Annotated in this window: 60 protein-coding genes (2 of these 60 running past the window's edge); 23 read left to right on the top strand and 37 right to left on the bottom strand. The window is 65.9% G+C overall.

Annotation, left to right across the window (positions count from 1 at the left end; translation table 11 throughout):
- From nifV to U1E26_11120, 6 genes are all read right to left on the bottom strand, one after another.
- Nucleotides 1-1,063, bottom strand: the 5' portion of a protein-coding gene (gene nifV / locus U1E26_11145; protein MDZ4170189.1) for a homocitrate synthase. 107 nt of this gene lie to the left of the window's left edge; 1,063 of the gene's 1,170 nt are visible here — the first part of the coding sequence; the start codon lies at nt 1,061-1,063; its stop codon lies beyond the left edge, outside the window.
- A 219-nt stretch (nt 1,064-1,282) separates the two neighbouring features.
- A complete protein-coding gene (locus tag U1E26_11140; protein MDZ4170188.1) occupies nt 1,283-1,696 on the bottom strand; it encodes a putative toxin-antitoxin system toxin component, PIN family in 414 nt (137 codons plus the stop codon).
- On the bottom strand, nt 1,686-1,940 hold the full coding sequence (locus U1E26_11135; protein ID MDZ4170187.1) for a ribbon-helix-helix domain-containing protein: 255 nt from the start codon (nt 1,938-1,940) through the stop codon (nt 1,686-1,688). Before U1E26_11135 ends, U1E26_11140 begins: the two co-directional genes overlap by 11 nt.
- An 87-nt stretch (nt 1,941-2,027) precedes the next feature.
- Nucleotides 2,028-4,202, bottom strand: a complete 2,175-nt coding sequence (gene rlmKL / locus U1E26_11130) for a bifunctional 23S rRNA (guanine(2069)-N(7))-methyltransferase RlmK/23S rRNA (guanine(2445)-N(2))-methyltransferase RlmL (protein MDZ4170186.1) — start codon at nt 4,200-4,202, stop codon at nt 2,028-2,030.
- Entirely contained in the window at nt 4,199-4,810 is a 612-nt protein-coding gene (locus U1E26_11125; protein MDZ4170185.1) for a hypothetical protein, read from the bottom strand. The genes rlmKL and U1E26_11125 overlap by 4 nt, the downstream gene beginning before the upstream one ends.
- A 120-nt stretch (nt 4,811-4,930) precedes the next feature.
- The gene (locus U1E26_11120; protein ID MDZ4170184.1) at nt 4,931-5,710 is read right to left on the bottom strand and encodes an NYN domain-containing protein; all 780 of its coding nucleotides are present in this window, start codon (nt 5,708-5,710) and stop codon (nt 4,931-4,933) included.
- A 124-nt stretch (nt 5,711-5,834) separates the two neighbouring features.
- On the opposite strand from U1E26_11120, the gene U1E26_11115 reads away from it, so the two are divergent.
- Both U1E26_11115 and U1E26_11110 read left to right on the top strand, forming a co-directional pair.
- On the top strand, nt 5,835-6,467 hold the full coding sequence (locus tag U1E26_11115) for a hypothetical protein (protein MDZ4170183.1): 633 nt from the start codon (nt 5,835-5,837) through the stop codon (nt 6,465-6,467).
- Nucleotides 6,468-6,493: 26 nt separating this feature from the next.
- Nucleotides 6,494-6,742, top strand: coding sequence for a glutaredoxin family protein (locus U1E26_11110; protein MDZ4170182.1), 249 nt, complete (start codon nt 6,494-6,496; stop codon nt 6,740-6,742).
- A gap of 1 nt (nt 6,743) precedes the next feature.
- Here the strand turns inward: U1E26_11110 and U1E26_11105 are convergent, their stop codons facing one another.
- The 4 genes from U1E26_11105 to U1E26_11090 are packed head-to-tail and all read right to left on the bottom strand — an operon-like array spanning nt 6,744 to nt 9,599.
- On the bottom strand, nt 6,744-7,670 hold the full coding sequence (locus tag U1E26_11105; GenBank protein MDZ4170181.1) for an NAD(P)-dependent oxidoreductase: 927 nt from the start codon (nt 7,668-7,670) through the stop codon (nt 6,744-6,746).
- Nucleotides 7,667-8,524, bottom strand: a complete 858-nt coding sequence (locus U1E26_11100) for a GNAT family N-acetyltransferase (GenBank protein MDZ4170180.1) — start codon at nt 8,522-8,524, stop codon at nt 7,667-7,669. Before U1E26_11100 ends, U1E26_11105 begins: the two co-directional genes overlap by 4 nt.
- 12 nt (nt 8,525-8,536) lie before the next feature.
- Nucleotides 8,537-9,109 (bottom strand): flavodoxin family protein, encoded by a 573-nt coding sequence (locus U1E26_11095; GenBank protein ID MDZ4170179.1) that lies wholly within the window; start codon nt 9,107-9,109, stop codon nt 8,537-8,539.
- Nucleotides 9,110-9,122: 13 nt separating this feature from the next.
- Complete coding sequence (locus U1E26_11090) at nt 9,123-9,599, bottom strand: hypothetical protein (GenBank protein ID MDZ4170178.1); 477 nt, start codon at nt 9,597-9,599, stop codon at nt 9,123-9,125.
- 287 nt (nt 9,600-9,886) lie between these two features.
- Here U1E26_11090 and U1E26_11085 point away from each other — a divergent pair, with 287 nt between their 5' ends.
- The 5 genes from U1E26_11085 to U1E26_11065 all read left to right on the top strand — a co-directional run bounded on the left by U1E26_11085 (nt 9,887) and on the right by U1E26_11065 (nt 14,966).
- Complete coding sequence (locus U1E26_11085; GenBank protein ID MDZ4170177.1) at nt 9,887-11,245, top strand: GTPase; 1,359 nt, start codon at nt 9,887-9,889, stop codon at nt 11,243-11,245.
- The gene (locus tag U1E26_11080) at nt 11,242-11,751 is read left to right on the top strand and encodes a PH domain-containing protein (GenBank protein ID MDZ4170176.1); all 510 of its coding nucleotides are present in this window, start codon (nt 11,242-11,244) and stop codon (nt 11,749-11,751) included. The genes U1E26_11085 and U1E26_11080 overlap by 4 nt, the downstream gene beginning before the upstream one ends.
- The gene (locus U1E26_11075; GenBank protein ID MDZ4170175.1) at nt 11,738-13,306 is read left to right on the top strand and encodes a PH domain-containing protein; all 1,569 of its coding nucleotides are present in this window, start codon (nt 11,738-11,740) and stop codon (nt 13,304-13,306) included. The genes U1E26_11080 and U1E26_11075 overlap by 14 nt, the downstream gene beginning before the upstream one ends.
- On the top strand, nt 13,303-14,250 hold the full coding sequence (locus tag U1E26_11070) for a carbamate kinase (protein MDZ4170174.1): 948 nt from the start codon (nt 13,303-13,305) through the stop codon (nt 14,248-14,250). The genes U1E26_11075 and U1E26_11070 overlap by 4 nt, the downstream gene beginning before the upstream one ends.
- Nucleotides 14,251-14,393: 143 nt before the next feature.
- Nucleotides 14,394-14,966: a hypothetical protein gene (locus U1E26_11065; GenBank protein MDZ4170173.1), complete on the top strand. Its 573-nt coding sequence runs from the start codon at nt 14,394-14,396 to the stop codon at nt 14,964-14,966.
- Nucleotides 14,967-15,054: 88 nt separating this feature from the next.
- On the opposite strand, the gene pncA is transcribed toward U1E26_11065, so the two are convergent.
- Both pncA and U1E26_11055 read right to left on the bottom strand, forming a co-directional pair.
- Complete coding sequence (gene pncA, locus U1E26_11060) at nt 15,055-15,690, bottom strand: bifunctional nicotinamidase/pyrazinamidase (protein MDZ4170172.1); 636 nt, start codon at nt 15,688-15,690, stop codon at nt 15,055-15,057.
- 3 nt (nt 15,691-15,693) lie between these two features.
- Nucleotides 15,694-17,229, bottom strand: a complete 1,536-nt coding sequence (locus tag U1E26_11055) for a nicotinate phosphoribosyltransferase (protein MDZ4170171.1) — start codon at nt 17,227-17,229, stop codon at nt 15,694-15,696.
- A gap of 130 nt (nt 17,230-17,359) precedes the next feature.
- On the opposite strand from U1E26_11055, the gene U1E26_11050 reads away from it, so the two are divergent.
- Both U1E26_11050 and U1E26_11045 read left to right on the top strand, forming a co-directional pair.
- Nucleotides 17,360-17,611, top strand: coding sequence for a hypothetical protein (locus U1E26_11050; protein ID MDZ4170170.1), 252 nt, complete (start codon nt 17,360-17,362; stop codon nt 17,609-17,611).
- A 39-nt stretch (nt 17,612-17,650) separates the two neighbouring features.
- A complete protein-coding gene (locus U1E26_11045) occupies nt 17,651-18,484 on the top strand; it encodes a 4Fe-4S binding protein (GenBank protein MDZ4170169.1) in 834 nt (277 codons plus the stop codon).
- 26 nt (nt 18,485-18,510) lie between these two features.
- Here U1E26_11045 and U1E26_11040 read toward each other — a convergent pair whose 3' ends face one another.
- From U1E26_11040 to U1E26_11020, 5 genes are all read right to left on the bottom strand, one after another.
- Nucleotides 18,511-19,236, bottom strand: a complete 726-nt coding sequence (locus tag U1E26_11040) for a hypothetical protein (GenBank protein MDZ4170168.1) — start codon at nt 19,234-19,236, stop codon at nt 18,511-18,513.
- A 96-nt stretch (nt 19,237-19,332) separates the two neighbouring features.
- Nucleotides 19,333-19,797, bottom strand: coding sequence for a hypothetical protein (locus tag U1E26_11035; protein MDZ4170167.1), 465 nt, complete (start codon nt 19,795-19,797; stop codon nt 19,333-19,335).
- 192 nt (nt 19,798-19,989) lie between these two features.
- Nucleotides 19,990-20,232, bottom strand: coding sequence for a thioredoxin family protein (locus U1E26_11030; protein MDZ4170166.1), 243 nt, complete (start codon nt 20,230-20,232; stop codon nt 19,990-19,992).
- A 15-nt stretch (nt 20,233-20,247) separates the two neighbouring features.
- Nucleotides 20,248-20,862, bottom strand: a complete 615-nt coding sequence (locus U1E26_11025) for a hypothetical protein (GenBank protein MDZ4170165.1) — start codon at nt 20,860-20,862, stop codon at nt 20,248-20,250.
- 33 nt (nt 20,863-20,895) lie between these two features.
- Entirely contained in the window at nt 20,896-21,747 is an 852-nt protein-coding gene (locus U1E26_11020) for a DegV family protein (GenBank protein ID MDZ4170164.1), read from the bottom strand.
- A 172-nt stretch (nt 21,748-21,919) separates the two neighbouring features.
- Between U1E26_11020 and U1E26_11015 the strand changes: the two genes are divergently transcribed.
- From U1E26_11015 to U1E26_10960, 12 genes are all read left to right on the top strand, one after another.
- Nucleotides 21,920-22,276 (top strand): NADH-quinone oxidoreductase subunit A, encoded by a 357-nt coding sequence (locus tag U1E26_11015; protein ID MDZ4170163.1) that lies wholly within the window; start codon nt 21,920-21,922, stop codon nt 22,274-22,276.
- The gene (locus U1E26_11010) at nt 22,267-22,785 is read left to right on the top strand and encodes an NADH-quinone oxidoreductase subunit B family protein (GenBank protein MDZ4170162.1); all 519 of its coding nucleotides are present in this window, start codon (nt 22,267-22,269) and stop codon (nt 22,783-22,785) included. The genes U1E26_11015 and U1E26_11010 overlap by 10 nt, the downstream gene beginning before the upstream one ends.
- Nucleotides 22,782-24,539 (top strand): NADH-quinone oxidoreductase subunit C, encoded by a 1,758-nt coding sequence (locus U1E26_11005; protein ID MDZ4170161.1) that lies wholly within the window; start codon nt 22,782-22,784, stop codon nt 24,537-24,539. The genes U1E26_11010 and U1E26_11005 overlap by 4 nt, the downstream gene beginning before the upstream one ends.
- Entirely contained in the window at nt 24,536-25,594 is a 1,059-nt protein-coding gene (gene nuoH / locus U1E26_11000; GenBank protein ID MDZ4170160.1) for an NADH-quinone oxidoreductase subunit NuoH, read from the top strand. Before U1E26_11005 ends, nuoH begins: the two co-directional genes overlap by 4 nt.
- Nucleotides 25,595-25,611: 17 nt before the next feature.
- Complete coding sequence (locus U1E26_10995) at nt 25,612-26,034, top strand: 4Fe-4S binding protein (GenBank protein ID MDZ4170159.1); 423 nt, start codon at nt 25,612-25,614, stop codon at nt 26,032-26,034.
- Nucleotides 26,031-26,525, top strand: a complete 495-nt coding sequence (locus U1E26_10990; protein MDZ4170158.1) for an NADH-quinone oxidoreductase subunit J — start codon at nt 26,031-26,033, stop codon at nt 26,523-26,525. The genes U1E26_10995 and U1E26_10990 overlap by 4 nt, the downstream gene beginning before the upstream one ends.
- Nucleotides 26,522-26,830 carry an NADH-quinone oxidoreductase subunit NuoK gene (gene nuoK, locus U1E26_10985; protein MDZ4170157.1) on the top strand — a complete coding sequence of 103 codons (309 nt, stop codon included), beginning with the start codon at nt 26,522-26,524 and terminating at the stop codon, nt 26,828-26,830. Before U1E26_10990 ends, nuoK begins: the two co-directional genes overlap by 4 nt.
- Before the next feature lie 4 nt (nt 26,831-26,834).
- Entirely contained in the window at nt 26,835-28,298 is a 1,464-nt protein-coding gene (locus U1E26_10980; protein MDZ4170156.1) for an NADH-quinone oxidoreductase subunit M, read from the top strand.
- Nucleotides 28,299-28,331: 33 nt separating this feature from the next.
- The gene (gene nuoL / locus U1E26_10975; protein MDZ4170155.1) at nt 28,332-30,302 is read left to right on the top strand and encodes an NADH-quinone oxidoreductase subunit L; all 1,971 of its coding nucleotides are present in this window, start codon (nt 28,332-28,334) and stop codon (nt 30,300-30,302) included.
- Nucleotides 30,299-31,774 carry an NADH-quinone oxidoreductase subunit N gene (locus tag U1E26_10970; GenBank protein MDZ4170154.1) on the top strand — a complete coding sequence of 492 codons (1,476 nt, stop codon included), beginning with the start codon at nt 30,299-30,301 and terminating at the stop codon, nt 31,772-31,774. The genes nuoL and U1E26_10970 overlap by 4 nt, the downstream gene beginning before the upstream one ends.
- Nucleotides 31,775-31,984: 210 nt before the next feature.
- Nucleotides 31,985-33,007, top strand: a complete 1,023-nt coding sequence (locus tag U1E26_10965) for a hypothetical protein (GenBank protein MDZ4170153.1) — start codon at nt 31,985-31,987, stop codon at nt 33,005-33,007.
- Nucleotides 33,004-33,579: a hypothetical protein gene (locus U1E26_10960; GenBank protein MDZ4170152.1), complete on the top strand. Its 576-nt coding sequence runs from the start codon at nt 33,004-33,006 to the stop codon at nt 33,577-33,579. Before U1E26_10965 ends, U1E26_10960 begins: the two co-directional genes overlap by 4 nt.
- A 60-nt stretch (nt 33,580-33,639) precedes the next feature.
- On the opposite strand, the gene gatB is transcribed toward U1E26_10960, so the two are convergent.
- The 11 genes from gatB to U1E26_10905 all read right to left on the bottom strand — a co-directional run bounded on the left by gatB (nt 33,640) and on the right by U1E26_10905 (nt 45,417).
- Nucleotides 33,640-35,202: an Asp-tRNA(Asn)/Glu-tRNA(Gln) amidotransferase subunit GatB gene (gatB, locus tag U1E26_10955; GenBank protein ID MDZ4170151.1), complete on the bottom strand. Its 1,563-nt coding sequence runs from the start codon at nt 35,200-35,202 to the stop codon at nt 33,640-33,642.
- A 117-nt stretch (nt 35,203-35,319) separates the two neighbouring features.
- The gene (locus U1E26_10950; protein MDZ4170150.1) at nt 35,320-36,006 is read right to left on the bottom strand and encodes a PAS domain-containing protein; all 687 of its coding nucleotides are present in this window, start codon (nt 36,004-36,006) and stop codon (nt 35,320-35,322) included.
- Nucleotides 36,003-36,290, bottom strand: coding sequence for a hypothetical protein (locus U1E26_10945; protein MDZ4170149.1), 288 nt, complete (start codon nt 36,288-36,290; stop codon nt 36,003-36,005). The genes U1E26_10950 and U1E26_10945 overlap by 4 nt, the downstream gene beginning before the upstream one ends.
- Nucleotides 36,291-36,389: 99 nt before the next feature.
- Complete coding sequence (locus U1E26_10940) at nt 36,390-37,916, bottom strand: PASTA domain-containing protein (GenBank protein ID MDZ4170148.1); 1,527 nt, start codon at nt 37,914-37,916, stop codon at nt 36,390-36,392.
- Between the two features lie 15 nt (nt 37,917-37,931).
- On the bottom strand, nt 37,932-39,437 hold the full coding sequence (gene gatA, locus U1E26_10935) for an Asp-tRNA(Asn)/Glu-tRNA(Gln) amidotransferase subunit GatA (GenBank protein ID MDZ4170147.1): 1,506 nt from the start codon (nt 39,435-39,437) through the stop codon (nt 37,932-37,934).
- Complete coding sequence (gene gatC / locus U1E26_10930) at nt 39,434-39,739, bottom strand: Asp-tRNA(Asn)/Glu-tRNA(Gln) amidotransferase subunit GatC (GenBank protein ID MDZ4170146.1); 306 nt, start codon at nt 39,737-39,739, stop codon at nt 39,434-39,436. The genes gatA and gatC overlap by 4 nt, the downstream gene beginning before the upstream one ends.
- 115 nt (nt 39,740-39,854) lie before the next feature.
- Nucleotides 39,855-40,625 (bottom strand): type II CAAX endopeptidase family protein, encoded by a 771-nt coding sequence (locus U1E26_10925; GenBank protein MDZ4170145.1) that lies wholly within the window; start codon nt 40,623-40,625, stop codon nt 39,855-39,857.
- Between the two features lie 116 nt (nt 40,626-40,741).
- Nucleotides 40,742-42,853 carry an NAD-dependent DNA ligase LigA gene (gene ligA, locus U1E26_10920; GenBank protein MDZ4170144.1) on the bottom strand — a complete coding sequence of 704 codons (2,112 nt, stop codon included), beginning with the start codon at nt 42,851-42,853 and terminating at the stop codon, nt 40,742-40,744.
- A gap of 8 nt (nt 42,854-42,861) precedes the next feature.
- Nucleotides 42,862-43,158 (bottom strand): DUF2469 family protein, encoded by a 297-nt coding sequence (locus U1E26_10915; protein ID MDZ4170143.1) that lies wholly within the window; start codon nt 43,156-43,158, stop codon nt 42,862-42,864.
- Between the two features lie 111 nt (nt 43,159-43,269).
- Nucleotides 43,270-44,607 carry a sigma-70 family RNA polymerase sigma factor gene (locus U1E26_10910; GenBank protein MDZ4170142.1) on the bottom strand — a complete coding sequence of 446 codons (1,338 nt, stop codon included), beginning with the start codon at nt 44,605-44,607 and terminating at the stop codon, nt 43,270-43,272.
- A 69-nt stretch (nt 44,608-44,676) separates the two neighbouring features.
- Nucleotides 44,677-45,417, bottom strand: a complete 741-nt coding sequence (locus U1E26_10905) for a UPF0280 family protein (GenBank protein ID MDZ4170141.1) — start codon at nt 45,415-45,417, stop codon at nt 44,677-44,679.
- A 211-nt stretch (nt 45,418-45,628) separates the two neighbouring features.
- On the opposite strand from U1E26_10905, the gene U1E26_10900 reads away from it, so the two are divergent.
- A complete protein-coding gene (locus U1E26_10900) occupies nt 45,629-46,657 on the top strand; it encodes a diguanylate cyclase (protein ID MDZ4170140.1) in 1,029 nt (342 codons plus the stop codon).
- Here U1E26_10900 and lipA read toward each other — a convergent pair.
- The 9 genes from lipA to U1E26_10855 form a co-directional block, all read right to left on the bottom strand.
- On the bottom strand, nt 46,650-47,573 hold the full coding sequence (gene lipA / locus U1E26_10895; protein ID MDZ4170139.1) for a lipoyl synthase: 924 nt from the start codon (nt 47,571-47,573) through the stop codon (nt 46,650-46,652). The genes U1E26_10900 and lipA overlap by 8 nt on opposite strands.
- Nucleotides 47,574-47,604: 31 nt before the next feature.
- On the bottom strand, nt 47,605-48,987 hold the full coding sequence (gene lpdA, locus U1E26_10890) for a dihydrolipoyl dehydrogenase (protein ID MDZ4170138.1): 1,383 nt from the start codon (nt 48,985-48,987) through the stop codon (nt 47,605-47,607).
- A 144-nt stretch (nt 48,988-49,131) separates the two neighbouring features.
- On the bottom strand, nt 49,132-50,004 hold the full coding sequence (locus tag U1E26_10885) for a methylenetetrahydrofolate reductase (protein MDZ4170137.1): 873 nt from the start codon (nt 50,002-50,004) through the stop codon (nt 49,132-49,134).
- Nucleotides 50,001-50,678, bottom strand: a complete 678-nt coding sequence (locus U1E26_10880; protein MDZ4170136.1) for a methylenetetrahydrofolate reductase C-terminal domain-containing protein — start codon at nt 50,676-50,678, stop codon at nt 50,001-50,003. Before U1E26_10880 ends, U1E26_10885 begins: the two co-directional genes overlap by 4 nt.
- Before the next feature lie 3 nt (nt 50,679-50,681).
- Nucleotides 50,682-53,129 carry a homocysteine S-methyltransferase family protein gene (locus tag U1E26_10875; GenBank protein MDZ4170135.1) on the bottom strand — a complete coding sequence of 816 codons (2,448 nt, stop codon included), beginning with the start codon at nt 53,127-53,129 and terminating at the stop codon, nt 50,682-50,684.
- The gene (locus U1E26_10870) at nt 53,122-53,487 is read right to left on the bottom strand and encodes a hypothetical protein (GenBank protein ID MDZ4170134.1); all 366 of its coding nucleotides are present in this window, start codon (nt 53,485-53,487) and stop codon (nt 53,122-53,124) included. The genes U1E26_10875 and U1E26_10870 overlap by 8 nt, the downstream gene beginning before the upstream one ends.
- A gap of 10 nt (nt 53,488-53,497) precedes the next feature.
- Nucleotides 53,498-53,899: an NIL domain-containing protein gene (locus U1E26_10865; GenBank protein ID MDZ4170133.1), complete on the bottom strand. Its 402-nt coding sequence runs from the start codon at nt 53,897-53,899 to the stop codon at nt 53,498-53,500.
- Nucleotide 53,900: 1 nt separating this feature from the next.
- On the bottom strand, nt 53,901-55,073 hold the full coding sequence (locus U1E26_10860; GenBank protein MDZ4170132.1) for a homocysteine biosynthesis protein: 1,173 nt from the start codon (nt 55,071-55,073) through the stop codon (nt 53,901-53,903).
- 100 nt (nt 55,074-55,173) lie between these two features.
- On the bottom strand, nt 55,174-55,644 hold the full coding sequence (locus tag U1E26_10855) for an NUDIX hydrolase (protein MDZ4170131.1): 471 nt from the start codon (nt 55,642-55,644) through the stop codon (nt 55,174-55,176).
- Nucleotides 55,645-55,697: 53 nt separating this feature from the next.
- Between U1E26_10855 and U1E26_10850 the strand changes: the two genes are divergently transcribed.
- On the top strand, nt 55,698-56,578 hold the 5' portion of the coding sequence (locus U1E26_10850; protein ID MDZ4170130.1) for an EamA family transporter. Its footprint extends 109 nt past the window's final position; the window shows 881 of its 990 coding nt (coding positions 1-881); it begins with the start codon at nt 55,698-55,700; its stop codon lies off the right edge, out of view.

Here is a 56,578-nt window from a genome sequence, read left to right as displayed (position 1 = left end):
CGTGCGGCAGCAGCGCGGTGGCGTGCTCCCGCGACAGCGGAATACCGTACTCGCCGAACTTCATCTCCAGCGTGCGGCTGCCGGAGTGCTTGCCGACGACGATCTGACGCTCGCCGCCGACCTCGTCGGGACTGAACACCTCGTAGGTCTTGGGGTTCTTGATGACGCCGTCAGCGTGGATACCACTCTCGTGCGCGAACATATTGCTGCCCACGACCGGCTTCCACACGGGAACCGTACGGCCGGCTGCCGTCATGACGAAGTCGACCAGTTCGGTGAAGCGCTTCGTATCGGCTTCGAGCTCGAAGCCCTCGAGGTACTTGAGCGCCATGACGACCTCTTCGAACGCCGCGTTGCCGGCCCGCTCGCCCAAGCCGCCAACGGTGACGTTGACCCACGTCGCTCCGCCGTGAATGCCGGCGATAGCGTTGGCTACCGCCATGCCGAAGTCGTTGTGGGTATGCATCTCTATCTCGAGCCCTGTGTGCTCGATGAGCTCCTTGATGACCTTGTACGTGCGGAAGGGCTCCATGATGCCGATGGTGTCGCAGAAGCGCAGACGGTCGGCACCCTCGGCCTTCGCCGCAGCCGCATACTCGAGCAAGAACTCGAAACTCGTGCGCGAGGCATCCTCGGCGTTCACCGATACGTACACGTCGTGGCTCTTGGCGAACGCGACCGCCTCGCGAATGGAGTCGAGGACCCACGCGCGGTCCTTCATGAGCTTCGTCTCGATGTGGATGTCACTCGTGGCAAGCGAGATAGCGACGGCGTCAACTCCGCAGTCGATGGAGGTCTTGATGTCGGCGACGTTCGCGCGGTTCCAGCCCAAGACGCTGGCCTTGAGGCCGAGGTGTGCGATCTCTTCGATGACGTCGCGCTCATCGCCACCCATGACCGGGATGCCGGCCTCGATCTGGTCGATGCCGATCTCGTCGAGCATCGTGGCGATGGCGACCTTCTCCGCATTCGAGAAGACCACGCCGGCGGTCTGCTCGCCGTCACGCAGGGTCGTGTCGTCCAGCTTGACCGGCGCGTTGCCGAGCTTGCTCTCGACGGGCATCTCCCAGATCTGCGTCGTCTCCACGCGGCGAATCCTCCAACATCTCTAACGGCGGGGCGGGCGAACCCGAACGGTGAAACGCGGCTTCACGCCTGCGCGCACCGCAAGACGGGCACAGCGGGCGTAATTATACTTCACGGGTCAAGCAGTGCCAGGACGTCTCTGCACGCCGTCGAGGCCGCGAGGTCGCGCATGGATCCCGGCCCCAGGCGCTGCGACCTAGCTTGAGCCGCACCACCGTTCGGCAGCCTCGGCGCACGAGATGATCAGGACGCCCTCGAACTCGCCCAGCTCAAGCAGGTGCCGGTCTCCCGAAACGATGAAGCTCGCCTCCGACTCTAGCGCGCACTCAAGCACGCGGTTATCGGGATCGTCAGCAATGACGTCAAGGGAAACGCGCGGCTTGACGACCGTGGCGACCCGCGCGATCTGCCGCACCACGTCCTCCACTCGGGACTGACTGAAGCCCAGCTTGTCGACGAGCACGCGGGCGAGTTCGGCGAGAATCGCCGGCGACGTGGCGATCTCGATCTCATGCGTGATCGCCGCTCGCATGATCTCGGCAGGCACTCCACCGAACGCGTACGCCGAGACGTAGACGTTGGTGTCAAGGACCACCGACCTACCGGTCACTCCGGGACTCCGAAATCACTCTCTCCACGTCCGCTTCGGTCCGGATTCCGCGGTTCTCCGCCTGTTCGTGCCCGTGGGCGGCGATATCTTCGAACACCTCGAGCTCACGCTGCTCTCGATAGACGCGCACCATGTCGCGAAAGAGTTCGCTGCGACTGCGGCCCTCGTTGGCCGCCATGCGATCCACGAGCCTCGCTGTCTCAGGCGGTACAGAGAACCCGATCGTCACGGCCGTACGCCCCACCCTTGCTCCTTCATCGCACCTGAAATCTCCACGCCAGAGTACCACGGTTTGCAACCGTTTGCAACAGACCGATTCCGACGCCAACTCTCAGGCGCGCCGAATCGTCCAGCAGTGGTGCGCCGGGGGCGTGCGGTCGAAGTCCTTCGGGGTCGTGCGGCGCGTGACGTCGCGAACCGCCAGCCCGGCCGAAGCGAGCGCCTCCTCGTCCAAGACGAACTTGCGCCGGTTACACGAGAAGATGATGGTGCCGTCCTCCGCGAGAAGCTCCGCGACCGCAGACAGCAGCTCAGCGTGGTCGCGCTGCACGTCCCACGTGTCATCCATGCGCTTGGAGTTGGAGAACGTCGGGGGGTCGCAGAAGATGAGATCGAACCGTTCGCCACGTTCGCGCGCCGCCCCGATCCACGTGAGCACGTCGGCCCGAACCAACCGGTGTTCATTGCCGCTGAAGCCATTGCGCTCGAGATTGCGCCGGGCCCAGTCCAGATAGGTCTGCGACAGGTCCACCGTGGTGGTGGACGCCGCGCCGCCTGCCGCGGCGTACGCACTCACGCTGCCCGTGTAGGCGAACAGGTTCAAGAACCTCTTGCCGCCGGCAAGCTCGCGCACCCAAGCACGCGTCTCGCGATGATCGAGAAACAGTCCCGTGTCGAGGTAGTCAGAAAGGTTGATCTCGAAGTGCAGCCCGCCCTCAGCGATGATGCCGGTGACGCTGGATTGCGAGACCCGCTCGTACTGAGCGCTCCCGCGCTGTTTCTCGCGCCGCTTCACGAACACCGCATCGCGAGGCACTCCAAACACCTCGGCTGAGACCTCGGCCGCCAGGTCGAGCCGCTCCGCTGCCCGCCGCGGGTCGATGTCGGCCGGCGGCGCGTACTCTGCCAGGTGGATCCAGGTGCGGCCTTCGTCCCCAGCAGCGCCGTACACGTCGATGGCCACGTTGAAGTCGGGAAGATCGGCATCGTAGACGCGATAGCACGAAACACCCGTGCGCCGAGCCCATGTGCCGAAGTGCTTCGCCATCTTGCGCAGCCGATTCGCGAAGGCCTCTACCGAGGGGTCCGCTCCGCCGGCTGACGCTGATGGCGCGGCCCACCCGTTCGCCGAGTCGAACACGTACGCCTTGGCGGGGATTCGGCCGTTGAACAGTTCGTGGGTCCGTGCTGCCCGCACGCCCAGTCCACGCTCGAGCGACTCGTCGCTCGTGATGATGGCGAGCCCGTAGCCGTCGCAGCGCTCGCGCATGAGCACGGAGAGATCGCGGTAGAGCGAGGGCAGATCACGCCGATCAGACAACCGCTCGCCATAGGGGGGATTGCAGGCGACCAGTCCCGTGGCGGCACCGGCTGGGACCGCGGCGTCAGCAACGGCCGACACCGAGAGGACGACATGTTTGTCCAGCCCCGCTCGACGAACGCACGCGCGGGCGATCTCGATCGCCGCCGGGTCGGAGTCCGAGGCGGCTATCGGGACGAGCTTCTCAAGCCCGGCTTCGCACCGCTCGTCAGCCTCGCCCACCAGCGCATCCCACGCAGCGGCGTCGTGACCGAGCCAACGCTCAAAACCCCACCGCGCCCGCAGAATGCCCGGCGCGACGTCACCCGCCATCCACGCGGCCTCGATAGCCAAGGTGCCCGATCCGCACAGCGGGTCGAGGAACGCACCGCCCGCAGCGGCCGTCTGCGGCCACCCTCCAAACCCGAGCACTGCTGCCGCGAGTGTCTCCTTCATGGGAGCCGCAACCTGCACGCCCTGCTCGCGGTAGCCGCGCCGGTGCAAGGCGTCGCCCGACAGGTCGATCGACAGCCGAGCTCGGGACTCCCCCACCACCACGTTGACGCGAACATCGGGCGCGGACGTGTCGACGCTGGGTCGCTCGCCGAATCGCTCACGCAGACGATCGGCGATGGCGTCCTTGACCCGCACCGCGGTGAACTGCGTGTTGCGCAGCGCCGCATTCATGCCGACCGCATCGACGGCGATCGTACCCGAGGGGCGGATGTGGTCCTCCCAGGGGATGTCGTGCGCGGCCTCGTAGAGCCCGTCGGCGCTCGTCGCATCCGCATCCCCGAGCGACAACAGGATGCGCGAGGCGAATCTCGACCACAGGAGCGCTCGGTAGACGTCCGGCAAGCGCCCGGTGAACAAAACGCCCGAACGCTGCGGCCTCACTCCTCGGATCCGGAGCCGGCGCAGCTCATCGTCAAGCAGGGGCTCCAGACCGCGCGCGCACGGTGCGTAGAAGGACTGCTTCTCGCTCACTTACCCGACGACCCGCTGATCTTGACCCGCTCGTTCACGAGCATGCAGCGGTACGGAGCGAAGCCCCGCTCCTTCCAGAAGCCGGACACACCCCAGTCCACCTGGGCGCGAACCGCTCCGCGACCGCTGGACGACTGGTGGTAGGCGACGTAGCGCGTCTGCTTCTCATCGACCCATCCGGCAAACACCACCGCGTGGCCGTACGCCACCGGCTTGCCGCCGATCTTGAGATCCTTCGGGCGCAAGATGATGTCGCCGGGAAGCAGCTCGCGCTTGGTGATGGGGCGCATGACGTCATCGAGTGCGGCCGTCGAAAGCGAGAGCGGCCGGCCCGATCGGTCGGTCAGGCCCAGAGTCATCGATACGAAGCCTGAGCAGTCGGTGCGATATCCGTAGCGCGCGGGGTTCGTCGTGCTCGTCGCGATCAGGCGTCCGTCCAGCCGGGCGTAGCGGGACTGGCTGTAGGGCGTCTTGGTCGATATCCAGCGCTCGCCACGTGCCAGGACCTCGGCGCGCGTGATGGCATGCGCGCCCACGGGCATGACAAGGGCGGCGAACAGGGCGACAAGGATGAGCGCGACTGCGCGTGATGTGCCGTGGTGTGACATGGGCACCTGCTACGACTCGGCTGCGATGAATACGGCAAGACTCAGTATAGCATTCGGCGTCATACTCCGGCGCCCCAAGAGCGGAAGCGCGAATGTCCGTGACGGTCGTCACGCGGCCACCTAGTGAGCGAAGCCCTCCACCACGTAGGTGCCAGACTTCGGGTCGCGTCGCAACGTGATGAAGCCAAGCGTCTGGGCGTCCTCGAGGAACTGAGTGAACGACTTGTATCCGTAGGAAGACTCCGCGAACGACGGCTGCTTGCGCTTGATCGTGTCTTTGACGAGCGAGGAGTGCATGACCTCGACGTTCTCGCGCTGGAGCGCCTCCACCGTCTCGAATAGGAGCTTGAACGCCGGACGCTTCTTGCGCGGCAGTGCCTCGCCGATGGCGGGCGCGCCCGCGGCGGCCCCGATGTCCTCGTAGTAGATGAACTCGTCGCAGTTGGAGGCGAGCAGGTCGCTCGTCGAGTCCTTGAGCCCGACGCCGATGACCGTCTTGCCGTTCTCCTTGAGCTTGTTCACGAGTGGCGTGAAGTCCGAGTCGCCCGAAACGATCACGAACGTGTCGATGTGCTCCTTGGCGTAGCTGAGTTCCATCGCATCGACCACGAGCCGGATATCGGCCGAGTTCTTGCCGGTCATCCCCCGCTCCGGGATCTCCGTCAGCTCGATGCCCAGCTCATGGAGGGGCGTCACGTACTCGTTGAACCGGCTCCAGTCCGAGTACGCACGCTTTGCGACGATCTTCCCCTTCTCCACGAGGCGTTCAAGGATCCGCTTCATGTCGAGCATCTCGGCCTTGCGTCGCGCGGTACGCGCGCGGGCTCCCCGAGGCTCGAGGCCCAGCGCGAGATTCTCGAAATCTATGAATACAGCGAGCGAGTGCGCTTCGTCTGCCATGGTGAGTGAGTCCCCCCGAATAGAGGTGGAGGCCGCCTCGTGCGACTTTGCCACCATTGACATCGTACCCGAGTCGCAGACGGGGTACGAACAAAGAGAAAGCAGCCACGACTGAGGAGACCCCATGACCGTCGAAAACGCGAACAACGATGCGGTGACAGGCTTCGAGTCACCCACCGAATCCGAATCTCCAACCTACACCGTCGTCTCCCGTTCAGCGATGAAACACGCTGACGCGAGCACCCTCTCGGCCAGCGGTTGCGCCATCGGCGCAGCAAAGACCGGAACCCTGGAGGCGATGGGGTCGGCCATCGGGATGGCCACCGTCGAGGACGGCTTCGTCTCACGTTTCTCGGTGACCCCTCTCACCTGGGCAAAGGGCGATGCGTCCATTACCCAGTCCTACGCAAGCGCGCTCGTCGCAGGGGGCACGGTCGAGATGCACCAGTCTCTCGCTCCGGTCGTTGCGGGGCGAGTCGTTCATGTGACGACGTCTGGTAGCGGAGCCGTTGTGGCAAGCCAAGCCGAGGTGAACGGCGGCTTCGTGGGGATAGTGCTGGCGGGGCGAACGGAACTGTCGGACAACACCCGCGTGATGTTCGGCACCCGGGCCGCGCTCATCATCGGCGCTGCGCTACTCGGGGGCTTCGGCCTGATCGCGATCGCCGTCGTCATCGGCGTTCGCCGACTGGCCGCCTTGGGCCCCCTAGACATGGAGGCGATCGGCGATCTCATGCCGTGGCGTCGCCGCGACTAAGACCCGCTGATCACGAAGGAGAGACGATGCCCGCACCTACCGTGACCTTGTACTGCCGGACATGGTGTTCAGACTGCCACCGCGCCAAGGACTGGCTTGAGACACGCAGCATTCCGTACGTCGAGATCGATGTCGACCGTGACGCGGAGGCGCGCGCGTTAGCCGAATCGCTCAACGGTGGAAGGCTCCACACGCCGACCATCGTGTGCGAGGACGGGGTCTGCGTCGACTTTCGCCCGGACCGGCTGTGCGAACTGCTGGGTGTCGCGCCGTAGGTCAGAGACCAGCGACAGATGCATCGATGCCGAGGAGTTCGCGCTCCTCGGCATCCGCGTACAGCAGGCAGAGCGCCTGCGTCCCGAGTTCGCTGCCCCCACTCTCAAGCAGCGTCGAGTAGAGCCGCTCCGCCAGCTCGAGTCCCGGAAGCGTGAGGCCTGCGCTCTGCGCTTCGTCCAGCGCGATGCGCAGGTCCTTCACGAAGTGCTTCACGAAGAAGCCGGGGGTGAAGTCCCCGCTCAGCACGCGCGGACCGTAGTTCTGTAGCGTCCAAGACTGCGCGCTTCCGCCGGAAAGCGTCTCGATGACACGGGCCGGCTCGAGTCCGACCGCCTTGGCGTAGGTGAGGCACTCCGCCAGTCCGAACATCGAGGCGGCGATCGCGATCTGGTTCGCCATCTTGCAGTGCTGACCCGCACCCGGGCCTCCGTGGAGTGTGATCGTACGTCCGAGCGCTGCGAAGAGCGGACGTGCTCGCTCGAACGCCGCGCTCTCACCGCCCGCCATGATGGTCAGCGTCGCGCTCTTCGCCCCGATGTCCCCACCGGAGACGGGTGCGTCAAGCACCATCAGACCGCGCTCGGCGGCCTGACCCGCGATCCGAACCGCAAGCGCGGGTGATGAAGTGGTCATGTCGACGAGCAGGGCATCGGGTCCGGCGCACTCGATGATGCCGCCGGCGGCGAGATACGCCGCCTCCACATCGGAGGGGAATCCGACCATGGTGATGATCGCATCGGCACCTGATGCCGCTTCGCCCGCGGTCTGGCACCACGTCGCCCCGCGTTGAACCAGCGAATCCGTCTTCGCACGGGTCCTGTTGTGCACGCGAAGCGCGTAGCCGGCGTCCAGCAGGTGCCCGGCCATGGCCGCACCCATCACCCCGGTGCCCACGAATCCGATCGTTCCCACCGTGCCTGGGCTCATGCCACTCCCCCATCTTCATCGTGTGTCTCCGCTTGGCCATTCTCGTGCGGCGCTACGAGATTCACGCGCGTGTAGGCGACGCGGAAGCCGATCCGCTCCATATTGCGTTGCGAGGGTGATCCCGGGGCTGATTCGGTCACCGCAAGGTCGCAGCCCGCCTCGGCCCCCAGGGCAAGCCGCGCCGACTGCAGTGCCTGCTGCACGCCCCGTCGCCGGTAGGCAGGCATGGTCGCGTCGCCTGAGAGCCATGCCACGCCGTCTTCGACGTAGAGCTCGCCGGTCCCGGCCACCTCGCCATCGACGAGGGCGAGAAGCAGACGCGTGCCACGTCGAGCTGCGACGATGCGACCGAGTTCGAGCTGGGCGGCGAGCGGGGGCAGGGGGTAGGAGAAGCCCGTTGCAGCGGCGTAGGCCCAGGTGTCTCGGCCTTCGGCATCATCGACTTCGCGGATCTCTATGCTCGCGGGCGGTCGCGCCTGAGCATCCTCGGCCGTCACCGTGCGCACGAGGACGTTCTCGAATCCATCGATGACCCATCCACGCTCTGAGAAGCAGGCAGCCGCGGTGGGATGCGCGAGGGGGCTGAGCCCGACGTAAGGTTGGGCCGCACGCGAGACGAAGAAGCGCTCAACTGCGATCACGTCGTGCAACGAGACGGGCCCGGCAAACCCCAGCCCGAACGCCTGGTTGACGGGGGAACCTGCCCCGACGTAAGCGGCGACACCCCCGGCCAGCTCGAGCGCCACTGCTCCGCACGCCGAATCCAGGGAGTTAGCGGCTGCGACGAAACGCCGCATCTCCGCCGCAGCGAGAGCCTCGATCCGAGCGGCTAGATCGCGGTCAGCGTGCAGCACTCTCAAACCCCCCTAGCTGAGCCTCTCGAGTACCCACCCTAGATTCTCGCCGAGTCGGGCCATCGTCGCCATACCTTCTTCGTCGCTTTCGACGGCGCCCTTCGGCCCACCGACGCCCATGTTCCAGTAGTCCGATCCCACGACGATCATCTCGCCGATGAGGAAGAAGTGGTTGATGGTGTCAAACGCGTGAATGGCCCCGCCCCGGCGGACCGCTACCACCGCAGCGCCCGGCCTGCGCGCCAAGACGTTCCCATTGCCACGGGAGACGTAGCCTGCCCGGTCGATAAGCGCCTTCATCTCAGCCGTCACATCCGCGAAGTACGTCGGGCTGCCCAGTACGATCGCATCCGCGTCGAACAGCGCGCTGATGACGGCGTTGGCGTCGTCTCGACGACCGTGACACTGCCGGTCTGCCTTCTCGCGACACACCCCGCATGCCGTGCACCCGCGGACATCCTTGCCGGCCAGCTCGATAAGCTCGCATTCGTGCCCCGCGCTGCGAAGCGGGGCGAAGACCGCCTCGATCAAAGCGGCCGTGTTGCCACCTCGACGTGCAGATCCGTTCACTCCGACGATCTTCATGGCACTCCCCCGTCTAGGGAACGGGCGCTCGCATGGCTGCGAATGCCGCTTTCCAGAACACCCTGTCCGCCACCGCTAGAGCGGCTCCGATTCCCATGTAGATGGCGCCGAGGATTCCTGCTCCGATGAGGTCGGGTTGCACGAACGTGTTCCTGATGATGATGCCGCCCCCCATCATCGCACCGACGAACAGCCACGCCTTCCATGAGAAGAACCCGAAGAAGCAGGCGTGGTCGCGCGCATATATCCGCGCAACGGCCTTCACCGCCACCTTGTCGAGCACGAAGCGGGTCTTGGGCACCGCGATGACGATTGCGAGTACTGCTCCCAGAACCCACGCATGCCACGAACGGTCGTGGACGTATATCACGCCGCGCACCAACAGAATGCTCGCACCGATCGCCCACATGAGCGCCGCCGCGAAGAGCTGAACCCGGACGCCCGCGCGCGGGGTGAGCCTCTCGACCCACGTAGGAACCGGCCGGCTCACCATGAACCCCACGTCCACGACCCGCCCAGCACGCGCGATGCAGCACTCGACAATCGCTTCGCACCTGTGCTCATGCTCGCGCCGTGTTCAACGCACCAAGTGACGACGCACGGCGGCATGGGAATCCTCTCGAGACGCACGTCAGTATTGAGTGCGCGAATACTGTACACGAAGGGGTTGGCTCAATCCCTCGGAGGAGCAGAGCCCCGGCCCGAGCCCGTAGCATGCAACTAGGCGTAAAATCTATGCACACGTGCCCCGGAAGGGCACTCGTCGAGAGGAACCGCATGGCGCCTGCAACTCTTCCCGCTCCTCTGCCGCGCCGCGTGATAGTCATGGGCGCAGCCGGCCGGGACTTCCACGATTTCCTGGTAGCGATGAAGGAGGACATGAGCGTGGAGGTCGTCGCCTTCACGGCCACTCAGATTCCCGGGATCGATGACCGCACGTTCCCCGCTGCTCTGGCCGGCCCTCGCTACCCTGACGGAATCCCGATCCACCCGGAGTCCGAGCTTGCCGCGCTCATCGATGAACTGAACGCCCACGAGGTCTGCTTCGCCTACTCTGATATCGCGCACGAGACCCTCATGCACAAGGCATCACTCGTCTTGGCCTGCGGCGCGGACTTTCGCATCATCGGCCCCCGCGCGAGCATGGTGCCGTGCTCCAAGCCGGTCATCAGTGTGTGCGCGGTGCGAACCGGCGTGGGCAAGTCCGGAATATCGCGCCGCATCTTCGAGCGGCTGCGCGAGCGTGGCCTGCGGGCGGTCGACATCCGGCACCCGATGCCGTACCGGGATCTGACGACCATGGCAGTCGAGCGCTACGCCAGTATCGCCGACCTCGACCGACTCGGCGTCACCATCGAGGAGCGCGAAGAGTACGAGCACCTCGTCGAGGTGGGCGCGGTCGTCATGGCCGGCGTCGACTATGAGGCCATCCTGCGTGCAGCCGAAGAGGAGTCCGACGTCATCGTCTGGGACGGGGGCAACAACGACTGGCCGTTCTATCGCAGCGACCTTGAGATCGTGGCCGTCGACCCCCACCGCCCCGGCCACGAGCGCGCGTACTTTCCCGGCGAAGTGAACTTCTTGCGCGCAGACGTCATCGTGATCAGCAAGGTGAACACCGCCGACCCGGCTTCGGTAGCCGCCCTCACCGAGACCGCACAGCGGTACAACCCATCGGCCCGCGTGGTGCTGGCCGCGAGCGAGATCGTAGCCGCGGACCCGTCGGCGCTCTCCGGCAAGCGCGTTCTGGCCGTCGAGGACGGTCCGACCGTCACACACGGCGGTATGGGCTACGGCGCGGCGGCGCTCGCCGCCGAACAAGCCGGGGCGGCCGAACTCGTCAACGCCGCGCCGTACGCGGTCGGCTCGCTTGCCGACACCTATGCCGCGTACCCGCACATGACGCGCGTGCTTCCTGCTATGGGCTACTCGGACGCGCAGCTTGCCGACCTCCAAGCGACCATCGCCGCCACCCCCTGCGACGTCGTGGCTATCGGTACCCCCATCGACTTGGCACGCCTCATCGATATCGACAAGCCCGTCGTGCGGGTGACCTATCGCATCGAAGACGCCGGCACCCCCTCCCTTGACGACATCGTCGACGAGTTCGTGGACCGCCATGGGCTGGACTCGTGAGCACGCCGACAACGGCGTCTAGCGACGCGGGCACCCCGCGAAACCCGCTCGACCCCAAGGTGAAGACGGCCTGGCGGCTGCAAACGTTGGTCTCGATGGCGCTGCCGATCCTCGGCGCCCTGCTCTTCCTTGGCCTGGGTCCGACGATGGGCGTGCCTCTGTCGTGGCCGCTCATCGTTCTGCTGTGTGTGCTTATCGTGCTGCTCCTGTCCCAAACCATCGCCCCCGAGCTCCGCTACCGCCGATGGCGCTGGGAGGTTCTCGAAGAGGAGATCCGCCTTCAGGAGGGGCTTATCGTGGTGTCGCAGACCGTGATACCGATGGTTCGGGTTCAGCACGTGGATACCTCGCAGGGCCCCATCATGGGGGCTTTGGGCTTGTCGGACGTTCACATCTCGACGGCAGCCGGGCGGCACACCATCCCGGCGCTGGCCGACGAGCACGCCGCACAGTTGCGTGACCGGATCGCGGTCCTGGCGAGGGTGACCGACGATGGCGGACTCTGAACTGAGACGAACCCATCCCCTGACGGTGGCGGTGCGAACCGCGTCGACCGTGGGGCAAGCCGTCGTGGCCTTCGTCGCCCTGTCCTTTATAGGGTCAGCGGGCGGTCGAGACACTCTGGCCACCATCGGCCTTGCCGCAATGGTCGTGCTCGGCGCGTTGATCACCAGCGCCTTCGCGTGGCTGAACTGGGCGTTCTTTCGCTACGGCGTGCAGGGCACCGACCTGGTGATCACCGAGGGGTGGCTCATCAAGAAGCACCGCGCGATTCCGCTGGCGCGCGTGCAGGGCATCGATATCCGTGCTGGGCTTGTTGCGCGCGTGCTCGGGCTCGCCGACGTGATCGTTCAGACCGCAGGAGGCGGCGAGGGCGAACCGGAGGCCCGAATCGGCTCGATCCCCCTGTCCGACGCCGAGCGGCTGCGCGCCAACCTCCTGCTCGAACGCGACGAAGTCGCAGACTCACGCACCGGCGAGACGATCGTAGGTCCCGACCCGGTGGGCAGGATGAGCGATCTGCGCGGCGTCCTAGGGGGTGTCGAGGTCGTGGATTCGGCGCCCGTGTTCGAGTACCGGCTGCCCCTGTCTCGCCTGGTTATAGCCGGAGTCACCTCCAACGCGGTGCTGGCCACGACCTTCGCCGGCATCGCCTTCACCGCGCAGATCGGCGAGGTCTTCGGCTCAGCCTTCGATCGAACTGCCGGACTGCTGGCTTCACTCGCCGTCCCGGTCCTTGTGGCGGTTTCGCTGCTGGCGGTGGCTGTTGTGGTCACCGTCTCCATCGCGGTGGTCGTGGCGCGGGACTTCGGGTTCGTCGCGCGCCGCGTGCGAGACCGGCTTGAGACCGAGGCCGGGCTCACCGAGCGACGGATGACCAGTCTGCCGGTCAGGCGCATACAAGCGGTTCGCATCGAGCAACCGCCGTTGAGACGGCTCATCGGCTTCACGTCCGTGTACGCCGATACCGCCGGATTCGGGCGCGGCGAACAGCAGAAATCAACCACCGCGGCGGCGATCCTTCCCCTGGCACGCGCAAAGGAGGTCCGCCCCCTCATGCACGAGCTGTTGCCTGAGGCCGAGCAGTTTCCCACCACACGACCGGTTCCGCGTCGCGCATTGCGCTTCTACGTGACCTGGCCGACGATTCTGTCTGCGGGCATCACCCTGCTCGTGGTCGGCGTAGGGTTGCAGCTCGTGGCGCCGCTCGCAGATGATGACGCGCTCACCGCGGCCGTGCCGGGCATCGTCGCCATCGCGTGCCTCGCGGTGGCCACCGTCACCGCGGTGTTTCGGGCAGCTGCCTGGCGGGGTGCGGCCTTCGGGGCCGACGAGAGCGCCCTGTGTATCGAGCGCGGAATGCTCGGCCGCTACACCGTCAGACTGTCGCGTTCTCGCATCCAGTCCCTCACGTGGCGCCAAACGCCGTTTCAGGCTCGGGCCGGGCTCGCGACACTCAGTGTCGCCTCCGTCTCGGGATCCTCAGGGGCCAACCATGTCGTGCGAAACATCGAGCTCGAGGATGCCCGCCGTCTCGCGGAATGGTACTCGCCCTCATGAGCGCACGCAGTGACACCACCCTCGTGATCGCCCTCGGCGGCAACGCACTGGCCAGGTTCGGCGACGACGGCACCGTCGCGGCGCAGTACGAGCGCGCCGCCCAGGCGATGAGCGCGGTGGCAGACCTCGCCACCGATGGCTGGCGCACGGTGGTTACACACGGCAACGGGCCGGTAATCGGCGCGATAGTGCTGCGAGGCGAGCTTGCGGGCGCCCTCGTGCCGCCCACGCCGCTCTACATCTCCGGAGCGGACTCCGAGGGTGGAATCGGGCTCATGCTTCAGCAGGTACTCGGCAACGAGCTGCGCGCGCGCGGCGTCACCACCACGGTGGCCACCGTGGTGACCCAGGTGGTGGTCGACCGCGCTGATCCAGCGTTCGCGCATCCCACCAAGCCGATAGGAACCTACTACGATGATGAGGCGGCCGAGCAGCTGCGCGATCGCCATGGCTGGATGCTTGCCAAAGAGCCGGGGCGCGGTTGGCGGCGCCTCGTCGCCTCGCCGTGCCCCCAACGCGTCGTCGAGACCCTCGCCATCTCGACCCTGCTTCAAGCGGGCATCCTGCCCATCGCCGCGGGCGGAGGCGGTGTCCCGGTCTTCGAAGACGAAAGCGGAGCGCTCACCGGTATCGACGCCGTGATCGACAAGGACCGCACGGCCGCTCTGCTCGCCCACGCCCTGGGCGCACGGATGCTTGCGATCGTCATGGAACAAGACGCCGTCTACACGGAGTTCGGTACTCGTCACGCTCGTCGCATCGAGCAGCTGGACGCACACGAGGCCGTAGCGCTTTCGGCACGATCTCCCGAAGGCAGTATCGGTCCGAAGCTCCAGGCGGCCGGCTGGTTTGCCGAGCGCGGCGGAACCACGGTGATCTGCAGCGCCGAGAATCTGAGCGTGGCGCTCGCGGGGCAGGCGGGCACCCGGGTCGGGGGCGCGTGAGCGGCGCGCTGATGCTTTCGACGGTAGCCTGCGGTGCGCTGTGTGACGACAGTCACATGCACGATCCACGCCCCGCTCATGCCCCGGCTTCGCAACCCCGATAGGCTCAGTACGACACCACGTGCCACTTCGAGGAGCCAGCAGTGCTGACCGCAACGTCCGGCCTAGCGCAGATCCGCTCGAACTACTCCGCAGAGCCGCGCGACCTCATGCGCGTGCTGCTGAACTCCACCTCGGCTGCGGAAGCGAATCTGGCGCTGGAAGTCCTGCGCGCCAGCGTCCCTGAGAGGGCGCTCGTATGCGCGTGCAACCTACGCGAAGTCATTCGCGCGCTGCCGTCATCGCCGTTCGCCATGCGCGTCGACGAGACCACCCTCGCCAAAGCGGCAGGCCTCACCCGCCACATGGCCACCCTTGAGAAGACGCTCGGTGACGGTACTGAACTCATCGTGACGACCGCCGGCAACCTGGTTCTCGACATCATCATCCGGCACGAGGATCACAAGCTGTTCTGGAATCCGATTCCCGTCACCGACGACTACGTGAACACGGGCGTGCTCGACCTGCTCGTGGAAAGCGACTATCTGCTTGAGGCGGTCATAGACCTCGCACAGTGCATGGGCGTGGTCTTGAACCCGAAGTTCTATCTCTCCTTGGACGACTGGCATCTGGAGTACGCCGCCGACGTGTTCGACGGGCTGGGAGACCTCTTCTGATACACCCGTGAGACCCGCGACCGGGTAGGGACACCCCGAGACGCAGCACCCTGCCCCACACATGAAGCACGCCCGGTCGCGGGGGCACTCACCTTCTGTGGTCCGCCCTCGCCAACGCGCCGGCGAGCGACACGATCTCACAACCTGCGGCGCGCAACTCGGCGAGGGAAGCTGCGCCGTCACCCGATGCGAGATCGACCGCGCGCACCCCGTCCTCGACCACCGAAACCCGCAGCCCCAGCGCGATACCGTCAAGCGCCGTGTACTTGACGCAGTAGTCGGTCGCAAGCCCCACCAGGGCGACCGAGCCGACGCCGCGCTCCTGCAGGATGCTCGCCAGACCGGTATCGCGTTGATGGCCGTTGTCACGAAAGCCGCTGTAAGAGTCGATCGCGGAATCGGTGCCCTTGCGCACCACGATGTCGACGTGCGCGATGTCGAGCCCGGAGTGAAACGAGGCACCGGGGGCGTCTTGGACGCAATGGTCCGGCCACAGCACTTGATCCACGCCACCAAGCACGACCGTCTCGCCCGGCTCGGCGTTGCGGTGATTAGAAGCGAACGAGCCGTGCTCGGCCGGATGCCAGTCCTGTGTGGCGACCACCAGCTCGTGGAGCGGCGCGAGGACGTTGGCCACACCCACCACTTCATCGCCGAGCGGAACGGGCAGCGAGCCAAACGGCATGAAGTCGTTCTGGATGTCGATCAGCAGCAAAGCGTGCATCGGTCAGCCCCTCGAGTCCGGCCAACCCGCGGCCTCCGCCTCTGCGAGAGCAGCGGGGCTCGGCACGGACTCCTCGACTCCGATTCCGCGGGCCTTGAGCACCAACGCCGTTCGCAGGTCATGCAGGCCACGCTCCAGCCCCACCGGATAGGCATGGGGATTCAAGAATCTCTTGATAGTGGGATCGAGCTCTTCGACGGCGTCGATCGCGCGCTGACGCACGTCTGCCAGCGGCGGCTTGTCATAGACCAGCCGTCCCCCTTCGAAGACCGGAACCAAGAGGTCCTCGCAGCTGAGCGCCTCGGAGAATGACTTGCGACGCGTGGCGTCTGACGGGTCTACCATCACCGCGTCACCTTCGGGCTCGTGATGGATGTCATATACCATGTCGCCCGCAAGGGATCCGTCGACACGGCGAAAGCGCCTGACCCCGTGGACTCCGGGGGTGGTCACTTTGGCCGCCTGCTCCGACACCTTGATGCGCGGCACCCATCGCTGCTCGCCCGGGCGACGGATCGCCGATAGCTTGTACACGCCACCAAGCGCAGGTTGATCCCATGCCGTCACGAGTTTGGTGCCGACGCCCCACACGTCGACCGCGGCGCCCTGGTCCTTGAGCGATGCGATGAGGTGTTCGTCCAGCTCATTACTGGCCACGACCTTCGTATCGTTGAGCCCAGCCTCGTCAAGCATCTCGCGAGCCCTACGCGAGAGCCACGCCAAGTCGCCCGAGTCGATCCTCACGCCAAGCAGTCGTTGTCCCCGCGCCACCAGTGACCGCCCGGTCTCAACGGCGTTGCGAACGCCCGCGAGCGTATCGTAGGTGTCCACGAGCAAGGTCACGTTGTTGGGCAGGGCATCAGCGTAGGCCGCGAAAGCCTCCGCCTCGCTATCGAAAGCCATGACCCACGAGTGAGCGTGCGTCCCGGCAACGGGAATGCCGTATCGCTGCCCCGCCGCCACGTTCGACGTGGCCGTGCACCCACCGATGTAGGCGGCCCGGCTGGCGGAGATTCCTCCGTCGGGGCCCTGCGCCCGGCGGAGCCCGAACTCCAGTAGCCCGTCCCCACCGGCCGCGAGGCGGCAGCGAGCCGCCTTCGTGGCGACAAGGGTCGAGAAGTTGATGCGGTTCAGCAGCGCGGTCTCCACGAGCTGGCACATCGGCAGAGGCCCTGACACGCGCAGTAAGGGTTCGCGCGGAAACGCAACGGTACCCTCAGGCATCGCAGCGACATCTCCCTCGAACCGCATCTCAGCAAGCCACTCAAGGAAGTGCAGACGGAACAGCGGTTGCCCGTCGGCGCCGTTGAGTGAGGCGAGGTAGTCGATGTCTTCAGCGGCGACACGAAACTCACGGAGGAGCTCGATGACATGTTCAAGACCACACGCCACGGCGAAGCCGCCCCCGAAGGGATTCTCGCGAAACGTCAGATGGAAGCATGCCTCTGTGTCTGCAAGACCGGCCGACAGGTACGCTTGCGCCATCGTCAGCTGATACAGATCCGTCAACATGGCGCTCGGCGCCACACCGTGTTCCATCAGGCCGCCCCTCCTCGATCCCTTTCGAGACGACAGCGTAGCACCGGACATGGTCGTGTGGTGCTGCCGCGCATCGATCGCACACCCTTTCGCGCAACGTAGGAAAGCGGGGCGATAGAGACGTGCGCGGATGGGTAGTATCCTCATCGCGGCATGGGTGGGAACGGCCGCATCGGAGCGGAGGATCACTATGGGAACGTCGATGGATCAAGCGCCGAGACGCACGGAAAGCGACTCGCCCGTCGATGTCGCAAGCTGGGCGCGCGACGAGGCCGTCCCTCGCGTATCATGGGGCCACGACCCGTATGCGGATGCCGAGCTCAGACTGCGCACCGAGCGCACGCGCTCCATGATCGAGAAGGCGCGTCTCCAGCTCTTCTGAGACCCCGGTACGCCGCGTCGACGATCCGCCGGGAGCATCATGTGTCGTTTCTGCGTCGAGCATGGCGAAGGTGAACGCTGGTATCTGAACGCGCAGAACTACGCTCACGACCTCAACAGCGACCTTCGTCGCCGTGACTACGTCGTGGGATTCATCGGGGGCTTCGGCGAAACACGATCCTCGGCTCTCAGGTGGGTGGATCGGCTGGATCGGCTGCCCGCCCCGCTTTCCCGCGTCGGCCGCGAACTCGTGTCGCGACGCATGCAGGCGAAGCACTTCGGGCAACCGGTGCCTATCGAGGAGTGTGCGCGCATCTTTGACCTCTCGACCTCGATCACGCTGATTCCCTGCGTCTGCAGAATGCACACGCCCGGACAGCGCGCCGACGAGGTATGCATCTTGGTCACAACACAGCCCGTCGATGCGGTACTCGAAGAGGGTTTCCGTGACTACCAGAACGGGCCCGATGCGCGGGACTTCCAACGCCTCACCAAGCCTCAGGCGATGGACCTACTGGCACAGTGCGAGCGCGACGGCCTCATGCACTCCGCGTGGACGTTCCTCACGCCCTTCACGGCCGCGATATGCAACTGCAATCTGGAAAGCGGGTGCATGGCGATGCAGATGAGTATCGCTCGCGACGTGAAGGTGATGTGGCGCGGCGAATGGGTGGCCACCCTCGATGATGAGCGATGCACGAGATGCGGCGCGTGCGTACGTCGCTGTCCGTTCGACGCGATAGTCGCGAACGGTCAGGCGAGCGTGGACCCGGCGAAGTGCTGGGGCTGTGGAATCTGCCGCTCGGCCTGCAGGGTCGACGCCCTTGCACTGGTCGACCGCCGAGAGGTGCCTGCCGTCGCCGACCTTTGGTGACGCGAGCTTCGCGTCACGTGGCGTTACTACGGCGCAGCTGTGGCTTCTGCGCCGGATGTGGCCTCGGCTCCGGCGGTCGATGGCGCACTGATCGGGACCGGCGCGACGGGGACAGGCTCGACGGCCGCCATACCCAGTAGCGAGGCGAACCCAAGGGCGAACCCCGCCACCCCCACGACGACAGCCAGAACGGTCGTGGCGATGCCGACTATCAGAACGGTGCGCGCCCCTTTGGGGTTGCGCTTCTTCAGCACAAGCCACCCGACCAGTCCGCCAAGCCAACCGAACAGCACCGCCAGCAGCCACCAGTAGAGGGGAACGCGAGGCGCGATGTCGGCAGCGTCGCCCACCCCCTCGAGAGGAGGCAGGTCGAGAAAGTCATCAGAAGAAGGAGCGGAGTCGACCGCCGGCCAACTCGCCGACTCATCGGAACCGGGGACCGCCACGGCCTGGGCGGGCGCAGAGGTGGGCTCGATGGCAGCCGGGGTCGCCGCGGGTCCGAACTCGAACATGCCGTCGTCCCCAGCGGGCGGGGCCGGCGCGGCAGGTGCCGCCGGCGTTGCGGTGCGCGCAGGCCCCAGCGAGTCGCCGTCGAAAGCCAACGCCAACTCAGGATGTACCGCGGCAAACTGCTGCAGCGCTTCTGACGCCTCAGCCGGTGCCATTCCCTGCAGATCCGTCGGCCGGGCCCGACCGCTCACATCGAGTAGCAGCGCGATGAAACTGTCTGTCTTGGCGTTCAGTGCTGTCACGCTGACCTCCCGCGGTGGTGGACCCTCCTCATTGCAGTATCGGTCGTATCGGGCGGTTCGTGAACCTCCCGAGACCAACTGCCCCGCCAAACGTCATCATTCCCGGTAGCGAGGGCGGCCCCTCGCTTGCCATTCTCGGTATTCTGACGCGTCCTTGGGCAATCGGGTGTGGCGGTTCACGAACCTCTTGTGCACCAGGATCGCCACGAGGTCCACGCTGCCCCCTACAGCCCCACTTCGGCCGAGCGCTACGTGCCGCGCCAGCGCGTCGTCCTCGTATCTGATGCGCAACGGCATCCCTGTGACGTTGGGAACATAGAGCCCGTCGCACAGAGAGAAGCGGTACTCCCATTCCCATTCCAGGTCCCCCGAGAGCTCGCCCGAGGCGAAGTCCCTCTCGAACGAAGCGGCGTCGGAGTCAGGACTCGACGTGAGTATCGCCCGGACCACCACCGCTGCGGCCGCCACGGTTGGATCCGGATCGCGTGTCGCGCACGCGAGCCAGGACTCTCGGTGCGGCGTCTCAACCACTTCGAGCAGACCGACCGCCCGGCGCCTCACGCGCGGGTTTTTCGCGCCCAACGCGAGTTCAAACCACCGGATGGTCCTTGGATCACTGTCGAACGCCGACACCCTGTCCGCCCTTCTCCCCGTGCATGAGTTATCGCACACAGGTCTGACAGGAAGGACGGTGTCAACGTGATGCTGGATCGCCCGTCGTGTCCGGCGAGGTTCGCCTCCGGATCGAGCACCCTACTGCGACAAGCTGAACAGGGCGTTGTCCACCTCGGCACGCAGCTCGTCATCGGTCTTCGGCCCGATCCATCGCTTGACCTCTTTGCCGTCGGGCGCGACCAGAACCGTGGTCGGCACCCCCTGGACCCCCTGGGCTGAGGCGAACGTGCTCGCTGCGGCGTCCTTGTCCAGTTCTCCGTAGATGACGAAGTCGATCTGATCGTCGTAGCTTTGCTGGAGCCCGTCGACCACGGGCTTCATCGGGACGCAACCGGGTCAAGTGGAGGTCCCGAAATAGTACAGGGTCGGTCGGCCGGATTCGGAAGGCGGCCACTCTGCCGAGATGACCGAGTCGGTCACCGAGCTCATGAGCGGCGCGATCATCGGGGCCATCGCGAGCCCTACGACCGTCGACACGACCTGCACCGCGATGCCGAACCCTAGCAGCTGTCGCGCGACGCGCGCGTTGGCGTCTCGCGCGACAGCCCAGCCGATGATTCCGCCTATCAGGCCAAGCCACAGCGGAAGCAGCCACATGGCCTTGCTCACGCGGGCACCAGAGGCTGCCGTGTCCAGAAGCGACTTCGACGCCGGCTGTGCCAGCACCTGATCGACAGGGCTCAGCACAGGCTGCACTGCAGGCATCACGGGTGCGCTGTAGGGAGGCGCGTCCGACTCGGACGCGACAGCAGAGGGCGGCGGCACGTCAAGCATCAGAACGCCCTCGTCGATTCGCAGCGGCGTCTGCTCGCCATGCACGGCCAGGTAGCGCTCAAGTAGTGCCGCGCCGTCTTCCTCAGCGATTCCAGGAATCGAGTCGGGCCCGATGTGGCCTCTGAGGCCCAGCTCCTCTGAGATCTGTTCGTCTATGCGAGGCGAGTACTCGACCACTCCGTCTCCTTTGCCGGAGGGAAACGCCACGGCCTAACCGGCGGGCAGCACCGCTACACCCCATCCGGTTCCCGTGTGGGTGCATATGACGATTCCCGCCTCGTAGACGACCAGTTCGTCGACCTCATAGCGGGCGCGAATCTCATCCGCGAGCTTCTCGGCCCGCTCACGATGCATCGCGTAGCCCACAGCGAACGAACCCCGCGTCGCCGTGCCCATCTTCTCTGCGACCCACTCCAACGTGTGCTCCAGCGCGGCCTTCTCTCCCCGCGTGCGAGCCACCGGTTGAAAGGCGCCGTCAGAATCCACGGTGAGCGTGACCTTCAGATTGAGCATCGATCCCAGAAACGCCGAGACCCTCCCGATGCGTCCTCCTCGCGCAAGGTTGTCGAGCGAATCCAGCGCAACGATGAGCCGGACTCGGTCGCGGACCTCCGCGAGCCGAGCCAGAGCGGCATCAGCCGACATGCCCTCCTTGGAGCATCGAGCCGCCTCCATGACCTGCAACCCAAGTCCCCACGACAGGTTCAGCGAATCGAAGACGTGCACCCGACCGGAGAAGTCGGCCGCGGCCTGCCGGGCGGACTCGATCGTCCCGGAGAGTTTGTCTGAGATGTTCACGCTGATGACCGACTCGGCCGTCTCAAGCGCCTGCTCGAACGCCTCCGCAAAGGCGCCCGGAGAGGGCTGCGACGTTGTCGGGAGCTGCGCAGACGCCGTCATGCGCGAGAAGAACTCGTTCTGGGACAGCTCGCCGTCGACGAACGTCTCGGTGCCGAATGTGACGGCAAGCGGCACGATGATGATGCCCTGGGCTCGAGCGATGTCCGCTGCAATGTCTGCGGTTGAATCGGTCACAACTGCGAAAGCGCGCTTCTCTGGCATGGAGGTCTCCCCGTTCGTTGCGTCCTCTACCTATCAGTGGCTACCCGAAGTTCAGGACTGAGTATCCCTGCCAATCACACAGTTCGTAAAGGATTGACGGGCGCGAGGGCGTATCTAGACCCAAGACGGATGCCACATCGACGGGGCCGCAAAGCGGGGGGTTCGATTCGGCATGAATACAGCGGTTCTCGTGTTCACCGGCTTTTTGCTGGTGGCACTCATCCTCGGATACGTGCTCGTGACCATACCGCGGTGGCTCGCGCCCAAAGAGCCGAGCGCGCAGAAGTCACGGACGTACGAATGCGGCGAGATCCCGGTCGGCGAACCGCGGGTGCGGTTCCACACGGGCTACTACATCTTCGCGCTCGCGTTCGTGGTCTTCGATGTCGAGGCGGTCCTGCTGTTTCCCTGGGCCGTGATCATGCACAAGCTCGGCGCGGTCGGACTCGTCCAGATGGGCGTGTTCATCGCAATCCTGATGCTCGGCCTGGTCTACGCGTGGCGCAAGGGGGTGCTCGAGTGGGCCTAGATGAAGAGACCGGCGCGCTCATCGCGCCCCTGCAGAGTCTGCTCGATTGGGCACGCGGCCACTCCATGTGGCCGCTGACGTTCGGCACCGCCTGTTGCGCGATCGAGATGATGACCGTCGGATCCGCGCGCTACGACACCGATCGGTTCGGCATCTTCTTTCGCAACTCGCCGCGACAAGCTGACTGCATGATCGTCGCAGGGACCATCAACCTGAAGATGGCGCCGCGCCTCCGATTGCTCTACGAGCAGATGTCCGCCCCGAAGTATGTGATCGCGATGGGCTCGTGCGCCGTCGGCGGCGGACCGTTCGCTGCTGGCTACAACGTCGTCAACGGCGTAGACACGATCGTACCCGTCGACATCTACCTCACGGGCTGCCCCCCTCGTCCCGAGGCTCTGATCCATGCGCTGCTCACGCTCATGGAGCGCAACGCCGCCGGCGAGATATCCGCGGCCCAGCGCCACGCGGCAGAGCTGCGCCGGGCCACGCAGGAGGCAGCTTCGTGACGAGCACGGTCCACATCGACACGCGGCCTGAGGTGATCCTGGCGAGCATGCAAGAGGCGGAGCGCCCCTGCCAGATCGGGCCCGGCGCAATCCGCTGCGCGAGCACGACCCCCCACGAGCTGCGCGGCATGCTCCAGGGCCTCCGCGACGAGCACGGCTTTGCCGACCTCGAGCTCCTGACCGCCGAGGAGCTGCATCCCGCCGCGTCGGACGAGACCGACACGGCAGGCGTCGACAACGCCGACGAGGCGGCGGGCGATATCCGGTCCGCTGGCGTCCGCATGGTCTACGCGCTCACCCGGCGCACCGACCGCACCACGATGGTCATCCACGTCGACGTTGCCGACGGCGCCCTCACCGTCCCGAGTGTCGCGAGCCTGTGGTCTGGTGCCGCACCGCTCGAACGGGAGGTGTACGACCTATTCGGGGTGGAGTTCACCGAACACCCCGCGCTCTGCCGCATCGTCCTGCGCGACGACTTCGAGGGACACCCCTTGCGCAAGGGCTTCGCTTTGGATGGCTCGGGCGTCAGTGCGGACACGGCCCGCACCGCCGTCAAGTCGCATGGCGATGCGCACCTGCTCGCCGACGGCACTGCATCGGCGGCTCTCATCCCGGGGCTGCCGCCCGAATCGCTTCCCTCAGCGCATCCGGGCTTTCAGACCGAGCGCATCGTCGTCCACATGGGACCGCAGCACCCGAGCACCCACGGAGTGCTTCACCTGTGGCTCGTTCTCGACGGCGAAACCGTCGTGGCCGCCCAGCCGACGCAGGGCTACCTGCACCGCTGCATCGAGAAGCTCGCCGAGTCGCGCGACTACCGCGCGTGCACCGCGCTGCTCGACCGCTGCGACTACGTGTCCGGGTTCCACACCGAACTCGCCCACGTTCTGGCTGTGGAGGAGCTGTGTGGCATCGAGCCCACGCCGAAGGCCGATTACCTGCGTGTTGCGATGTCAGAGCTCGTGCGTATCACGAGCCACCACACCTGGTACGCGGCAGCGGGACTGGATGCCGGAGCCCTGACGCCCTTCCTCTACGCCTTCATCGACCGCGAGCTGATCGTCGACTTCTTCGAAGAGGTCACGGGCGGGCGCATGATGTTCAACTACTTCCGCCCCGGAGGCGTCAAAGACGACCTACCTGCCGGCGCCGCCGCACGCATGATCGAGTACCTTCGCGGGTTCGACCGGTCGGTGGATGATTACGAAGCGCTGCTCACCGGCAACGAGATCTTCCGAGCGAGGACCCGCGGCATCGGGTTCCTCTCGCGCGCCACCATCCGGGACTACTGCGTCACGGGACCGATGGCGCGCGCCTCGGGCGTCGACATCGACCTGCGCCGCGATCGGCCGTACGCGGCCTATGACCGCCTGCCGGTCAACGTCATGCTCGGCGAGACGGGCGACACATTCGACCGATACCTCGTGCGAGTGGCTGAGATGCGCGAGTCTGCGCGTCTGGCGCTCGCCGCGCTCGAGGGACTGCCCGAGGGCCCGCACATCGCTGAAGGCGTGCCGCGCGTTATCAAGCCGCCAAAGGGGGCTTCCTACCGAGCCGTCGAGAGTCCGCGCGGTGAGCTCGGCGTGTACCTCGTGAGCGACGGCAGCGCCCACCCGTGGCGCCTGAAGGTGCGCTCCCCGACCTTCTCAAACATCCACGCCGCGGGACCTCTGTGTGCGGGACTGCGCCTGGCTGACGTCGCGCCCGTGGTCGGATCGATCGACATCGTCATGGGAGAGATCGACCGATGAGCGCAGTGATCAGCATACTCATCGGCGTCATCGCGGTCGTCGTCGTGGTCATGCTGAACACCGTCTTCGTGATGTGGCTCGAGCGTAAGTTTCTCGGCCACCTGCAGCAGCGCCGCGGTCCGCTGCGCACCGGCTTCCACGGCCTGCTGCAACCGTTTGCCGACGCACTCAAGCTGCTCGGCAAAGAGGACCTGGTGCCGGCGGGAGCAGACCGTGGGCTGTTCATCGTTGCGCCGCTCATAGCTTTCACTCCCGCGATCCTCATCTACGCGGCGATGCCGTGGGCAGAGCAGTTCGGCGGCGCGAGCTCCGAGGTCGGGCTGTTCATGCTCTTCGCGATCGCGGCGCTCTCCCCCGTCGGCATCGTCGTGGCCGGCTGGGCCTCGCACAACAAGTACTCGCTCATCGGTGGCCTGCGCGCCGCCGCGCAGCAGGTCAGCTACGAAGTGCCCCTTCTCCTGTCGGTCGTCGGAGTCGTCATGCTCGCCGAATCGATGAACCTGTCCGATATCGTCTCAGCGCAAGGCGGTGTGTGGAACGTCGTCACTCAGCCGCTCGGCTTCCTCATCTTCTTCATCGGAATGCTCGCCGAGCTCAACCGCGTGCCGTTCGACCTTCCCGAAGCCGAGTCCGAACTCGTGTCCGGCTTCAACACCGAGTACTCGAGCATGCGCTTCGCGCTGTTCTTCCTCGCCGAGTACATGAATGTCTTCACGTGGTCGCTCATCGGCGCGCTCGTGTTCCTGGGCGGCTGGTCGGGACCGCTTCTGCCCGGAATCGTGTGGCTCGCTCTCAAGACCTACGCGATGATCCTGCTCATCATCTGGGTACGCGGAACGCTCCCGCGCGTACGCATCGACCAGCTCCTCGGCATCTCGTGGAAGATCCTGCTCCCGGCTGCGCTCGGGGGAGTCATGCTCACAGCCGTCGGCATCGTGCTCGGCACGTTCGCGCTCGTGGTGCTGCAGATAGCCGGTGCAATCCTGCTTGCCTGGGTCATCGCGAAGCTCGGCGCCGAGGCCGGTAACCACGCACGGGCGGCGGCACAGCCATGATCGGGATACTCCGGGGCATGGCCTCGACCATCACGCACCTCTTCCGGCCCAACTTCAATGGCGGCTATCCGGACACGCCCAAGGTGCTGCCTGAGCGCTCGCGCATGTCGTTAGCGCTCGCGTTTGGCGAGAACGGGCTCCCCCTGTGCAAAGCCTGCGGGCTGTGCGAACGCAGCTGCCCGGACGCGGCCATTCGCATCGTGACGAACAAGCGCGAAGACGGACCCGGGCGCGTTTTGGACAGTTTCGAGATCGATCTCGGGCTCTGCATGTACTGCGGACTGTGCGTCGAGGTGTGCCCCGCCGCCGGCATCATGCATACCGGGCACTTCGAGGTCTCGACCCCCGACCGTGCCGACACCCGCCTCACACTGTGGCCGGCGACCGTCGCCACTCGGCCGGCACCCGCAAACCCCTCGTCAGAGGCGGTGAGAGCGTGAGCATCGAAGGCGTGCTGTTCTACGCGTACGCGGCGGTAGCGGTCATAGGCGCTGTCGGCGTCGTCTTCGCCCCCCGACTGATCCACGCGGTCGTATGGCTGTTCATCACGATGATCGCGCTCGCCGGACTGTACCTGCTCATCGGCAGCGAGTTGCTCGCCGGCGTACAGCTGTTCATCTACGGTGGCGCGGTCACGATACTCGCCCTGTTCGCGATCATCCTGGCGCGACCCACGAATGAGGCCCGCCCCAGCGGGATATCCGCGTGGGTTGCGGGGGCCGGCTCCGCCGCGCTGCTCGCCGCTTTGGGTGTGGCTGTCGCCGCCAGCGCCTCGCTCGACACGATTCCAGGCCCGGTGCCGCTCACCGCGGCGATCGCGACCGAGCTGTTCACTCGCCACGTGGTCCTGTTCGAAGTCGCGGGCCTGCTGCTTACGGTCGCCTTGGTCGGCGCGATCATCATGGCCCGAACGGACGGTGACGCATCGTGATCACCGGCGCTCACTACGTCGTTCTTGCGAGCACGCTGTTCTGCATCGGCCTGTTCGGTGCGATGACCGCCCGCAGCGCCCTGCGAATCGTGGTGTGCATCGAGCTCATGATCAACGCCGCGATCCTCAGCATCATCGCCTTCGCAGCCACCAACGCCGCTCAGCCGGTTTCGGGCCTGAGCTTCGTGCTACTCATCGCCGTCGTATCCGCCGCCGAGGTTGGTCTGGCACTCGCGCTCATCGTCTCCCTCAGCCGATCGAGCAACATAACGGCCGTCGACAGTTACTCGTACTTGAAGGGATAACGGTATGCCACCGCTTCTCAGTCTCATGGTGCTCCTGCCCCTCGTCGGAGTCGTCTCGATGGCGCTCGTGCCGGCGCATCATCCTACGTGGCCGCGATGGATCGCAGCGGCTACCTCGGCAACAGTGCTGGCTATCGCGGTGTTTGTGGCCGTCACGTTTGAGCCGGGAGGCGGGATCCAGTTCGTGGAGCGACACGCGTGGATCCCGGTCATCGACGTGAACTACTACCTGGGGATCGACGGACTGTCGGTACTGCTCGTGACGCTCTCGGCGCTTCTCTCGTTCCTCGCCGTGATGGCCAGCTGGCGCCTTGAGAAGCGCCCGAAGTTCTACTTCGCCATGATCCTGCTTCTGGCTGTTGGCACGAACGGCGTCTTCATGGCCCTCGACTTCGTGCTCTTCTACGTGTTCTGGGAGCTTGTCCTCGTCCCGATGTACTTCCTGATCGCCGTGTGGGGCGGGGAGCGCCGGGCGTACGCGGCAGTCAAGTTCTTCCTCTACACGATGCTCGGCGCAGTGCTCATGCTCGTCGGGATATTGGCTGTCTACCTGCATCCCATGGGTGGCACGTTCGACATGATCCAGCTTGCCGACCGCGGATTCCCCGTTGAGTTCCAGTGGTGGGTCTTCCTGGCCTTCTTCCTCGGGTTTGCCGTCAAGGTACCTGTGTGGCCCCTTCACACCTGGCTTCCCGACGCGCACGTCGAAGCCCCCACCGCGGCCTCAGCACTCCTTGCCGGCATCCTGCTCAAGATGGGCACCTACGGCTTCATGCGCATCTCGCTGCCGATCCTGCCCGAGGCTTGGGCCCAGTGGCGCCTGTTCATCGCGGCTCTCGCCGTCATCTCGATCATCTACGGCGCACTGGTGGCCTTCGCACAAAAAGACCTCAAGAAGCTCGTCGCCTACTCCTCGGTGTCGCACATGGGGTTCGCGATGCTCGGTATCGCGGCGGGCACCGCGGTGGGGCTCAACGGGGCGCAGGCCGTCAACATCAGCCATGGATTCCTCTCCGCGATGCTGTTCCTCAGCGTGGGGATGGTCTACGAGCGTTCCCACACGCGCCAGATCGCTGAGGTCTCCGGCTTGGCTACACAGGCACCCGTCCTGGCCGGCTTGTTCGCGTTCGCGGCGTTCGCCTCACTGGGACTCCCCGGTCTCTCGGGCTTCGTCGGCGAGTTCCTATCGCTGCTCGGGGCATGGCAGTCGACGCTTCCTCCCGGCTACACCGTGGCCGCAGCCATCGGCGTCTTGCTCGGAGCAGCCTACATGCTGTGGATGGTTCAGCGGGTCATCCTTGGCGAGGTCTCTGACTCGATCTCAGGGGTGTCTGACGCGACGCCCCGGGAGCTCGTCTGCTTGATGCCGCTTGCAGCGCTGTCGCTGGCCATGGGCATCTGGTGGCTGTGGACGCTGCAGTTCTTCGACCCGTACTCCAGCGCACTCGCGCAGATTCTCGGCGGATAGAGTGAACGCCGTGACGACGCCTGAGGACACCGCATGACGTGGCTTGTGGCCATACCGGCACTGCCGGCTCTGTGCTTCTTCGTATTCCTCGTCGCCCCTCCGCGTGCACGCGACCGCATGCTCGCGCTGCCTGTCGCCTGCTCAGTGGTCACGCTGGGTCTGTCCATCGCAGCCTTCGCGGCGGCCTGGCCCGGAGGCACCGAGGAGCCGGTGTGGAGAGGGGCTGTTCCCTTCGCCGTGCTCAACGGCTCGACGCTCGAGTTATCCATGGCGCTCGACCCCCTCGCAGCGGTGATGCTTCTGGTCGTCACGCTGATCGGGGCGTGCGTTCAGGTGTACTCCCTCGGGTACATGCATCGCGATGAGCGCAAGGGGTGGTACTTCGCGGTATTGTCGCTGTTCACCTCTGCCATGCTCATCCTCGTGCTGTCGGACACGCTGCTCCTGACGTTCATGGCTTGGGAGCTCATGGGGCTGTGCTCGTACCTGCTCATCGGCTTCTGGCACCAGATGGAGGCTCCGCGCAAAGCGTCGCAGAAGGCGTTTCTGACCACCAAGGTCGGCGACATAGGCTTTCTGATCGCCCTGTTCGTCATCTACGCCACGGTGGGCTCGTTCGAGTATCGAGTCGTGCTGGATTCTCTGGGCGAGTGGCCTGCCGCCGCAGCCGCCGTCGCCGGGGTCGGACTGGTCTTCGCGGCGATGGGCAAGTCAGCGCAGGTTCCCCTTCACGTGTGGCTGCCCGACGCGATGGCAGGGCCCACGCCCGCATCGGCGCTCATCCACGCTGCGACCATGGTCGCAGCCGGCATCTACGTGGTGGCGCGCATGTTGCCGCTCATCGCTCTCACGCCCTGGGTGCTGGAGTTGACGCTCGCCATCGGACTGGCCACCGCCCTGATGGGAGGACTCCTCGCCTGCGTGCAACATGACGTGAAGAAGGTGCTTGCGTACTCGACGATCTCGCAACTCGGCTTCATGTTCATCGCGCTTGGTGCCGGGAGCGCCGAGATTGCGCTCTTCCACCTCACCACGCACGCGTTCTTCAAGTCGCTGCTGTTCTTGGGCGCGGGCGTCATCATCCATTCCGCGAAGACGCAGGATATGCGGCTGATGGGCGGATTGGGGCGTCGCATGCCGTTGACCGCCGGCGCGTTCACTATCGGTACCTTCGCGCTCGCCGGGATCTTCCCCCTATCGGGATTCTTCTCCAAAGACGAGATCGTCGCCGTGCTGGTGCACGATCACCGCCTCTTCGCGACCGGAGTGACGCTTCTCGCTTCGGGCATCACGGCGTTCTACGTGAACCGGATGCTGTTCCGGGTGTTCTCGGGACCCGAGCAGACCGAGGATCTGCATGAGGGACACCACTCGATGGTCGTCGCGCTCATGACGCTTGCGAGCATCACCGTCGTTCTGGGCTGGGCGTCGCCAGGCTTCACGGAGTTCCTCGGCGGAGAAGGAGTGTGGCCCGAGTTGGCCGTCGCCCTGCCCTCGATGCTCGTCGCCATCACCGGGCTCGTGGCCAGCTGGTGGATCTACGGTCGCAAGCACGTCGTCGTCAACACCAAGATATACAAGCACCGTTTCGCCCGGCTGTACGGCCTGCTTGAGCAGAAACTGCACTTCGACGATGTGTACCACGCGCTCATCATCGCTCCGTACTTCCGGCTCACCGACGCCTTGGCCAACGCGGACCGCACCCTCCTCGACGGTGCGGTCAACCTCGTCGTGCGCGGCTGGAGCCGTGCCGCCGATGCCGCCTGGCGTTTCGACAACGTGGCCGTCGACGGCTTGGTGAACGCCGCGGGGCGGACCGACGTGGCCGCAGCGAACCTTCTCGACCAGTTCGACTCCACCTTCATCGATGGGGCCGTGAAGGGCACGGGCAGGGTAGTGAGCGCCGCAAGTGAACTGCGGCGAGTCCACACAGGCAACACACGGACGTACCTGCTCGCCATCGGATCGGCGGCGATCATTCTCGTTCTGGTGCTGGTCAGATGAGCGGCGGCGGCGCGATGTCGGAGATGCTCGTCAGCGCCGGATACCTGGCGCCCCAACTGATTGTGGCCCTGACCGGGGCGATCGTACTGATCGCAGACCTGATTCGCATCAATCACGGGCCTCACGAGCATCCCGGGAGACCATGGATCGCGGGTGTCGGCATCGCAGGTCTGATCGCCGCCGCGGCAGCCGCGGTGTTCGCGCCGAGTGGGGCCTCGCTGTTCGGAGGTTCGATCGCGGTCGACACACTGACGCGCTACTTCGACCTCGTGTTCATCGCGATCGGCATTGCGGTCCTCGCGGTCTCGATAGACTCGGTTCCCCGCTTCACACCTTGGGTTGCCGAGTTCTACGCTCTCGTCATCTGGTGCACCGCCGGCAACATGTTCGTCGCGCTGGCCACCGATCTGTTCGGCCTGATGGTCTTCTTGCAGTTGACGAGTCTGCCGTTGATCGCGCTGCTCGGCGTCGCGAAACGCGATCCCCGGACCCGCGAGGCCGCGCTGAAGTACCTTCTTGCGGTGCTGATCTCGACGGCCCTGCTGCTTTGGGGGGTCTCCCTCGTCTACGGCGCGTTCGGCACCGACGACATGGCGGCGATCGGCGAGGCGCTGGCCGCGGGCCCGGCCATGTCGGCTCTGGGCATGGCGGGCCTGGCGTTCGTGCTGGCGGGCTTCGCGTTCAAGATCGCGGCCGTGCCCTTCCAGTTCTGGGTTCCGGACGTCTACGAGGGTGCGCCTCCCGTCGTCGTCACGTTCTTATCCGTGGGCTCCAAGCTCGCGGGTTTCGCACTTGTCATGCGGTTCTTCAACGTTTCGCTCGGCAACGTGAGTGCTCTTTCAGTCGTGCTCGCTGTTCTCGCCGCGGCCTCCATGACGTTGGGGAACCTCGGCGCCCTCAAACAGAAGAACGTGCGCCGGCTTCTTGCCTACTCAGGTATCGCCCAAGCGGGGTATCTACTCGTCGGTCTCGCGGCCTCGAGCGAGACCGGCTCGTCTGCGGTGCTGTTCTACTTGGCGGCCTACGCTGTTGCCAACCTGGCAGCTTTCACCGTGGTCGTGGCCTACGTGGACGCGACGGGGAGAGACCGCGTGAGCGGTCTCACGGGGCTGTCGAAGCAAAACCCCCTAGCGGCATTCTCGCTCGCCGTCGCACTGATGTCCCTTGCGGGGCTACCGCTGACCGTCGGCTTCATGGCCAAGTTCTACGTCTTCCTCTCGGCCGCCGAGGCGGGGCTGTACTGGCTCGCAATCATCGCCGTCGTCAACGCCGTGATCGCGTTCTACTACTATCTCAGGATCGTCTGGGCGCTCTACGTGCCGGACGCGGAGGATGTCGACCGGGTCGCCATCTCGCGCAGGCATGCGGCGGTCATGGTCGTCGGCACCGCGGGCATCGTGATCCTGGGAGTCCTCCCCGCACCGCTGATGAACGCCGCAAGCGCCGCAGCACGCGTGCTGTCCGGCAGCTAGGCAGGCGCTCGCCGCCCTGACGCGTTTCCCCTGTGCCCCCTCCTCCACGGCCTTCGCCGAGTCGGTAAGCCGCTGTTTGGAGCCCGGTTGGATGCGCGTGGGATGCTCACCGCACACCGGACTGACCCTCCCGCCTTGTTCCGGGCCGTCCAAGCTCGCTCGGTCGATCCGGCGAGCCCGTCGAATGAGGTGGGTTTGATGCAGGCACGCATGAGTATCTCTGTGATCGCCGCCGTGATGGCCGGAGTTGTCGCGGCAACAGCTTGGGGACTGTCCGTCTCGGTGGTCGCTTCGGCCCCGCGCACGATTCGCGGCGAGATCCCGGGTTCCCACGGACGAGTTGCACGAGGGTCCAGCCATCCTGTGGTCAGTGCGCCTTGGGGCAGTGGCCTGGGAGAGGTCGGCCTTGCGACCGACGGAGAGTCGCGCGGACCGATGAGCTTCGGCGTCGACGACCGAGAGCGAGTCTGGGTGCTCGATCAGGAGAACGGACGGCTGCTGTGCTTCGACGACGGAGTGGTGGATCTCAGCGTGTCTCTCCCCCCGGGCGAATTCGAGGATGTGGCCGTCGAGCGGGATCGCATCTGCGTGCTGGCTCGCAACGGCAGCCGTCGGGTGGTGGTCTTTGATGGGGGCGGCCGCGAGCTCGGACAGATCTCCATCGCGCAGAGCGTTCCCCCGGTGCTCCATGTCCGAATTGAGGGATCGGACGTGGTCGTCGAGTGCCCGATGCCTGACTCCCGCAAGAATCACACGATCGCCACGCTCGCCCCGCTTCGGGCCGTGGCCCCCGAAGGTACCTCGGTGAGAAGTGGAGTCGCCCTGCGGGGAGGGGCGCGCGCGTCCGCCTCACTGGCATCCTCGCGTGACATCGCCATCGACGTCACCTCAGGTGGTCTTGAGCGTGCTCGATTGCGACTGCGCTCCGAACTGGACGTCGTGTCCATCCTCGACGTATCCGGGGACGCCCGCGGCGGGCTGTACGTCACGAGCGTGCTCGCCAGCGACACCACCTTGCCGAACACCGGTGTCCCCCTGCTCAGCGTCGCCCACTATGCTCCGTCGGGAGAATCGCTCAGCTGGGCCATGACTCCGTATGAGCCCCTCACCGACGTGTTGCGCAGGGTCGTCGTCACCCCCACGGGCCGCGTCTACCGGATGGACTCAGACGAAAACGGACTGAGGATAGTCCGCTGGAACCTGTCGCCGTCAAGCGAGAGGAGCTCACGATGAGAACGAGCGCAGGGAGTCTCGGGCAGCCGCTTCGCTCAGTGGCGGGCGTACTCGTGGCCGCTGTCACGATCACACTGGCGGCAGCGTCTCCCACGCCCGCTTCGGCATGCACCTGCCCCGTTCGCAGTGACGCCGCCTGTGTGAACACAGCCGCCAGCGGCATCGGAAGCCCGTACCGCTGGGGAGGCGCCCGATGGTCGACCTACGACAGAAACTGGGCGGGCGCGGACTGCTCCGGCTTCGTGGTCAAGTGCTGGCAGGTACCGCGCGCATCGTCGATCTACGAGGAGTACCACCCCTACGGCACCTATCACCTCTTCAACACCTCAGCGCACTGGTACTCGATCGGGAGAGCCTCAGCCGCGCGCGCCGATGCGGTCGGTTACCCCGACCCCGACGCCGGTGGCCCGATGACAGGGCATGTCGTGCTCTACGATCGAGGAGACCCGTACGGATGGGCGCTCGTCTACGAAGCTCCGGGCACCGGTAAGCGAATACGGCACGCCTGGCGAGATATCTCGGCCTCCAAGTGGAAGTTCCGCAGGCGCCACAATCTGGTCCGATCGAGCTGACGCGGACGTCGGGCGCTCGGCACCGACGGTCTGACGCCGGGCGCCCGACGCACGAAGGAATCAGGCTTCAAGCTCGCGTGAGAGGGCTTCATTGACGACCTTGGGGTTGGCCTGCCCGCCGGTCTCACGCATGACCTGGCCCACGAAGAACCCCATGAGTCCGGTCTTGCCTGCGCGATACTCCTCGACCTTGCCCGGGTTCGCCTGAAGCACGCGCGCAACCACTGCGTCGATGGCCCCGGTGTCTGAGACCTGAACGAGTCCCTGGAGTTCGACGATCGCGCCGGGCGCGTCCCCCGTGGCGGCCATCTCGGCAAAGACCATCTTGGCCTGCTTCGAGGAGATCGTCTCACCTTCCACGAGTTCGACGAGCTCGACGACCATACTCGGGACGATACGCGACTCGGTGACCGCGATGCCCTCTGCGTTGAGATGGGCAGAAAGGTCGTTGAGCATGACGTTGGCAACGGACTTGGCGTGCGCCACGCCACCGATGGCGACCGCCGCCTCCAAGAACTCCGCCATGTCCACATCTGAGGAGAGCGAAGCTGCATCGGCTGCAGAAAGACCCCAATCGCCGATGAACCGCGCCTTCTTGGCGTCAGGGAGCTCGGGCAACCTCTCCCGTATCCGGTCTATGAACTCATCGGCGAACTCGAAGGGCACCATGTCAGGCTCCGGGAAATAGCGATAGTCGTGCGCCTCTTCCTTGCTCCGCAACGCGCTCGTGCGCTTCGCCCCGGCATCCCAGTGACGTGTCTCCTGCACGATGCGCCCGCCACCCTCAAGCACCTCAGCCTGACGGACGATCTCGTAGGCCAGGCCATCGTGCAACGATTTGAAGGAGTTCATGTTCTTGATCTCGGCCCTGCAGCCGAACTCCGACGCGCCGCGCGGACGAAGCGATATGTTCGCATCGACCCGCATCGAACCCTCTTCCATGTTGCAGTCGGAGATGCCCAGCGTGAGCCAGATGAGCCGCAGCTTCTGTGCGAACGCGCGGGCCTCGGCGGGGGTGTGGATATCGGGCTCGCTCACAAGCTCGATCAGCGCTGTCCCCGCACGGTTGAAGTCAACAAGCGACTTGGTCGCACCGGCGAGCCTTCCCTCGCTGCCGCCGACGTGAATCATCTTCCCGGTATCCTCTTCAAGGTGTATCCGTGTGATACCGATGCGCGTCGTGTAGCCACCGCCGTCACGCCGCTCGATCGCTCGGTCACCGGGGGCGCCCGAGTCAAGCCGCTGGACTACGCCGTCCCCCTCGATGTCGATACTCACGTGACCACTCTCGCAGAACGGGTGGTCGTACTGTGAGATCTGATAGTCCTTGGGCATGTCGGGATAGAAGTACTGCTTGCGGTGGAAGAGCGAGCGTCTGGCGATCTCGCAGTTCGTCGCCAACCCCGCGAGCACCGTCTGCTCGATAGCGAACGCGTTGGGCACCGGCAGCGCACCCGGCAGGCCAAGGCAGACCGGGCACACGCGGGTGTTGGGCTCACCACCGAACGAGACAGGGCAACCGCAGAACATCTTCGTCCTGGTGGACGTAAGCTCGGTGTGGATCTCGAGACCGATCACGGGTTCCCAGCGCTCGATCACCTCAAGCAGGAGGTCCTTGGACATGGGGCGGTAGTTCCTTCCGACGCGGTATCTGGTTCGCCCTTAGGAGCGCAGCACACAACGCACACCGCACGATTCTACCTGAGCGTCAGATCGCCCACGATCGGCCCGCGCGATCAATCACTCCTGATGAAGTCCGGTCTCGGGCATGAACGTACCCACCAGACCGCCGAACCGCCCGCTCTCATCAATCAGGCGGTCGGTCCGGACGGTGAGTTCCACCCGCCATCCGTTCTGCCATTTCACCGTGACCGGAATGCCCTTGAGGCCGTGCTCGGCCACAACGAGCCCGGCGAAATCCAACGATGAAGGCCCCCCCGCCACACGGACGCTCCAGCCGGGGGTCTGCACCTCGCCCGAGTCAGTCTCCGTGAGGTCAAGCACCTCTCGCGCCGTCTCATTGGCAAAGGTGATGCGCCCGACATCGTCAAGCACGATTATGCCAGCGGGTGCGGCGTCGAGGATGCCCAGCGCAAGCGCCTGGGAACGCGCAGCCGCCCGCTGAGCGGAAAGGAGCTCGTTCTCCCTCTGGCGCACGTACAACGCATAGGCCGCATACACGATCAGGGGCGGGAACAGCATCTCGACGTAGTCTTCGGCCGCGTCGAGCGCATCCGTCACCCCGGCGTGCTCGAGAACGTTAGAGAACATCGCGAACGCGTAGACGAGCAACGCGCCCATCAGGCACGCCTTGGCAACGCCGCTCAGTGTCCCTCTGCCGCGGGACGGCACCCGGGCCAACAGCCAGACGGCGACCACGAAGGCGACCAGGGCGGCTGCGTCGACCGCGGGCACGAGCACGCTCACGAACGCTCACCCCCGACCTGACGGGCAAGTGCCCTCACGCCGATGACGAATGCGACCCCGGCGCACAGTAACGCAACGTGTTCTGCGAGATTGAGAAGCTCACCTGCGGCTCCCCCCACACCCTCAAGAATCGTCAGCGTGTAGGACGCGACCATGAGGAAGTAGCCAATCAGAAGAGCAGGTGCCCCCTGAAGGGCACGGGATTTTCTCCAGATCGCCACTACGAGAGGTAGCACAGCTACGGCGATGACCAGGTTGATCAGCTCGCTGACGCTCAGTTCCACGCTTGTGCCTCCCCGTCTACGCAGGCCCCCCACAAGCGGGTATGTGCCCAAAGTTCGTCCTCGCATCGCACCCGGACTCACCGAGCGCCGCAACGCTCTCTAGGGCTCTATCTCCTTGGCCACAAGACAGATGACCGGATAGCGCACCTCAGAGATCGTGCCGGCCGCGGGGAACTGTCCGATGACCGAGCCGACCTTCTGCCCGGGGGCTTCGACCTCAATGACAACCGGCTTGAGTCCTACGGCTGAAAGCGCGGTAGTGGCTTCGGCAGAGCTGCTCCCGACGACCGAAGGGACCACCACGGTGGTGACCGGCCCCCGTGACACAAGCAACCCCACCGTGTCGCCGGCCTGCACCTTCCTCCCAGCGCTCGGCATCTGAGAGATGACGACGCCCTTGGCAGTGATCGGGCTGTAGACGGACACGACCGCCGACTTCAGCCCGGCTGCCTGCAGCGCTGCGGTCGCCTGCTTGCGCGCGTCTCCCGCCACGTCGGGCACCGTCACGGTCCCGCTGCCAAACCCCTTCGACACGAGGACTTGCACTGACGATCCCGGTGCCACGGACGTCGACGGCAACGGCGTCTGCGTCACAACGATACCCGCGCCGATACTCGGATCGAGCGACTGGTACACCCTCGCGGTCAATCCACGCGTCTGGATGAGCGCGACAGCATCGCCTTCCCCCAGCCCGACGACCGATGGAACGGCGGCGTCGCCGGGAGCCGGGCCCTTGGAGACGGCGACCGCCACCGGATTGCCCGGCATGATCTCAGTCCCCGGGAGGGGAACCTGCCCTATCACGAACCCGACCGCAACCGTAGCGTTGTGCGACGACACCACCTGAGGTCGCAGCCGCGCCTCGGCTAGAATCGCAGCCGCATCCTCGGTACCAAGGCCGACCACGTTGGGTACCTTGGCCTGCTCGGGTGCAGCGGCAACCGTGAATGAGACCGCAGCGTCAGGCTTAAGCGTGCTACCCGCCTCCGGGTCCTGCGCGATGATCGTTCCCGCGGGTGCAACATCAGTCGGGACCTCGCTCACTTTGCCCAGTTGCAGATCGACGTCGTTGAGAGTCTGAGTTGCTTCCGCAGGCTGCGTGCCGACCAAGTCCGGCACCACGATGCCTCGCGACGTGAACCACCACCAGCCGTATGTGCCCGCAGCGGCGACGCCGATCACGGCCAAACCCAGGAGCAGCCACACCCACCACCGGGAACGGCGTTCGGGGCCCATGTCCACGGCCAACGGAGCCCCCAGCGGATCTACGGCGACCTCGTCTTTCGCAGGCTCCGCCTCGCCGGTCATCTCATCGCCTGCGTCGGCTCCCGGAGCGCCGTCGCCCGGCTCGATCACAGGGACTTCCTCTTGCGCCCAGTACACCGACTCGGCGTCAGGCTCGGGCTCAGGCTCGGCGTCAGGCTCGGGCTCGACTTCGGGCTCGGCATCCGGCTCGGGCTCGACCTCGGGCTCGGCGTCCGGCTCAGGCTCGGGCTCGACCCCGGGCTCGACCCCGGGCTCGACTTCGGACTCGGCGTCCGGCCCAGGCTCGGGCTCGGACCAAGCGTCGGGCTCGGACTCCTCGCGGGGCACGGAGCCGTAGGGGGGCCTGGTTTCGTCAGTCATCGCTTCCCTCTCACGTCACGCTCGGCCAGACAACGCTTTGACAGCGGTCGGCGTTGCATCGAACGCTGTCGCCGCCTCGAACGCACGGGCCGCTTTGAGCACCGTCGCCTCGGCGAAGTGGGTACCGATCAGCTGAAGCCCTACGGGCATACCGGACTCGCTCCCCAATCCTGCGGGAACCGAGACACCGCAGTTACCTGCGAGGTTCACCGGAATCGTGTAGATGTCTGAAAGATACATCGCAAGCGGATCGGCCGACTTCTCGCCGATTTTGAACGCGGTAGTCGGCGAGGTCGGCGTCAAGAGCACGTCGTAGTCAGCAAATGCGCTCTCGAAGTCCTGGATGATGATGGTCCGGGCCTTCTGCGCCTGACCGTAGTAGGCGTCGTAGTAGCCTGCGGACAGGGCGTACGTCCCCAGCATGATGCGCCGGATGGACTCTGGACCGAACCCCTCGGCTCGCGAGCGCATGTACAGATCGAGCACGTCTGTGGCGTCGGCTACCCGATGGCCGTACCGAATCCCGTCGAAGCGTGCGAGGTTCGACGAGGCCTCAGCGGGCCCGATGATGTAGTACGCGGACAACCCATGTTGTGCCGATGGCAGGTTGACCTCGCCGATCTGGGCTCCCAATGACGCGAACGTATCGGCCGCCGCCAGAGTCGCAGCCTTCACCTCAGGAGCGACGCCCTCCATGTCGAGCATGTCGCGCACGACCGCGATGCGCATGCCGGCCACACCGTCATCGAGGCCGACGGTGAAGTCCTCGGACGGACGAGTGACGCTCGTCGCGTCCATCGGATCCTTGCCGCATATGGCGTTGAGGGATAGCGCGCACTCCTCGACGCTCTTGGAGAACGGACCGATCTGATCCAGCGACGATGCGAAGGCGACACAGCCGTAGCGCGACACACGACCATAGGTGGGCTTCATCGCGACCACGCCGCACAACGATCCCGGCTGCCGGATAGAGCCACCGGTGTCGCTGCCCAACGTGATCGAGGCCATTCCGGCGCTGACCGCCGCAGCCGATCCACCGCTGGAACCACCGGGCACCCGCTCGAGATCCCACGGATTGCGCGTCGGGCCGAAGGCTGAGTTCTCGGTGGATGAGCCAAACGCGAACTCGTCCATGTTGAGCTTGCCGATCGGCACCGCACCCGCGTGCAGCATGCGCGAGACCGCTGTGCAGTCGTAGACGCTCCGGTGGTTCTCAAGGATGCGCGACGAGCACGTGGTGTTCGTACCGCGCAGGTTCATGTTGTCCTTGAACGCCACCGGGACTCCCGCCAGGGGCGGCAGCTCGTCGGGGCTGGCCCCGGAGCGCACCATCTCATCGGTTCGGTCGGCGGCTGCATAGGCAAGCTCGGGGGTCACTTGGTTGAAAGCATGAACCTCGAAGTCCAAGGCCTCGATCCGCTCGAAAGCGGCATGGGCGGCTTCGCGCGCGGAGAAGTCACCCGAGACGATGCCGCTGCGAATCTCAGGCGCGGTGAGCGAAGACAGGTCCAGAGCGCTCACGCCTCATCACCCCCGGGGCCGACGATCTGCGGAATGACGAACGCTCCTGCTTCAGACTGGGGGGCGTTGAGCAGCGCCATCTCTGTGGTCAGGCACGGCTTGGGCTCATCGGCGCGCACTTCGTTGACCATCGGAATCGCATGCGCTGTCGGCTCGACTCCGGCCAAGTCGAGCTGCTGAATCGCGTCGATGTGTCCGAGGATCGAATTCAACTCGGTCCTCAGCGTGTCCACTTGCTCATCTGAGAGCGCGAGACGGGCGAGCAGCGCGACATGCCGCACCTCTGATTCGGTAAGGGCCATGAATCGGCGTCTCCTTGGTCCGGATATGGGCTTAGGCGTCCCGCCCGCGACGTCGCGGACCGGAATGCGTCACATGATACCTGACCACGTGGTCACCTCGGGCGCACCGACCGGGCTACGCCGCGAGCCAGTAGGCTGCTGCGACGACGGTGCCGTTGTACAGCGCGTGAACCAGAATCGCCGCCCACAGCGAGCGGCGGGTCCACGCAAGCCACCCCAGGGCGATACCCAAAGCGAACAGCGGAACAGCCGTCCATGCTGTCATGTGGTAAGCGGCGAACAGGGCGGCCGTGCCCACAGTCGCCGGCCACTGGCCCCACCGTGCACCCGCAGCCCTCAGAACGACCCCCCGAAACGCGAGTTCCTCGGCAAGCGGCCCGAGCACGACCACCGTGATCGCCGCCAGCGCGAATCCGGCACCTCCGCCGCCGAACACCGTCATGAGGTCTCCCACATCCGGAGGCGTCCAACCAGCCGCTCGTGCAGCCCAGCCCCACGATGTCGCAACGGCCCGCGTGACCAAGAGAACCAGGGTCACGAGCCCGGCGGTCACAAGCCCCGCCGAGAGGCCGACGCGCCGTTGCTGCAGACCGAACGCCGCCCGTAATCCCACGTTGCGGCGAGCGGCGAGGAACCCGAGGGTCAGCAGTTGGATGCCGTAGAAGACCGCCAGTATGGCTGAGCGCACCACAGCGCGGCTGGCCGCAGGCACCGACTCCATGACCGACGAGCCGATTATCGCGTCCGTGGCCAACAGCGAAGCCATCATCACGGCAAGCACCAACCCGGCTTCGGGCAACGTCCAAGAGACTCGACCGTCACGTTCGTCGGCGGCCGCCAGTTCCTCGGAGCGCTGAGCGGCCTTGCGCTGACGCTCTGCGACCACTCGGTCTCGCTCGTGCTGACGCAGGGTGGCATCAGTTCGGGCACGAAGACGTTTGGCCTCCGCCCGCGAGCCGACCTGCGCACGATGGCCCAAGTCCGCCGGCCGTTTCGAGCGGCTCACGAGGCTCGGGGGGGTTCGCCGGTTTCGAGCACCTGCGTCAGAGCGTTCTCGTCGAGGACGGTGACGCCCAGGTCGATGGCGCGATCGAGTTTCGATCCCGCGGCCTCCCCGGCGACCACGAACGATGTCTTCTTGCTCACAGAGCCCGCCACCTTGGCACCAAGTTCCTTGAGGGCGGCGGCGGCCTCATCGCGCGTGTGGTGCTCGAGCGACCCGGTGAGCACGAACGTGAGACCGGCAAGCGTCTGGGGTCGCGCAGGCTCAGCCCGCTCGGCCTCCAGCGTCACACCCGCCTCTACCAGCCGCGCAAGAACGTCGCGATTCCGGGGAGTGTCGAAGAACGCACGGACACTGGCTGCGATCCGCGGCCCGACCCCGTCGGTTGTCGCCAACTGCTCCTCGTCGGCCTTCGCGAGCCTCCCCACTCCGCCAAACTCCGCGATGAGCGCCTCGGCCACGGTGGCGCCGACGTGGCGGATGCCCAGCCCGAACAGCAGTCTGGCAGGCGGCCGCGAACGGGAAGCGTCAATCGATGCGAGCAGCTTGTCCGCCACCACGGGACCCAGCACCACGGCGTCACCGTCCTGCTTGACGCGCCCCATGTCCAGACCGGCGAGATCGGAGGACCGAAGCGCGTAGAAGTCGGAGACGTCTACCACCAACCCCGCCTCGACCAGCCTGGCTACGATTTCGTCCCCGAGCCCTTCTATGTCGGCGGCCCCACGACTGGCCCAGTGGACGAGCCGCTCGACTCGTTGAGCGGGACAGGCGAGATCGGTGCATCGCAGCGCGACCTCACCCTCTTCGCGCCACACCGCACTGCCGCAGCTCGGACACGTGCTTGGCATGGCGAAGCTGCGCTCAGTACCATCTCGGAGTCCCACGACCGCTCCGACCACCTCGGGAATCACGTCCCCGGCCTTGCGCACGATGATCGTATCGCCGATGAGCACGCCTTTTCGCGCTATCTCGTCGGCGTTGTGCAGTGTGGCCTTCTGAATCGTCGACCCTGCGACAAGCACGGGCTCGAAGACCGCGAACGGCGTGAGTACCCCTGTGCGCCCGACGCTGACCTGGATATCAAGCAGCCGGGTCGTCTTCTCTTCGGGCGGGAACTTGAAGGCGATCGCCCAGCGCGGGGCCTTGCTCGTGTGACCGAGTTCGTCCTGCAGCGCAAGCGAGTCGACCTTGACTACCACGCCGTCAATCTCATAGGGCAAGTCATCGCGCTGCGACAGCGCACTGCGACAGAAGCTCCGAACCGCTTCGGCATCGGCGCACGTCGCGACATCAGGATTCACACGAAAGCCCGCCATCCTGAGCCAGGCGAGCACCTCGGATTGAGCGGCCAGACCGAGTTCACGGGGTTCTGCGATCGCATAGAGGAACGTGGCCAGCTCCCGACCCGCCGTCACCTGCGGGTCCTTCTGACGAAGAGACCCGGCGGCCGCATTGCGGGGATTGGCGAACGGCTGAGAGCCGGCAGCGTCCTGTTCGGCGTTGAGCCGCTCGAAGCTTGCCTTGGGCAGGTACACCTCACCGCGCACCTCGACTTCGGACTGCTCGGAGCCGAACAACGTCGTCGCGGGCTCCGGCGATCCGGCCTCCCTGCGGAGCCGAAGCGGGATATCCCGAATGGTCCGCGCATTGGCCGTGACATCCTCACCCGTACGCCCGTCGCCTCGGGTGGCCGCACGTTCGAGCACCCCATCGCGATAGGTGAGCGCCAGGGAGCTGCCGTCGATCTTGAGCTCGCAGACGAACGCGCACGGTCTATCCCCCACGGCCTCGCGCACCCGTGCCAACCAGGCGTCGAGTTCGTCGAGGTCCATGGCATTGTCGAGCGAGTACATGCGGTTTCTGTGGGCGGCAGGGGCGAAGATCTCGCTTGGGGCCGTTCCCACACGTTGCGTGGGCGAGTCCGGCGTCACCAGCTCGGGGAACGTGGCTTCGATTCCCTCGAGCTCGCGTACGAGCGAGTCGTACGCGGCATCGCTGATCTCGGGTTCGTCGAGTGCATAGTACCGGTGCGCGTGGTACTCGATCTCGCTTCTGAGCTCCGCCGCGCGCGACTTCGCCGCGTCGTGCGTCACCGGGGTCTTCACCATGGTCGGCGCTACTCGTCGTCCGCGCGGAGACGCTGCACGTGGACCGGCCCGACCTCGTAGATCACGACCTCGGGCACGAATCGCTGAGGCCGTTCCGCCTCATAGATCCACGTGTCCGTCAGCGTTACCTTGAAGAAGGTTCCTCCCGGCGCCTGCACCGGTTCGACATCGACTCCGTTGCACAGGTACGCGCGCAGTTCGGTCTCGACGTAGAAGACGAAGATCCTGATGGCCTCACGGTATTCGTTGTACAACGCCAGGCGTTTCTCGGCTTCGTACATATCCAGTTCGTCGATGCTGTCCATGCTCACGGGGCTCCCCTCGCGTGCGTCCACGGCGGATGCGGACGCGCGTCGTCATCGCGTGGGGTTCATTGTATCGCGCTCGGACCGATGCGCACGGGACGATCGACGGCTCTACAGTGCGACGCTCGTCTCGATGGAAGGCGGTGCCCCCGGCTCGACCGCGTCGCCTGACGGCTGTTCGGCGGTGCCTGCGTCGACCTCATCACGGGGTTCGACAGAATCCGATCCCGGATCCACCGGAGGATCGAGCGTCTCAGTACCGGCCGCGCTGACCGGCGGAGTCGTCGCATCGGAACCCACGTCGACGTCGCTGATCAACTCGTCTTCCGGGGCGGTGGGGCCCTCGACCACGACGACGGCCGCTCCCGGGACGTTGGTCGATGCGGACTCCTCGACCGACGCGGTCTCAACCACGGATGCGCGTGAAGGCGCTTCGCGCTCCACCACGACACGCTCGTGTTGTGCAGGCTCAGTCACGGCAGGTGCGGTACGGGCGACGCTAGTGGGCCTCGCGGCTCCTTCAGGCTTCTCGGGACCCAGATGCGAGAGACCCGGCGCGATCGCGAGCGTGGCTGCGATGGCCACCGCCGTGACCTTGGCCGCCATCAGACTCGTGCCCTCAAGTGACACCGGTGCCGCGCCGAACGCTTCCACCGCCCGTCGCAACAGCCCGATACCCTCGGGATGGATGCTTGCGAAGGGAAGCAGGAATGCGAGCCTCTTCGGATCGGCAGCCATCAGGCGCTCGCGCGCGCAGCGAGGACAGGTCGAAACGTGTGATGTGAGCCACCCGCGCTCAGCCTCCGCGATACCCGTGCCGCGATCGCGGTAGATGTACTCGACCGCACGACGGCAGTCGCTTCGGAGGTCACCCAGGGCGGCGTACTCACGGCCGAAGGCATCACGAGCGCGACACACCAGCGTATCCACGGCACCGGCCTTGAGCGAGAGTGACTCGCCGATCTCGGCCGACGAGAGCCCGTGCATCTCCCGCAGCACGAGCGCGCTGCGGTAGCGGGGACGGAGACGAGCCAGCGCGAGGAAGACGAGTTTGGCGTCTTCGCGGCGCATCATCCCGTCGGCTGCATCCGAGTTGGCAGCGGCCAGCTCGAACGCATCGTCCACCGGAAGCGAGTCGGGCATCCGCTTTGCGCGACGAACGTGATCGATCACCGCGCTGCGCGCCACGGTGAACACCCATGCGCGCGCGCTGTGGATGGTCTCGGAGGAGCGCGAGCGATTGATGCGCATGAACGTCTCTTGAGCGACGTCCTCTGCTGCTGCGGGATCCATAAGGCGGGCGAGGCAGTATCCGTACACCAACCCGTGGAACCTGCGATACAGCTCGGCGAAGGCGATCTCCTGGCCCTCTCGAGCGTACTCAAGCAAGGCTTCATCACTGGTGCGACGAAGCGCGAGCCCTCGCATGCTGAATGCCCGTATGCTCATGCTTTCCTTTGGGACGACGCGTGCACTCCTACCTTACACCCTGCAAGGAACGTACCGCGAGCGCTGCACTCAGCCCAGGGTCCGCGGCAGGGGAACCAGTTCAACGTCTCCGACGGCGCCGACCGACCCATCGACGACGACGATCACCGCGCGAACGCCTTCAATCCTCCTACCCCAATCGAGAGCCTTCGCGACGTCTGCCAAGCTGCGGACCCGATTCCCCACGCCGCTTGCGACCGCATCGGCCAGGGCGGCGCACTCTGCCACCACGGTCGCAGCGCTCGCCCGACCCAGGCTCACCGAAGGCCCCACTGTTGCGCTTGAAGTCGCCACGCCGCACGGCTGAGACCCCGCCTTGATGCGCAACCCGATACCATCCGCATCGTCTCCGCTCCACAGAGCGACCAATCGGTCGGCGTCGCCCGCCACGAAGATGTCGCCGCCGTTCTCGACGATGACCTGGGCAGAGAGCGACAGGAGCTCCTCGCCGACCTCATCGGCGAAGGCTCCGGCGACCGCCGCAAAAGGACCAACGCCCGCCGCGAGGGCGGCAGCGGCCATGGAACGCACGATTGCAGGCGCGGCGGGTTCAGCGGGCACGGGAGTGAAAGACTCAGCGAACAGGGGGCGCGCGGCGACGTAGCTCTCCAGCTCGTGCCTCAGCCGGGCGACCACGGAAGCGGCGTGCTCACTGAGATCGCGAACGGCGTGGACCAGGATGTCTGTCTCCGCGTGCACGACTCTGAAACCCACGAGTCCCTCAGGGCGCACGGCCCGTCGGTACCAGCGCGGTTCGAACCTTCCTGCCAAGAACCCTCCCCAGAACCCGAGACGCCCACCCCGTCGAAACGAAGCAGGCGTCCCGTACACATGAAGAAGAACCCCAGCGCGGACCGAAGTCCCCACGCACGTAGTATACACCCTCCGCGCAGCGGAATCACGCCTTGTGTGTGGTTCGCACCGTCGCCCCGAGGGGAATGACCTCTATGTCGGTGTTTTTCCATGATCGAAGGGAGCCCGAGTGCGCGAGATACTCGAGTTGTGTGTCGAGCTTGACACCTTTGCGGGCGAAACCTACGGCCGTCTGGCGGGCGCCACCGACGACGAGAAGCTCGCGACCACATTCCTCCAGCTTGCCAAGGAGGAGCGCCAGCATGTGGAGTGGTGGCGTGACCTCCTTGTCGCCTGGGAGTCTGGTCTCGTTCCCGACATCGCGGACGGTCACGGCTTGTCCGCACGACTGACCGAGATTCGCGATGAGCTCGTTGCGCTCCCCCCTGCAGACATTGACCAGCTTGATACGGACGGGATGCTGGACGTCGCCGTTCGTATGGAGTTCTTCATGCTCGACCACACATTCAGCGAACTCGCCGACTACATGGAGCCTGGTAGCTATGTGGAACACCGAGAGGCCTACTTCCGCCACGTGTCGCGGCTGATCGAGGCTGTCGAGGAGCACTACTCACAACGCCGTCTCGCGGGCTTCCTCGCCAAGGTGCTGCTCCGCTCGTACCGCGACCAGCAGCGCCTCGCCGCGCTCACGGTTCGAGACCAACTGACGGGGCTGTATAACCGCCGGGGCCTTCTTGCTCATCTCTCGCAGTGGCTGGCATGGTCTGAGCGCTACGGTCGGCCGCTCGCGGTCGTGCTGATCGACATCGACCACTTCAAGCAGGTGAACGATACGCGCGGCCATGCCGCCGGTGACGAGGCGCTCCGTCTTGTAGCGGACGCGCTGCGGCGCGGGGTACGGACATCTGATGTGCTGGGCCGCTTCGGCGGCGATGAGTTCCTCGTACTGGCACCGGAAACCGACCGGGGCGAGCTGCAGGGGCTCATGGACCGCCTCGTGGCCTCGGTGCGCGACATGTCCGCCGAAGTCGGGGGCGAGCCGACGCTCACGGTGAGCGCAGGAGGAACGTGGTCCGACGGGGGCACCCGGGTCGAGGCCGAGACGATGATCGCTGCCGCTGACGCCTCGCTCTATGAGGCGAAGGAAGAGGGGCGCGATCACGCGGGAAGCCCGCGCCCCCACATCTCGGTCAACTGACCTCGAGCGGACGCGTGCTCCGGGAATCGGCGAGTTCGCCGGCGTGATAGCTCGACCGCACGAAGGGCGCGCTCGCGACTGCGGTGAACCCCAAGCCGTACGCCTTGCGCGACAGCTCGACGAAGACCGAGGGCTCCACGAACTCGACAACCGGGAGATGGTCGGCGCTGGGCTGCAGATACTGCCCCAGCGTGAGCATCTCGACGCCGGCCTGTCGAAGATCGCCAAGCACCGCGAGCACCTCATCGGGGGTCTCGCCCAGCCCCAGCATGAGGCCCGACTTCGTGGGCACATCGGGGCACGTGGAGCGCGCCCTAGCCAGCACGGCGAGGCTACGGCGGTAGTCGGCCTGCGGTCGCACCTCGGAGTAGAGCCGCGGGACGGTCTCCATGTTGTGGCTGAAGACGTCCGGCCTCGCGGCTTGCACCACATCGACGGAGTCCATCCGACCGGCGAAATCGCTCGTCAGCACCTCGACGGAAGCCCCCGGCACAGCCTCACGGACGGCGCGAATGACTGAAACGAGGTGTTCCGCTCCCCCGTCAGGCAGGTCATCCCGGGTGACGGTCGTGATCACGACATGCTTCAAACCGAGTCGGTGCGCGGCCTCGGCCACTCGCCGCGGCTCGTCGGAATCGAGTGGAAGGGGTGGGCGCGATTCCACCGCACAGAAGCGGCACGCACGCGTGCACGACCCACCCATGATGAGGAAGGTCGCCGTACCGGAACTGAAGCACTCACCGCGGTTGGGACACTTCGCCGACTGACACACCGTGTTGAGATCCAGCTCATCCATGAGCTGATCGACGTGACCGAATGCGCCCGGACGTGCGATCGGGCGACGCAGCCATGCGGGCATGCGCTTCCTAGCGTTCGCGCCACGGTCAGGGGTGTCTGTGTTCGGCTCGCTCTCCATGCGGGCGAGAATAGCACGGCGCGAAGACGTGTCAGACCTTCGACGATGCGTCGAGTGCCGCGAACTTGATGACCTCGCTCACCGTGGGATGGGCGTGAACGGTGTGGGCGAGCTGCGTCACGGTGATGCCGTGGCGCATCGCGACCGCTACCTCATGGATGATCTCCACGGCGTGCGGGCCCACGATCTGGCATCCGACTATCCTGCCGGTGCCCTTCTCGGCCACAAGCTGCACGAACCCGTCACCCTCGCCCTCGCCGAGCGCCTTGCCGTTGGCGGCGAACTTCGCGATGGCCTGAACCGCGTCGACTCCGCTCTCCTTGGCCCCGTCGCGGCTGCGGCCCACGACCGCTACCTCGGGAAACGTATAGACGCAAGCGGGGATACAGTCGTTGTCGACGGTCTCGTGTGGCTGCTGGCCGGACAGCACAGCGACCGCGTTGCGGGCAGCGGCCACACCCTCTTCTTCAGCCACGTGCGCGAGCATCATGCCCCCGATGGCATCACCGACGGCAAAGACGTTGGCGATCGACGTGGCGAAGTACCGGTCGACCTTGATGGCGCGACGGTCGAACTCGATGCCAGCCTCCTCGAAACCGAAGCCGGCGGTGTTGGGCACGCGCCCGACCGCACTCATGACGATGTCGGCAGTCAGCACCCCGCCCGAGCGCAGCGTCGCGTGCATGCGTCCATCGGCGCCACGCTCCACCGCATCCACCGCGTCACCGAGGTGGAACTCGACGCCCATCTCCTCAAGTCGAGCCTGGGCCAGGCGCACCACGCGCTTGTCGTTGCCCGGAAGTATCTGCTCCATGAGCTCGACGACCGTCACGCGCGAGCCGAAGGCTGCGTAGGCGCAGGCGAACTCCAGCCCGATCACGCCGCCGCCGATGATGACGATCTCGTGGGGAATATCCGACAGGGAGACCGCGTCATCGCTCGTCCACACGCCGTCCATGTCGTGGTCGATGTTCGGGAGCTTGAAGACGATCGACCCCGTGGCGATGATCACCGCGTCAGCTTCGACGGTGGACGTAGCGCCATCGGCGAGTGCGACTTCGATCGCATGCGCTCCCGCCAGCCGACCCTCACCGTAGATCACATCGACCTTCAGTCGCTGGGCGGAACCCTCGATCTGGCCGACGAGCTCGTCGACCACACCCTCTTTGCGGGCGCGCAGGGCGTCGATGTCGACGCTCGCGACCGTCGCGTTCAGCCCGAACTCGGCCGCATGACGCGTATCGGCGACGATGTGGGCTGAGCGCAGGATCGTCTTGGTCGGAATGCATCCCCAGTTCAGACAGGTTCCGCCGAGGCGCTCCCGCTCCACGAGGACGACATCAGCGCCAAGGCGAGCCGCCTGAAACGCCGCAGAGTAGCCACCGGGGCCCCCACCAAGTACTGCGATACGCATGATGACTCCTTGAAATCGTGCTCAGCGTGGATAAGCGTCCGCAGATTCTAGCATGCGGTGAGTCAGATTCGGCGCGCCGCGCCAGCATCTTCAGGCACGTGATCGTCGGTGCAGCTGACGGCAGGGCCGCTCAGCAGCATCGCCCTATCCCAGACCTGATCCCTCGACTATACGCACGAGCGCGTCGTCGGCGCCCAGGGGCATGATGTGAACCCCGTCAGCCACGTCGCGCAGCGCCGCCACCTGCTCGATGGCGAGCTCCACGGCCTCGTCCAGCGGACTCATCGACTCACCGATACGCTTGGCAAGGTGCTCCGGAACCATGAGTCCCGCCAGCCGCTCGTTGATGAACTTGATCACGCGCGCGCTCTTGAGCAGAAGCACGCCGGCGATAACCTTCGCCCCCGCCTCGCGCAGAACAGCCGCTCGCTCGGCGAACACGTCGACGTCCATCACGGCCTGCGTCTGGAAGAACTGCGCGCCCGCTTCGACCTTCTGCAGCGCCCGCTCAAGTTGGATGTCCGCGGGCTCCGCCTCAGGGAACGCCGCTGCGCCCAGGAGGAAGTTGCAGCCTCCATCGAGTGCGGCACCGTTCATGTTGACGCCACCGTTCATCCCGCGCGCCACCTCAAGCAGTTGGGTCGAGTCGAGATCGAACACGCCCTTGGCGCGCGGGTGGTCGCCACCGCGTGGATCGTCGCCCGTCACGATGAGGACGTTCTCAAGTCCGAGGGTCCATGCCGCAAGCAGGTCGCTTTGCAGGGCGAGCCGATTTCTGTCACGACAGGTCTGCTGAAAGATGGGCTCGCTACCGGCATCAAGCACCGCGCGCGACGCCGCGAGCGAGCTCAGGTGAAGGGTCGCCCCCTGGTTGTCGGTCACGTTGATCGCGTGGCAGTACGGTGCCAACCGGTCGACACTGGCAAGCATCGCCGACATGTCGGTGCCATGCGGCGGTGCGACCTCACCCGTGACCACGAAGTCACCACGCTCGAGCGCGTCTCGAAGCTTGCTCACGAACCGCTCCCGGCACTCGGCGTCTTGCGGTCCCTCAGGTTGAGCGCGCCCGGCTTCAGCTTCGCCGAGTGGTCCTTGGGGGCAACGACCTTCACCGCCACGCGACCCTGCTCGGCAAGGCGCCGGCGGATGCGTACGTGCGCGCACTCTCGGTCCGTCAGAACCTCGCACATCCCGTCCCACATGCCGCCGCACGGCCCGTTGAGCAGACCCTTCGGACAGGTCGTGACCGGACAGATGCCCGCAGTGAGATCGAGGACGCAATCTCCACACGTCTGACAGCGCTCCTCGAACACGCCGGCGCGGATGACGTTGCCGAGAAACACGCTCTCAAGCCCGGGAAAGACCGGCTTGGAGACGCTCTCGGCCACCGTCTGCACGCCCGCACCGCACGACAGAACGACCACCGCATCTGCGGCATCGATATCGCCTACGCGTTTGCGTGTCTCGAGTTTCGTCCCGCCGAGATGGCATGCCACCTCTCCCACCGCCCAGCCGGTGACCTCGTAGCCCTCGGCCTTCAGCAGTTCGGCGGCGGCCTCGAGCTCGGGCTCGCCTCCGGTCTTCGCGACCGTGGCACACTGCCCACAGCCCATCAGGAAGACGCTCTTGGCGCCGACACTCTGAAGATTGGCGAAGATACGCGACCAGTCGCGCGGCTTCGTGATGATCATCGCTCAGGCCTTCCGTTCGATAGCTTGTCGCACGGCCCGGACGCAACCGGGCGCATCGGGAGCATACCCCGCGCCCACCTGCTGCGCCCACTCGGGCGTGACGACGGCTCCGCCGACGAAGATCGCGGTATCGGGCTGCGCGGCGCGAACCGCAACGACCGTGGCCTGCATGGCGGGAAGCGTAGTGGTCATCAGCGCCGATAGACACACGGCATCGGCCCCGACGGCCGCTTCGAGCACAGCCTCAGACGCCGCATCAACGCCCAGGTCATGCACCTCGAAGCCCTGGCTCTCGAGAAGTGAGACGCAGATGTCCTTGCCGATCGAGTGGATATCACCCTTGACCGTGGCGAAGACGACTCGTCCCGGGCACAGGTCCGCCGATCCCTCAGGCAGCCGCTCCTTGACGCGTGCCACGGCAGCCTTCATGGCGTCAGCGGCCACCATCATCTGTGGCAAGAAGACCTCGCCGCGCCCGTAGGCGTCGCCCAGGCGCTGGATCGTCGGCGTCAGCACGGTGCCGATGACATCCTCGGGGGCGGTGCCGGCGTCGATGACCGCATCGGCCAGCCCGGGAGTCGCCTCCGCGTCACCGCGGAGCACGGCGGCCTCGAGCGCCCACGCGGGATCGACGACCTCGTCGGCACCATCGCTGTCGGTCTCCTCGGAGACTCCTGACAGAGCACGCGCCATCGCGGTGGCGTACGCCGCCTCCCACGCCGGCCAACCATCGCCGTGTGCGTCCACGTCCACGCCCGCCGCTCGGGCCTGGTTGATCAGGCGAATGGCCTCCATGACCACGTGGTCGTTCGGGTTCACGATGGCCGCGTCGAGCCCGACGGCCGCGGTGGCTGTCAGAAACGCGGCGTTCAGCAGCGGCCGATCGGGCAGGCCATGGCTCACGTTGCTCACCCCGAGCACCGTCGAGAGCCCATCGGTCTTGGCCGCGCGCGTGGCCGCGATCGTCACGGCCGGAGCGTCCGCGTCGGTGGCAGCGGTCATGACCAGGGAGTCCACCACGAGGTTCGAGTCCACGATGCCAAGCCGCGACGCCGCACTCCTGATACGTCGCGCCACCGCGACGCGCCCCTCGGCATCGGCGGGGATTCCGGTGTCATCGAGGGCGAGTACCACGACGGCCGCACCGTACTTCACGACCAGCGGCAACACCGCATCGAGCGAGTCCGGGTCGCCGTTGACGCTGTTCACGAGCGCCTTTCCGGGATAGATCCGCAGCGCGGCCTCCAGCGCGAGGGGGTCTGTGGTATCGATCACCAACGGCAGGTCACAGCCGCCCGCCAGTGCAAGCACCGCCGCGGGCAGCACCGCTGCCGCGTCGACACCCGCCGCGCCGACGTTCACGTCCAGCAGGTCGGCACCCGCGTGTTCCTGCGCCGCTGCATACGCGCGAACCGCACTCATCGAACCTTCCAGCAGCGAGTCCCTGAGCGCCGGCTTGCCGGTCGGGTTGATGCGCTCTCCGATCACCCGAAGCGGGTGACCCGCGCCAAGTGCCACCACCCGCCGGGGACCGGCCAACACCGTCGCCCCGCCGAATCCCCGGTCGTCGATGACAACGCAGTCCCTATCGGAGATGGCATCAGCTATCGCACCGGTAAACGATGGCGAGGAGCCACAGCACGATCCGATCGCCGCGACCCCGACCTCGCGTGCCGCTTCAGCGAAGGCGCCCATCTCGTCGGGCGTGCCGGGAAAGACGGTCGATCCATCCTCGCTGAGTGTGGGCAAGCCTGCGTTCGGCTGGACCACCACCGGCACTGTCGTGGCCCTCACCATCCGTGCCGCCAGCGGCAGCATCTGCTCGGGCCCGAGCCCGCAGTTGAGTCCGACCGCGCTCGCGCCCGCCGCTTCAAGGATGATCGCAGCGGTCTCCGGCTCGGTGCCCGAGAGATCCATCCTTCCCTGCATCCCCAACGTGACGCTCGCGATCACGGGCAGATCGGTGACGCTGCGCGCGGCAAGCACCGCGCAGCGTGCCTCAGCGATGTCGGTGAACGTCTCAAGGAAGATCGCATCCGGATTCTCTGCGGCGAGCGCGCGAGCCTGCTCGGCGAACGCCGCGAAGACCTCCTCGAACGTCGCGGAGCCCAGCGGTTCCATCACAAGTCCGCTCGGCCCCATGTCGGCGAGAATGTGCGGCGCCCCGTGGCTTCGCGCGATTCTGACGGCAGCGCGGTTGAGCTCCTCCACGCGATCCTCGAGCCCGTACTCGGCAAGCTTGGGGGCCGAACCACCGAACGAGTTGGTGATCGTGCAGTCAGAGCCCGCAAGGTTGTAGTAGTCGAGCACCTGCGCCACGATCTCGGGCGCGGTCACATTGATGAGCTCAGGGGCCGTGCCTGGTGAGATACCCGCACGTTGCAGCATCGTGCCCATGGCTCCATCGAGCACGAGCATCTCACGGCCGAGTCGTCTCATGATGTCAGGCATCGCTCGTCGCCTTCCTCATCGCCTCATCACAAACCTTGCCTCTCACATACACGGACGCCATGAACCACAGTGACCCCACGCACATGATGCCCAGTACCGCCATCTCCACGAGCGGCCCGACACCGTACCATGCAAGGAACGTCGTCGCCTGACCGCTTGCAACCGCATACACGATGGTGCACGCCGATGCCACCGCAAGGGCCCGATCGCAGAACCTCAGATAGACCTGCGCCGCCACAGCACCTCGTGACGCACCTACCGCGTAGACGAGGCAGTACGCCATGCTCGACGCGATCACAATCACGAAGCCGACAGGAACGAACGTGAGTGTCCACATCTGCCCATAGCCGTAGTTCATGCGGCGGCTCCTAGAACCTCAGTGCGATCGCCCGGCGAGGGCACGCGATCACGCACGCCTCGCAGTAGACGCACTTGTCCTTGTCAAAGACGAGTTCTTCACCAGAAAGCGTGAGCGCTTTGGGGCGACACACGGCCGTGCACAGACCGCACGTCACGCACCTCTCCTCATCGAGACAGATGTCGCTTGCAGCCTCCCGCACCGTCAACCCCTGCGACTCCAGGAACGCGATGCCGTCCGCCAACGCCTCTTTGCCGCCAGTCACCTCCAGGAGCATGCGGCCTTCCTGCTCGGGCTGGATCTGCGCGCGCATGATGTTGGGGACGATGTCGAAGTCCTTGACCAGGTGGTAGACGACCGGCTTGAGCGACTGCCGGGGCGGAAACGTGAGGTCGAGCCGCTTCTTCGCCATGTCAGATCGCCTCCTCGGAACGCACCTCGAGCGGCTTGACGCCCTGCGTGCCCATCTGCGGCAACGGCTCAAGAGGCTGGGTCAGCGCGAAGCCTCTCTCCGCAACCCAGGACTTCAATGTCGTGGCGATTCGACGGGCCACCGCCAGCGATGAGATCGGGCCGGTGGGGACCTGCTTGCCATCGATCTCGATCGATCCACTGCGAAGCTGGGCGTACGACACCCGCGCAAGCGCCGGTCGCGCTCTGCGCTGAACGCCATAGTCGAACACCGTTGCCTCGATATTCGCATCGGTGAGCGCGAGCGTCTCGGCGATCTGTTCGTCGAGCACGGGAATGGGCACGCCGATACCAACGAAGCTCGACACCCCGTAGCCGGCCATGGTGGCAGCGGAGAAGAACTCCTGCTGAGCCTGCTTCAAGTCGGCGATGACGGCCAGCGTGCCTGCGGGTTTGACGGGGACACCATGCTCGTCACGTTCCTGGTTGGGATTGTGCTGGGTGCCCTCCCAGGCCACATAGCCGGGAGCGCCGGCCACGAAGCACCGAGTCCCCACTCCGATCGTGCGATAGGTCGGGTCATTGAGTAGCGGCGAGAGTGCGCCCGCAGAGCAGTAGGTGGCGTTGCCGAGGTGAGGGTGCAGGGGGCCGAGATAGGTGTAGAGCGTCCGGTCGCTCGAGTTCACCGCCACCGCGTAGTTCTGATACGCGTTGCGCGGGTTGAAGAAGTAGGCCTGATTCAAATCATCCAGCGTGATCCACGTGTCGATCTCCGTGCGCGGGTAGCAGTCTGTGCCGGGCCCCCTTGCCTTGAGCCGCACCGCGTGACCGCGGATGAGGTCCTCGACGACATGCGCTCCGCCGTACTCGACGCCGCGCGACAGCGATGGTTCCGTGATGCCGAGGTACGTATCCACAGCGGCGAGCCCCCCGCTCGCGGGCACGTCGTTCAAGGTGATCTCGCCCATCTTGATGGGAGGGTCGGAGTGGCCGAAGTTCAAGAACACGCCGCTTGAGCACATGGGCCCGAAGGTACCCGTGGTGACGACGTCGACTCGCTCCGCCGCCTTCTTCAGGCCCTCGTCGGCCGCAAGCTCAGCGAACTCCTCGGCGGTGAGCACCACGGCGTTGCCCGCCGCTATGCGCGCGTTGATCTCTTCCCACGTCTTGGCCATACCCGATCTCTCCTCAAAGTGGATTGCCGCATGTCGTCACGTGTGAGCACTTCGCGACTCCGGCCCGTCGACACCACCGGCGGTCTAACGCCCCGGTGCGCTACAGGCAGTGCATTCGCCACAGGGCGGCGGCGATGATCTCGTCGTGATCGAAGGCGAGAGAGTCCGGCAGTTCGTCGACGAAGAACCAGCGTGCCTCCGCGGCGTCGTCACCCGGTACCACGAAGGGCTCCTCGAGAAGGAGGTCGGCGAGGAAGGCCGCGGACACGGTCCAGCCACGGGGGTCGCGACCCGGGTCGCCGAACGCGCCGAGCGGCACCATGGGGCCTTCCCAGATAACGCCGGTCTCCTCGGCCAGCTCACGACGCGCGGCCGCCACCGGTCGTTCGTCTTCATCGATGAAACCGCCCGGCAGCGCCCAGCAGTTCATGAACGGCTCAGCGCCTCGCAGGACGAGCAGGACCTTGCGTGCCTCGGCGGGTCCGGAGAACACCACCGTGTCACAACAGAAGGCCGGACGCGGATATTCGTAGGAGTACTGCATGGGGTCAGTGTAGCGAATGCACAGCATTTCGTGCCCGTGAGCTACGATGACCGCCTGAGCCCATCGAACTCCGGAGCCCCGTGAGCCAACGAACCACATCGATTCTGGCGATGCTGACGCTCTACATCGTGTGGGGTACCACGTACCTCGGCATCAAGGTCGGGCTCGACGCCGGGCTTCCACCCGCGCTGTTCTTGAGTCTGCGCCTGCTTCCGGCTGCTGCGATTCTTTTCGTTGTGGCGAAGTGGCGCGGAGTCAGGCTCTCACCGCCGCGCATCGAGGCGCGCACGATCGCCGTCGTGGGCGTGCTGCTCCTCATCGGTGGCCAGTACGTGACGTTCCTGGCCGAGCAGTACATGCCATCCGGACTCTCCGCGCTGATCGTCGCACTACTCCCACTGTGGATCGCGCTGGCGGAGTCTGTCTTCCCTGATATGAGTCGACCGGGGCCCCTCGGATGGGTCGGGCTGGTTGTGGGCTTCGCGGGTCTGGCCATCCTCATCTGGCCACGCGTACCCGATATCGCCACGGGGGCGGTGGTGTCGCTTGGCATCGCGCTTCAGATCCTCGCCACCTGGTTGTGGGCGGCTGGCTCCATCTACAGCAAGCGGCACCCGGTCAAGTCGGACGGAATGGTGGTGACCGCATGGCAGATGCTGCTCGCCGGCGCCATCACGCTTGTCATCGGGACGCTTCTGGGAGAGTGGAACGATTTCACTGTGACCCCCAAGGGTCTTGGCGCGATCGTCTATCTCACGGTGTTCGGGAGCTGTATCGCCTTCACTGCGTTCATCTACGCGCTCAAACACCTACCCGCCAGCAAGGTGATGACCTACGCCTACGTGAACCCGGTGATCGCGGTGTTCGCAGGATGGGCCGCCGGGCGCGCGGGCCTCGTGCCGGCAGAGCCGGTGAACGCATCCATCGTTGTCGGCATGACGGTGATCGTTGCCGGGGTGGC

This window comes from Coriobacteriia bacterium (assembly GCA_034370385.1).
In the GTDB taxonomy this organism is placed as follows: Bacteria; Actinomycetota; Coriobacteriia; order Anaerosomatales; family PHET01; genus JAXMKZ01.
This window is presented reverse-complemented; position numbering and strand designations above follow the sequence as displayed.

Excerpts from the sequence above, each read along its gene's own strand:
- U1E26_11125 (MDZ4170185.1), bottom strand. The coding sequence starts at position 4,810 with ATGTCACACCACGGCACATCACGCGCAGTCGCGCTCATCCTTGTCGCC.
- U1E26_11120 (MDZ4170184.1), bottom strand. The coding sequence starts at position 5,710 with ATGGCAGACGAAGCGCACTCGCTCGCTGTATTCATAGATTTCGAGAAT.
- U1E26_11115 (MDZ4170183.1), top strand. The coding sequence starts at position 5,835 with ATGACCGTCGAAAACGCGAACAACGATGCGGTGACAGGCTTCGAGTCA.
- U1E26_11110 (MDZ4170182.1), top strand. The coding sequence starts at position 6,494 with ATGCCCGCACCTACCGTGACCTTGTACTGCCGGACATGGTGTTCAGAC.
- U1E26_11105 (MDZ4170181.1), bottom strand. The coding sequence starts at position 7,670 with ATGAGCCCAGGCACGGTGGGAACGATCGGATTCGTGGGCACCGGGGTG.
- U1E26_11095 (MDZ4170179.1), bottom strand. The coding sequence starts at position 9,109 with ATGAAGATCGTCGGAGTGAACGGATCTGCACGTCGAGGTGGCAACACG.
- U1E26_11085 (MDZ4170177.1), top strand. The coding sequence starts at position 9,887 with ATGGCGCCTGCAACTCTTCCCGCTCCTCTGCCGCGCCGCGTGATAGTC.
- U1E26_11075 (MDZ4170175.1), top strand. The coding sequence starts at position 11,738 with ATGGCGGACTCTGAACTGAGACGAACCCATCCCCTGACGGTGGCGGTG.
- U1E26_11070 (MDZ4170174.1), top strand. The coding sequence starts at position 13,303 with ATGAGCGCACGCAGTGACACCACCCTCGTGATCGCCCTCGGCGGCAAC.
- pncA (MDZ4170172.1), bottom strand. The coding sequence starts at position 15,690 with ATGCACGCTTTGCTGCTGATCGACATCCAGAACGACTTCATGCCGTTT.
- U1E26_11055 (MDZ4170171.1), bottom strand. The coding sequence starts at position 17,229 with ATGGAACACGGTGTGGCGCCGAGCGCCATGTTGACGGATCTGTATCAG.
- U1E26_11050 (MDZ4170170.1), top strand. The coding sequence starts at position 17,360 with ATGGGTAGTATCCTCATCGCGGCATGGGTGGGAACGGCCGCATCGGAG.
- U1E26_11045 (MDZ4170169.1), top strand. The coding sequence starts at position 17,651 with ATGTGTCGTTTCTGCGTCGAGCATGGCGAAGGTGAACGCTGGTATCTG.
- U1E26_11030 (MDZ4170166.1), bottom strand. The coding sequence starts at position 20,232 with ATGAAGCCCGTGGTCGACGGGCTCCAGCAAAGCTACGACGATCAGATC.
- U1E26_11020 (MDZ4170164.1), bottom strand. The coding sequence starts at position 21,747 with ATGCCAGAGAAGCGCGCTTTCGCAGTTGTGACCGATTCAACCGCAGAC.
- U1E26_11015 (MDZ4170163.1), top strand. The coding sequence starts at position 21,920 with ATGAATACAGCGGTTCTCGTGTTCACCGGCTTTTTGCTGGTGGCACTC.
- nuoH (MDZ4170160.1), top strand. The coding sequence starts at position 24,536 with ATGAGCGCAGTGATCAGCATACTCATCGGCGTCATCGCGGTCGTCGTC.
- U1E26_10995 (MDZ4170159.1), top strand. The coding sequence starts at position 25,612 with ATGGCCTCGACCATCACGCACCTCTTCCGGCCCAACTTCAATGGCGGC.
- U1E26_10980 (MDZ4170156.1), top strand. The coding sequence starts at position 26,835 with ATGCCACCGCTTCTCAGTCTCATGGTGCTCCTGCCCCTCGTCGGAGTC.
- nuoL (MDZ4170155.1), top strand. The coding sequence starts at position 28,332 with ATGACGTGGCTTGTGGCCATACCGGCACTGCCGGCTCTGTGCTTCTTC.
- U1E26_10970 (MDZ4170154.1), top strand. The coding sequence starts at position 30,299 with ATGAGCGGCGGCGGCGCGATGTCGGAGATGCTCGTCAGCGCCGGATAC.
- U1E26_10965 (MDZ4170153.1), top strand. The coding sequence starts at position 31,985 with ATGAGTATCTCTGTGATCGCCGCCGTGATGGCCGGAGTTGTCGCGGCA.
- U1E26_10960 (MDZ4170152.1), top strand. The coding sequence starts at position 33,004 with ATGAGAACGAGCGCAGGGAGTCTCGGGCAGCCGCTTCGCTCAGTGGCG.
- gatB (MDZ4170151.1), bottom strand. The coding sequence starts at position 35,202 with ATGTCCAAGGACCTCCTGCTTGAGGTGATCGAGCGCTGGGAACCCGTG.
- U1E26_10940 (MDZ4170148.1), bottom strand. The coding sequence starts at position 37,916 with ATGACTGACGAAACCAGGCCCCCCTACGGCTCCGTGCCCCGCGAGGAG.
- gatC (MDZ4170146.1), bottom strand. The coding sequence starts at position 39,739 with ATGGCCCTTACCGAATCAGAGGTGCGGCATGTCGCGCTGCTCGCCCGT.
- ligA (MDZ4170144.1), bottom strand. The coding sequence starts at position 42,853 with ATGGTGAAGACCCCGGTGACGCACGACGCGGCGAAGTCGCGCGCGGCG.
- U1E26_10915 (MDZ4170143.1), bottom strand. The coding sequence starts at position 43,158 with ATGGACAGCATCGACGAACTGGATATGTACGAAGCCGAGAAACGCCTG.
- U1E26_10910 (MDZ4170142.1), bottom strand. The coding sequence starts at position 44,607 with ATGAGCATACGGGCATTCAGCATGCGAGGGCTCGCGCTTCGTCGCACC.
- lipA (MDZ4170139.1), bottom strand. The coding sequence starts at position 47,573 with ATGGAGAGCGAGCCGAACACAGACACCCCTGACCGTGGCGCGAACGCT.
- lpdA (MDZ4170138.1), bottom strand. The coding sequence starts at position 48,987 with ATGCGTATCGCAGTACTTGGTGGGGGCCCCGGTGGCTACTCTGCGGCG.
- U1E26_10880 (MDZ4170136.1), bottom strand. The coding sequence starts at position 50,678 with ATGATCATCACGAAGCCGCGCGACTGGTCGCGTATCTTCGCCAATCTT.
- U1E26_10875 (MDZ4170135.1), bottom strand. The coding sequence starts at position 53,129 with ATGCCTGACATCATGAGACGACTCGGCCGTGAGATGCTCGTGCTCGAT.
- U1E26_10870 (MDZ4170134.1), bottom strand. The coding sequence starts at position 53,487 with ATGAACTACGGCTATGGGCAGATGTGGACACTCACGTTCGTTCCTGTC.
- U1E26_10865 (MDZ4170133.1), bottom strand. The coding sequence starts at position 53,899 with ATGGCGAAGAAGCGGCTCGACCTCACGTTTCCGCCCCGGCAGTCGCTC.
- U1E26_10860 (MDZ4170132.1), bottom strand. The coding sequence starts at position 55,073 with ATGGCCAAGACGTGGGAAGAGATCAACGCGCGCATAGCGGCGGGCAAC.
- U1E26_10855 (MDZ4170131.1), bottom strand. The coding sequence starts at position 55,644 with ATGCTGTGCATTCGCTACACTGACCCCATGCAGTACTCCTACGAATAT.